The organism is Serratia sp. TSA_105.2, assembly GCF_052692115.1.
The window spans coordinates 57,672-113,867 of the sequence record NZ_JBQZFT010000007.1 but is presented as its reverse complement, the minus strand read 5'-3'; the positions used below and the strand labels follow the sequence as shown (position 1 = coordinate 113,867).

Sequence of the window (56,196 nt, the reverse complement as noted above, 5' to 3'; positions counted from 1 at the left end):
GGCGATGCCCTCAGCAGCACGCTCGGCTACGTGCTTACGGTATTCTTCTAGCACGACGTTCTCCTCGCTCTCATTGTCATTTATTGTGCCTGGCGTATATGCAAACCGGGTTTATACCCTTGGGGTTTCACTCTGTGGCTAGGCGATCGGCCCGTAAAGGCCCCGAAACGGTGATTGGGGCAAACAAGCACGGTCAAACAGCGTTACAGCATGAAAGACTGATGGGTAGAGCGCACGGCGATATAGATGCCATCTATCCTGACGGGGCACTGCTGTCGATGTCCTGGACTGTAAGGTACAGTGCCCGGTTCCGCTCAGCCAGCATATCAGGATTTGAAACGGTTGTTAATTCGTTCACATAAAAGCAACATTAAATCTTTGCTGAATCGTTGAGCGCAGCGTAATCGGCTGCCGGACTAGCAGGGCATTATATCCATATAATTAGAGTGGATATAAGCAGGGGGATCGGAATTTGGCGCTGCGGCCACAAAAATACCGCTTTCTGAATTTGAGCAAAAAAAAACGGCCCCTTGTCAGGAGCCGCTTGTTAACCGGTCAAACCAGCAGAATTACTTCTTCTTGGCTTTCGGGTTAGGCAGGTCGGTGATGCTGCCTTCGTAGATTTCCGCCGCCAGGCCCACGGATTCGTGCAGGGTCGGGTGAGCGTGGATGGTCAGCGCGATGTCTTCCGCGTCGCAGCCCATCTCGATAGCCAGACCGATTTCACCCAGCAGTTCGCCGCCGTTGGTGCCGACAATCGCGCCACCGATGATGCGGTGAGTTTCTTTGTCGAAGATCAGTTTGGTCATGCCGTCTGCACAGTCGGAAGCGATCGCACGGCCGGAAGCCGCCCACGGGAAGGTGGAGGTTTCGTAGCTGATGCCTTTCTCTTTCGCTTCTTTCTCGGTCAGACCCACCCAAGCCACTTCCGGCTCGGTGTAAGCGATGGATGGGATCACTTTCGGATCGAAGTAGTGCTTCATGCCGGCGATAACTTCTGCGGCAACGTGGCCTTCGTGCACGCCTTTGTGCGCCAGCATCGGCTGACCGACGATGTCGCCGATAGCGAAGATGTGCGGCACGTTGGTGCGCAGCTGTTTGTCGACGTTGATGAAGCCACGCTCGTCAACTTCAACACCGGCTTTGCCGGCATCCAGCAGTTTGCCGTTCGGCACGCGGCCGATCGCCACCAGCACCGCGTCGTAACGCTGTGGTTCTGCCGGCGCTTTTTTACCTTCCATCGTGACGTAGATGCCGTCTTCTTTGGCTTCTACCGCGGTCACTTTGGTTTCCAGCATCAGGTTGAACTGCTTGCTGATACGTTTGGTGAAGACTTTCACCACGTCTTTATCTGCCGCCGGGATAACCTGATCGAACATCTCAACGACGTCGATCTGTGAACCCAGCGCATGGTATACGGTGCCCATTTCCAGGCCGATGATGCCGCCGCCCATAACCAGCAGACGCTCTGGGACGGTTTTCAGTTCCAGCGCATCGGTGGAATCCCACACGCGTGGATCTTCATGAGGAATGAATGGCAGTTGGATCGGGCGAGAACCTGCAGCGATGATGGCGTTGTCGAAGTTGATGGTGGTTGGGCCGTTTTCGCCTTCCACAACCAGGGTGTTAGCGCCGGTGAACTTGCCCAGGCCGTTGACCACTTTCACTTTACGGCCTTTCGCCATGCCAGCCAGACCGCCGGTCAGCTGAGTGATGACTTTTTCTTTCCAGACGCGCACTTTGTCGATGTCGGTTTTCGGCTCGCCGAAAACGATGCCGTGTTCGGCCAGCGCTTTGGCTTCTTCGATCACTTTGGCAACGTGCAGCAGTGCTTTGGAAGGGATACATCCCACGTTCAGGCAAACCCCGCCCAGAGTGGAATAACGTTCAACCAGAACGGTTTCAAGACCTAAGTCAGCGCAACGAAAGGCTGCAGAGTAACCTGCCGGGCCCGCCCCAAGTACCACGACCTGAGTTTTAATTTCAGTACTCATCATGACCTCTTAATTGATTGTCCGGCGGGTCAGACGTCATTTTTATTGCTAATCGATCTCATAACGCCCTTCATCCACCGGGACGCTTACACCGCGAGCAGTTTACAGAATTGTTAATAATCTGCAAAGCGTGTTCGAGTGACCCGTGTCTCAACAATTTTGTCGAGTTGTGCAAAATCCGACAAAACTGCTACAGAATCGTCAGGGGCGCAGCATGCTGCGCCCCTTTTGCATTACATCACCAGACGGCGAATGTCGGACAACATGTTGTTGATGATGGTGATGAAGCGCGCACCATCGGCACCGTCGATAACGCGGTGGTCGAAGGACAGCGACATCGGCATCATCAGGCGCGGCATGAACTCTTTACCGTTCCAGACCGGCTCCATCGCAGACTTGGAGACGCCCAGGATAGCCACTTCCGGCGCGTTGACGATCGGCGCGAAGTGAGTCGTCCCGATGCCACCCAGGCTGGAGATGGTGAAGCAGCCGCCCTGCATCTCGCCCGCGGTCAGCTTGCCGTCGCGCGCTTTCTTGGAGATGGCCATCAGTTCGCGAGACAGCTCGGTGATGCTCTTCTTGTTCACGTCCTTGAACACCGGAACCACCAGGCCGTTCGGGGTATCTACCGCCACGCCGATGTTGATGTATTTCTTCAGCGTCAGCTTCTGACCGTCTTCGGACAGCGAGCTGTTGAAGCGCGGCATCTGCTCCAGAGCGGCAGCAACGGCTTTCATGATGAACACGACAGGCGTGAACTTCACGTCCAGCTTGCGCTTGGCCGCTTCTTCGTTCTGCTGTTTGCGGAACGCTTCCAGATCGGTGATGTCGGTTTTGTCGAAGTGAGTCACATGCGGGATCATCACCCAGTTGCGGCTCAGGTTCGCGCCAGAGATCTTCTGGATGCGGCCCATTTCGACTTCTTCGATCTCGCCGAACTTGCTGAAGTCCACTTTCGGCCATGGCAGCATGCCTGGCAGACCGCCGCCGGCAGCCGCCGGAGCCGCTTCAGCGCGTTTCACCGCGTCTTTCACGTAAGCCTGAACGTCTTCGCGCAGGATGCGGCCTTTACGACCGGTGCCTTTCACTTTCGCCAGGTTAACGCCGAATTCACGCGCCAGACGACGAATGACCGGGGTCGCGTGCACGTATGCCGCGTTCTCGGCGAACTCGCCTTTGTCGTCAGCTTTCGCAGCCGGTGCGGCGGCTTTAGCGGCGGCCGGCGCCGGCGCAGCTTCCGCTTTAGCGGCTGGAGCGGCGGCAGCGGCAGGCGCAGCGCCTTCCACTTCGAACACCATGATCAGGGAGCCGGTTTTCACTTTGTCGCCGGTCGCGATCTTGATCTCTTTAACGGTACCCGCGAACGGTGCCGGCACTTCCATGGAGGCCTTGTCGCCTTCCACGGTGATCAGAGACTGCTCGGCGGCAACCTTGTCGCCCACCTTAACCATCACTTCGGTCACTTCGACTTCGTCGCCGCCGATATCCGGCACAGCGACGTCTTTGGCCGCAGAGGCCGCTGGTGCTGCAGCGGCGGCAGGGGCTTGCGCCGCAGCCGGGGCCGCAGCGGAAGCGGCGCCGGCCACTTCGAACACCATGATCAGGGAACCGGTTTTCACTTTGTCGCCGGTCGCGATCTTGATCTCTTTCACGGTGCCCGCGAACGGCGCAGGGACTTCCATGGAAGCCTTGTCGCCTTCCACGGTGATCAGGGACTGCTCGGCTTCCACCTTGTCGCCCACCTTCACCAGGATCTCGGTCACTTCGACTTCGTCAGCGCCGATGTCCGGCACGGCAACGTCTTTGGCCGCAGCGGCGGCCGGGGCAGTTGCTGCCGCCGCCGGTTTTTCTTCCGCTTTCGCCGCCGGTGCAGCTTCCGCTGCGCCTGCCGCTTCGAAGATCATGATCAGTTTGCCGGTTTCGGTTTTATCGCCGACCGCCACTTTGATCTCTTTCACCACGCCCGCCTGCGGGGAGGGCACTTCCATGGAGGCCTTGTCGCCTTCCACGGTGATCAGCGATTGTTCCGCTTCAACTTTATCGCCGACCTTCACCAGAATCTCGGTGATTTCGACTTCATCTGCACCGATATCCGGTACGTTGATTTCGATAGACATTATTCAGTACCTCTTAGGCCAGACGCGGGTTAACTTTTTCCGGGTTGATGTCGAATTTCTTGATTGCGTCGGCAACCACAGAAGCTTCGATCTCACCGCGTTTAGCCAGTTCACCCAGAGCAGCAACCACCACGTAGGATGCATCGACTTCGAAGTGGTGACGCAGGTTTTCGCGGCTGTCCGAACGACCGAAGCCGTCGGTGCCCAGTACGCGATAATCGCTGGCCGGCACATAAGTACGAACCTGTTCGGCGAACAGTTTCATGTAGTCGGTAGACGCTACCGCCGGCGCGTCGCTCATCACCTGAGCGATGTAAGGCACGCGCGGCGTTTCGGTTGGGTGCAGCATGTTCCAGCGCTCGCAGTCCTGGCCGTCGCGCGCCAGTTCGGTGAACGAGGTCACGCTGTAGGTGTCGGAACCCACGCCGTAGTCCTTCGCCAGGATCTGCGCAGCTTCGCGCACGTGGCGCAGGATGGCGCCGGAGCCCAGCAGCTGTACCTTGCCTTTGCTGCCTTCCAGCGTTTCCAGCTTGTAGATACCCTTGCGGATACCTTCTTCCGCACCCTGCGGCATCGCAGGCATGTGGTAGTTTTCGTTCAGCGTGGTCAGGTAGTAGTACACGTTTTCCGGGTTGTCGCCATACATGCGCACCAGACCGTCGTGCATGATGACCGCCACTTCGTACGCGTAAGCCGGATCGTAAGAGATACAGTTAGGGATGGTCAGAGACTGAATGTGGCTGTGGCCATCTTCGTGCTGCAGACCTTCGCCGTTCAGGGTAGTACGGCCCGAGGTCCCGCCGATCAGGAAGCCGCGCGCCTGCTGGTCGCCCGCTGCCCAGCACAGGTCGCCGATACGTTGGAAACCGAACATCGAGTAGTAGATGTAGAACGGAATCATCGGCAGATCGTTGGTGCTGTAGGAAGTCGCTGCTGCCAGCCAGGAAGAGGCTGCGCCCAGTTCGTTGATGCCTTCCTGCAGGATTTGGCCTTTCTCGTCTTCTTTGTAGTAAGCCACCTGCTCACGGTCCTGCGGAGTGTACTGCTGGCCGTTCGGGCTGTAGATACCGATCTGACGGAACAGACCTTCCATACCGAAGGTACGCGCTTCGTCGGCGATGATTGGCACCAGGCGATCTTTGATCGACTTGTTCTTCAGCATCACGTTCAGGGCACGCACGAAGGCGATAGTGGTGGAGATCTCTTTGTTCTGCTCTTCCAGCAGCGAGCTGAAATCTTCCAGCGCCGGCATTTCCAGCTTCTGGGTGAACTCCGGCAGACGCGTCGGCACGTAGCCTTTCAGCGCCTGGCGACGTTCGTGCAGGTATTTGTACTCTTCGGACTCTTTGTCGAAGGTGATGTACGGCAGTTTTTCGATGTCAGCATCGGCAACCGGCACGTTGAAACGATCGCGGAAGTGGTGAACCCCTTCCATGTTCATTTTCTTCACCTGGTGAGCGATGTTTTTACCTTCCGCGGTTTCACCCATGCCGTAACCTTTGATGGTGTGGGCCAGGATAACGGTCGGTTTGCCTTTGGTGTCCTGCGCTTTTTTCAGTGCAGCGAAGATTTTCTTCGGATCGTGACCACCACGGTTCAGCGCCCAGATTTCGTCGTCGGTCATGTCTTTGACCAGCGCCGCGGTTTCCGGGTAACGGCCGAAGAAGTGCTCGCGCACGTAAGCGCCGTCTTTGGATTTGAAGGTCTGGTAGTCGCCGTCCAGGGTCTCGTTCATCAGTTGAACCAGTTTACCGCTGGTGTCTTTACGCAGCAGTTCGTCCCAACGGCCGCCCCAGATCACTTTCAGCACCTGCCAGCCTGCGCCGGAGAAGATGCCTTCCAGTTCGTTGATGATCTTGCCGTTGCCGGTAACCGGGCCGTCCAGGCGCTGCAGGTTGCAGTTGATGACGAACACCAGGTTGTCCAGCTTCTCGCGGGTCGCGATGGTGATGGCGCCTTTGGATTCCGGCTCATCCATCTCGCCGTCGCCCAGGAAGGCGTAAACGGTCTGCTCAGAGGTGTCTTTCAGGCCGCGGTGTTCCAGGTATTTCAGGAACTTCGCCTGATAGATGGCGCTGATTGGGCCCAGGCCCATGGATACGGTCGGGAACTGCCAGAATTCCGGCATCAGCTTAGGATGCGGGTAAGAGGACAGGCCATTGCCGTGCACTTCCTGACGGAAGTTGTTCATTTGTTCTTCGGTCAGGCGGCCTTCAAGGAAGGCACGCGCGTAAACGCCCGGAGAGATGTGGCCCTGGAAGTACACCAGGTCGCCGCCGTCTTTCTCGTTGCGTGCGCGGAAGAAGTGGTTAAAGCAGACTTCATAGAAGGTCGCGGAAGACTGGAAGGAAGCCATGTGGCCGCCCAGCTCCAGGTCTTTTTTGGATGCGCGCAGAACGGTCATGACCGCGTTCCAACGGATCGCAGAGCGAATGCGGCGTTCCAGATCCAGGTTGCCTGGGTAGGCCGGTTCGTCTTCTACCGCGATGGTGTTGACGTAGTTGTGCGCTGCAGCACCGGCCGCAACGTTAACGCCGCCTTTGCGGGCTTCTCCCAATACCTGATCAATCAGAAACTGAGCTCGCTCAACACCCTCTTCACGGATGACCGATTCGATCGCCTGCAGCCAGTCGCGGGTTTCGATCGGATCCACGTCATTGTTTAAACGTTCTGACATGGTGGTATTCCTTATCTGTCTAATGGTTTGTTTGGAGCCTGTCTTCCTGTGTTCTGTGCAAAAACACACGAAGACAGGCCCATCAGTTTAGTTGCCGCTTAAGTACTTAACTAAGTACCTCGAACTTAACCCCCGCAGGCTGGTGTACCCTGAAGAGGACAGCTCTTAATCCTTGCGTTGCTGGAGACGCCGTAGCGATCTCTCGCGCCGAGTATGCTCCCGGCTGAGATCCAGCAAGATTTCCTCGATAAACGCCAAGTGGCGATGCGAGGCTTCACGGGCCTTTTCCGGCTCGCGTGCCACAATCGCCTCAAAAATCCCGGCGCGGTGGCTGCTCACTTTTGCCAACATCTCACGGCGCGAGTAGAGCAATTCAAAGTTCTGACGCACGTTCTGTTCCAGCATCGGCCCCATGCAGCGTAGCAGGTGAAGTAACACAACGTTGTGGGCAGCTTCGGTCACGGCGATTTGATACTGCATGACCGCATCGGCTTCGGCGTCGAGATCGCCGCTGTCTTGAGCCTGTTGAATCACGATATGGCAGTCGCGGATGCGCGCCAGATCTTCATCGGTGCCGCGCAGCGCCGCGTAATAGGCGGCAATGCCTTCCAGCGCGTGACGGGTTTCCAACAGATCGAACTGTGATTCGGGATGGTCGGCCAGCAGCTCGGCCAGCGGATCGCTGAAGCTCTGCCACAGATTAGTTTGCACGAAGGTGCCGCCGCCCTGACGGCGCAGGAGCAGCCCTTTCGCTTCCAGGCGCTGAATGGCCTCTCTCAGAGAAGGACGGGAGACATCAAATTGTTTCGCCAGCTCGCGCTCCGGAGGCAGTTTTTCGCCTGGGCGCAGTGTCCCCTCGAGGATCAGGTATTCGAGCTGTTGCTCGATAACATCTGACAACTTGGGTTGGCGGATTTTGCTGTAGGCCATGAGTGAATTCTTCTCTGCGAATGGCGCGGAGTCAATTGGTAATACCAATTTCAAAAACGTGACGGTAAAGTAACAAAGTATTCACCTCCTGTCCATACGGGCCTTGATCGAAATCAGGTTACCCGCACATTTTAACACCCCGCTGAAAACCCCGCTGCAAACCGGTAACGCCGTGATGGTATTACCATTTACGCGCCGGGTTTGGGATTTAACTTTTACCAAACCTTACGCAAGGCAGAGTGCAAACTTTTTGCCCGAGTTTTATTGCATGGTTATGACGCTTTGATGAATGACTATTTGGCGAGCAGTGCAACGGGAGTTCGTTCATTATTTGAACGCACGCCGCCGTTCAGATCTACGTTATTTTTGCGCATTATGTGATTTGTTGCTTATTTCATGCACTGAATCCCCCCTGCCGTCACACAACCCGCATTTTGTTTCCTAAACTGCTGCAATCTTAATCACTCACACGACAAAGCAGGTGCAAACCGACGCGCATAACATTATTCTCTGCCAAACGGTAGCGGCGCCGTTGAATTAATAGCTATAACGCCGTAAATAAAAAAACACACATCGTAACCACTGCTTTACAGGCATGTGGGCATTCACAACGACAGAGGGTTAGATTGATGGATGGTCAACAGCATGGTGACCAGCTGAAACGCGGCCTGAAAAACCGCCATATTCAGCTCATCGCCTTAGGTGGCGCAATCGGCACCGGGTTATTTCTCGGTATCGCTCAAACAATAAAAATGGCCGGCCCGTCGGTTATTCTCGGCTACGCCATCGGTGGCTTCATCGCGTTTCTGATCATGCGCCAGCTGGGTGAAATGGTGGTGGAAGAGCCGGTCGCCGGTTCCTTCAGCCACTTTGCCTACAAATACTGGGGCAATTTTGCCGGCTTCGCTTCCGGCTGGAACTACTGGGTGCTGTATGTCCTGGTGGCGATGGCGGAGCTGACCGCGGTCGGCATCTATGTGCAGTATTGGTGGCCGGAGATCCCCACCTGGGTCTCCGCCGCGGTGTTCTTCCTGGCGATCAACGCCATCAACCTGGCCAACGTTAAAGTTTACGGCGAGATGGAGTTCTGGTTCGCCATCATCAAAGTGGTGGCGATTATCGGCATGATCGTGTTCGGCGCCTACCTGCTGTTCAGCGGCATGGGCGGCCCGGAGGCCACCGTCACCAACCTGTGGGCGCAGGGCGGGTTCTTCCCCAACGGCGTCATGGGGCTGGTAATGGCGATGGCGGTGATCATGTTCTCCTTCGGCGGCCTCGAGCTGGTCGGCATCACCGCCGCCGAAGCCGACAACCCGCAAAAAAGCATTCCGAAAGCCACCAATCAGGTAATCTACCGCATCCTGATCTTCTATATCGGTTCACTGGCCATTCTGTTGTCGCTGTACCCGTGGGGCAAAGTGGTCGAAGGCGGCAGCCCGTTCGTGCTGATCTTCCACGCGCTGAACAGCAACCTGGTGGCGACCGTGCTGAACATCGTGGTGCTCACCGCCGCGCTGTCGGTGTACAACAGCTGCGTCTACTGCAACAGCCGCATGCTGTACGGCCTGGCGCAGCAGGGCAACGGCCCGAAAAGCCTGCTGAAGGTCGACGGCCGCGGCGTGCCGGTAGTGGCCATCGGTATCTCCGCCCTCGCCACCGCGCTGTGCGTGCTGATTAACTACCTGATCCCAGGCCGTGCCTTCGAACTGCTGATGGCGTTGGTGGTGTCGGCGCTGGTGATCAACTGGGCGATGATCAGCCTGGCGCACCTGAAGTTCCGCGCCGCCAAAAATCGCGAAGGCGTGGTGCCGAAGTTCAAAGCGTTCTGGTATCCGTTCAGCAACTACCTGTGCCTGCTGTTCATGGCCGGCATCCTGGTGATCATGTACCTGACGCCGGGCATTCAAATCTCGGTGCTGCTGATCCCGGTGTGGGTGGCGATCCTGGCCGTCGGTTACGCCATCAAACAGCGCAGCCAACGCGTAGACGGCGTCACCAGCCGTTGAACCCAGTGACCGCGCAATAAAATGGCCCGCAGATGCGGGCCATTTTTTTCGCCTGAACGCCGCTTACTTGCGCAGCGCTTTCACCTGCTCGGCGGTGATGTCCGCCGGCAAGCCGCCCCAGGTCACGCGCAGGTAATTCACCAGCTCCGCCACTTCGGCATCGCTCAGCCGCTCACCGAAGCCCGGCATGCTCTGCATGCTTTCATCGTTCGGGAACTGCTGAGCCGGCAGGCCGTCCAGCACCGACACGATCAGGTTCTTGCCGTCCGCCTGGCGCAGCGTGGCGTTATCGCGCATCGCCGGTGCCACGTGCGGTTTGCCCTCGCCTTCACGCGCGTGACAGCCGGCGCACTGATCCAGATAGGCCATACGCCCGGCATCGCTGCCCTGGCCCATTTTCACCGGCACCGCCGCCGGCGGCTGCTCGCCCATCAGATACAGCGCCAGCGCCTGATGGTCTTCCGGCGTCAAATGACGGGTGCTGAGATCCACCACCATGTGCATCTCGCTGAAGGCGGAACCCTGCGGCGCGAGGCCGGTGCTGAGGAAGCGGCTGACGTCCTGCGGCGTCCAGCCGCGCTGCGCCAGACCGTGCGGCGTAATGTCCGGCGCCATGAAGCGGCCGAGATCGCCGCCCTGCATCGGCTTGGCGAGATCCATCTGCCCCAGCGCGCCGCGCGGCGTGTGGCATTCGCCACAGTGCCCCAGCACGTCGGCCAGATAGCGGCCGCGCTGCCATTGCGGCGAACTGCCCTGCGAACTGGCCGGCAGCGGATCCTGGCTGCGGAACAGCAGGTTCCAGCCGATCAGCGCCATGCGCTGGTTGAACGGGAACGGCATCTCGTTGGCCGGAATGGCCACGTCCACCGCCGGGCGCGTCATCAGGTAAACGTAGATGTCGTCGGCATCCTGACGCGACATGCCCTTGTACGAGGTGTAAGGCATCGCCGGGTACAGGTGTCGCCCGCCCGGCGCCACGCCCTGCGTCAGCGCCAGGAAGAAGTCGTCCTTGGTCCAGCGCCCGATGCCGTGGTCGGCCGACGGCGTCAGATTGCTGCCGTAAATCGTGCCGAACGGCGTTTCCAGCGGATAGCCGCCGGCCAACGGCGCCCCGCCGCTGGCGGTATGACAGGCGGCGCAGTCGGCGGCCTGCGCCAGATAGCGGCCGCGGGCGATCTGTTCGGCGCCGGCGGTCACCTGCTGCACCGGGCCGTCGTAACGGCGGTTTTCCCGCCACCACAGCAGCGCAATCACCACGATCGCCACCAGCAAAATCAATACTGCGAGACGTTTTTTCATTGCGCCGTCTCCTTCAGCAGGCCCGGCGTTTTCAGCACCACGTCGCGCACCGCTTCGTAGTAGCGCACATAGCCGGTACAGCGGCAGATGTGGCTGTCCAGCGCCTGCTCGATGGCGCTTTCCAGCTGCTCGCGAGCGATAGGCTCACGCTTGAGCTTTTCCACGAAAATGGTGGCGGCGTTGACGAAGCCCGGCGTGCAGTAGCCGCACTGGAAGCTGTAGTGCTCCAGAAACGCCTGCTGGATCGGCGACAGTTCAACCACCTCGCCCTGCTCGTCCACCTTGGCGTGGCCTTCGACGGTACGCACTTTCTTGCCGTTGAAGAAATGTGCACCGGTGATGCAGGTGCGCACCTCTTCGCTGGTGCCGCTCGGGTGATCGACGATCGCCACGCAGGCGTGGCAAATGCCCTGCCCGCAGCCGAGGCGCGAACCGGTCAGGTCAAGGTACTCGTGCAGGAAATCGATCATCATCAAGCCTTCCGGCACCTCGATCGGGCCGTACGGTTTCTCGTTGATGGTCAGGGAGATCGGCTGGGTTTTAATGCTCATTGTAATACCTCACGAATATTTTCTGCACGAACGGGCAAATCACGGAAACGGTGGCCGGTGGCGTCGGCGATGGCGTTGACCAGCGCGGCCACGATCGGGATCATCACCACCTCCGCCATGCCTTTCGGCGGATCGGTTTCCGACAGCGCCGGCAGGATGTCGCCGCTCTGTTTCCACACCGCCACGTCGCTGGCGCGCGGCAGGTGGTAACGGTTGAAGTTCCAGGTACCGTTGCCCGGGCCGTCTTCGTACAGCGGTAAATATTCGTGCAGCGCATGGCCGATACCCATCGCCAGCCCGCCCTGCAGCTGGCCGGAAACCAGTTCCGGCACGATCAGGTTGCCGCACTCCATGATCGAATGGTGATTCAGTAATTCCACCTGGCCGGTGGCGATATCCACCGCCACTTCCGCCAGCGTGCCGACGGCGCTGTAGTAGGTCACCGCCGCATTGTTGCGCTGGGTTGGCGGGTAGTAGACCTGCCCACGCGCCAGCGGTGTGAATTCGCCGCCGGCATTGCGCAGCGCCATGCCGTCGATCGGCAGGCGTTCGCTTTTGCCGTTCATCGTGAAATCGGCCTCCGCCCACTGCCAGCGGTTGAAGACGTGTACCGCCGCGCCGGTGACGCCGCCCATCTGATAAGCCGTCTTGGCCAGCAGCTCAAGGCTCAGCACCGACATGCCCGCCGCCGTCAGGCCGCCTTCGACCCAACGCGCATCTTCACGCCGCACCACCAGCGGCGCCGCCTGGCCGCCGCCGATACCGGCCTGCCACAGCGCCATCGCCGCCGGCCACAGGCCGTGATCGAAGATCAGGCGCGCCGCTTCGCGGGTGCTGTGCGAGAAATAATAGGCCGAGTTGCTGGCGCTGGATGGCGAACAGTAGCTCGGCGTCCAGTTAGGGTTGGTTTGCAGCTTGTCCTGCTCCTCTTGCGACATCAGGTAAGGATCGCCGCTGGTGACCATCGGCAGCACCGACCAGTCGGTGACCGAGAAATGCGCTTCGTCGGCCGGTTTGCCCAGCCACTGCGCGCACAGCACCGACTGCGAGGTCGACATGCCAGTGCCCATCTCCGCGCCGCTGTGATGCAGCGTGATGCGGCCGTCTTCGCTCAGCGCCACCCGGGCGAACGAGGTTTCCGCCCCGGTGCCGAAGTCTTTTTGCACGCAGCCGAAGCCAACGCCATAGCGCTTGCCGGGATGGCGGCCCTCAAACTCGGCCTTGCGTTCGGCGCGCTTGAGCCACATCTCATGCTTCGCCGCCTTCTCCAGCACCTCATCGGCGCGGATCGCACCGGCAGGGATCGCCCCCTGGGTATTTTTCATGCCGGATTTCAACACGTTGCGCAGGCGGAATTCGATCGGGTCGATCTTCAGTTCGGCGGCCAGCTCGTCCACCATCATCTCGGTGGCGGCCATGCTCTGCAGCGTGCCGTAACCGCGCGCCGAGCCGGCATCGATGGCGCGCGAGGCCAGCCCGACCGACGACAGATCGCTTTTCGGGAAGTAGTAAATCGACTGGGCGGCGGTCGCGCCGACCATCACTACCGAAGGGGTAAAGTTGCTGCGGCCGCCGCCGTCCGCGGTCATGTCGCCGAGGAACGACTGCATAACGCCGGTCTGGCGATTCACCGCGATGCGGTAATTCATATCGAACGCGTGGCGCTTCAGCGCCGTCTGGAACTGCTCGAAGCGGTCATTGGCCAGGCGCACCGGGTGGCCATCGCCGTACATCGCCGCCACCGCGCCGTAATACGGGAAGTTGTAGTGATCTTTCGAACCGTAGCCCACGGTGTAACACGGGTGCAGGATCAGCTGTTTCACCGGCGGGTTGCGCTTGGCCAGCATGCGCGGCATCTCGTCGGCCACTTCCTGCGGCGACTGGGTCGGCACCACCAGATGCAGCGTTTGTGTCTCGGCGTCGAACCAGCCGTTGGCGTTGTCCGGCTCCAGCGCCGAGGTGTCGATCGACTGCGTGGTGTAGCGGCGCGACATCACCAGCCAATCGGCCGGCGGATTGGCCATCTCGTCGGCGATCAGGCCCGCATAGCGCATGCCTTCCTGATCCAGCTTGCCGCCCTCGCGTCCTTCCGGCCACACCGGCAGGTGTTTTTTCATCGATACCGGGAAGATTGGCGTGTCCTTCAGGCTGGAGAAGCGATCGTCGTCGAACGGCTGATCGCCCCCCACCCGCACATAGCGGAAGCTGCCCCAGGGATCGCGCTCCAGCGGGCCGGTGACCGCGCCGTATTTGATGGTTTCTTCGCGGAATTTCAGCTTGTCCTTGGCGAAGCGGAACCGCGCGAAGTCGTGATAGATCAGGATCGCCACCGCCTGGCCGAGGTAGGCCGGGGTTTTGCCGCTCGGCAGCAGCATGTCGTCACCGTAGAACGCCGGGAAGGCCAGGCCGTCGCGCGCCAGATCTTCCGCCGTCACCAGGCGATCCGGCTGCAGGTCATCCCCCAACAGCGACAGATCGACCCCCTCGAACAGCCGGTCGGCTTTGGTGACGCGCAGAATGAAGGCGTGCGCCTGTTTCTGCGGCCAGTGCGGCATGTCCACCGCGCGAATATCGCGCGCGAACACTTTCTGCCCCATGACCTTGGCGCGGCCGTCGATGCGGAAACGGACGCGTTTGGTCTGCGGATCCCAGTTGGGTGACTGGAGGATTTTTTGCTCGAACAGCGCGGCGTAGGCGCGGCTGTACAGGGGCGCGAGATACACAGACACCCCCGCAATCACGGCGCTTTTGATAAAGCGGCGCCGCGACGGGTTGAAATTGCTCATAAATAAGTCCTTCACGTCTTTCTTGTAATTGGTTTTTGTTCGCGGTGTTGTTGCGCAAACGCTGACGACCTTGCCGTAGACGTCATAAGCATATGCTTATAACTAAAATTATGTGATGATTAACAGACTGTTTTCAACAAAAAAACATTTGCAAAACACAGGTAGTTTGTAGGCTAATAAATAATTTGCGCAAACGCGGACTTCAACCATGACCACAGGCATTGTCATTACCGCCGCCGGACGCGGGGAGCGCTTTATTCAGGCCGGCGGCCAGGGCAATAAATTGAACGCCGGATTTGCCGATGCGGCGGGCGAGCGGCGATCGCTGTTCGAACACACCCTGCGCCAGGCATTGGCCTCCGGCCTGCCGGTACAGGTGGTGACCCGGCCGGATAATCTGCCGGTGCTGGCAGCCTGCGCCGCCAATCAGGTGCCGGTCACCCTACTCGCCAGTTCGGGCCTCGGCGACTCGATCGCCGCGGGCGTTGCGGCCACGCCGCACTGGCAGGGTTGGCTGATCCACCTGGCCGATATGCCGTTCGTCGGCGCCGAGGTTTTCCGGCAGGTGGCGGATGCCTTACGGCAGCACGCGATCGTGCGCCCCTGCTATGCGCAACAGCCCGGCCATCCGGTCGGCTTTTCCGCCCTATTGCGCAAACCACTTTGCCAACTGCGCGGCGATAATGGCGCGCGTGAACTGCTGCAAGGCGCGGCAGTGCACCTGCTGCCGCTTGAGCACCCCGGTGTCGTGCAGGATATTGATCTTCCATCGCAACTCCCGGCCAGCGAGTAAATTCACCTATGCAACATCTTGATGTCACCGTGGTCAGCCAGGCGATAAGCTGGCTGCAGCAACAGCCGGTCTGGTTATGCACCGTGCTCAGTACCTACGGCTCTTCGCCGCGGTCGCCGGGCGCGCTGATGGCGGCGACCCGCGACGGCCGCTACAGCGGTTCGCTGTCGGGCGGCTGCGTGGAGGAGGATTTTTTGCGCCGCGTGGCCGCCGGGGAGTACCAGGCGGCCAGCCAGGTGATCCGTTACGGCGAAGGCGGCATGACGCCCAACGTGGCGCTGCCCTGCGGCGGCGTGCTGGACGTGCTGATCGAATACCTGCCGGCGGGTGAAGACAGCATCGCTTACCTGCAACGCATCGCCGGCGCGCTGGAAGGGCATCACGCGTTGATCAAACGCCTGACGCTACCCCACGCCTGCCACAGCCTCGAGCAGAGCCACTTCACCAGCGCCACGCAGGTCGAACGCCGGCTCGAGCAGATCACCCTGCACATCGCGGCCGCGCCGCGCCTGCTGATCGCCGGGCTGTCCAGCGTGGCGCTGTACTGCGCCGATTTCGCCGTGGCGCTGGGGTTTGAGGTGCTGGTGTGCGAGAACCGCCCGGAGGTGCTGGATAACTTTGCCGCCGAGCTGAAACCGGGCGTGACGTTGCTGCGCCAGTTTCCGGCCAAATTCATCGAAGAGGGGGGGTGCCACGCCAATACCGCCGTCGTGGCGCTGACCCACGATCCGCGCATGGACGACCTGACGCTGATGGAAGCGATCCACACACCGGCGTTTTACATCGGGGCCATGGGATCGCTCAGAAACAGCGCGCGGCGGCGCCAGCGTTTGCAGCTGATTGCCGAATTCACCCCGCAGGAGCTGGAACGCATCCATGCGCCGATCGGCCTACCGCTGGGCAGCAAAACCCCGGCGGAGATCGCCCTGGCGGTGATGGCGGCGATCGTGCAGCAAAAAAACCGGCTGCCGGCCGCCGACGGGATCAATGCAGCGGCACCACCGGCACCAGATGCTGCAGCTCCAGATGCAGCTCCTCTTTCCCGCTCAGCGAATAGCTGAACACCGTAATGTCCGGCCCGTCACCGCGGGCCAGCCCCATTTCGGGCAACACCTGCGTATAGATCTGAATGATGTGGTCGTTGAGCGCCACCGGCTTGCCGGAATAGCGAAAACGGCAAAACTCGCCGTGGATCTCCGGCAGTGGCTCCAGCACCACGCCTTCGCGCAGCGGGTATTCCGTCGTCACGCCCAGGGTATAATCGACCCTGACCCGTTCGCCGTCCGGCACCAGCTGGGTAAACGAATAGGTTTGCGTCGGGCGCTCGCCCAACAAGGTGTAGAACTGCCCCCGCAGCGCGCTGCGCTGTGGCAGGTGCGACTTGTCCAGCTTCTCGATATCCAGGTGATAAGCGTACTGTTTGCCGTGAAAGGCATATTGCCCGCGGGCGATGCTGACGCGTTCAACCTGAATATCGCCGGGCTGACTGGCCGCCAGCGAACGCACCAGATTGCTGAAGTCCTGCTTGCGGGCATGGCGATACACGCTGGGCGATTCGGCGAAGTGTTTCTTGAAACAGCGCGAGAACGTCTGCTGGTTATCGAATTGGTATTCGACCGAGATATCGAGAATGCTCTTCTGCGTGAAACGCAAGGCGAAGGCGGCGAGGTAGAGGCGGCGAGCGCGGATGTACGAGGCTAACGACAACCCGGTCTGCTTCTTGAACATGCGCTGCAGGTACCATTTCGTATAGCCTGACTTGGCGGAAACGATATCCAACGACAGCGGATTGGTCAGGTTATCTTCAATCCAGACCAGCAATTCCTTGATATGACTTTCCTGCGTACCCATGTGCTTGCCGAACCTTCTGTTGCCGATATTCCATTAGTCGAATTTTAGTGCTATCCGCGTAGGGTATACAGGTTAAAACTCGACGTCCAGCAAGCTACAGGACTTTACACACTCCCCTTCACCGCCCGCAGGCGGCGAAGGGGGCCGCGCTTATTTCAGGCAGCTGGAGCACTGGCCGGCCTGGATCTTCTGGAAGAAGTCATTGCCTTTGTCATCCACCAGGATAAACGCCGGGAAATCTTCCACTTCGATTTTCCAGATCGCTTCCATGCCCAGCTCAGGGTACTCCACGCACTCCAGGCTCTTGATGCTCTGCTGCGCCAGCACCGCCGCCGGGCCGCCGATGCTGCCGAGATAGAAGCCGCCGTGCTTGTGGCAGGCATCCGTCACCTGCTGGCTGCGGTTGCCTTTCGCCAGCATGATCATGCTGCCGCCGTGGGATTGCAGCAGATCGACGTAAGAGTCCATACGCCCGGCGGTGGTTGGCCCCAACGAACCGGACGCGTAGCCCTCCGGCGTTTTGGCCGGGCCGGCGTAGTAGATCGGGTGATCCTTGACGTACTGCGGCAGGCCTTCACCGCGATCCAGACGCTCTTTCAGCTTGGCGTGCGCGATATCGCGGCCGACGATGATGGTGCCGCTCAGCGACAGGCGGGTGGAAACCGGGTACTGCGACAGCTGTTTAAGGATCTCGGCCATCGGGCGATTGAGATCGACTTTGATCGCCTCGCCTTCCCCGGCCTGACGCAGTTCCTGAGGAATGAATTTACCCGGATTGTGCTCCAGTTTTTCCAGCCAGATGCCGTCGCGGTTGATCTTGCCTTTGATGTTGCGGTCCGCCGAGCAGGAGACGCCCATGCCGACCGGGCAGGACGCGCCGTGGCGCGGCAGGCGCACCACGCGGATATCGTGCGCGAAGTATTTGCCGCCGAACTGCGCGCCCAGACCCAGGTTCTGCGCTTCTTGCAGCAGTTCCGCTTCGAGTTCCAGATCGCGGAACGCCTGGCCATGCTCGTTGCCTTCGGTCGGCAGGCCATCGTAATACTTGGTCGAGGCCAGCTTGACGGTTTTCAGCGTCGCTTCCGCCGAGGTGCCGCCGATGACGAACGCCACGTGGTACGGCGGGCAAGCCGCGGTGCCCAACGTGCGCATCTTGTCGACCAGGTAGTTTTTCAGTTTGCCCGGCGACAGCAGCGCCTTGGTTTCCTGATACAGATAGGTTTTGTTGGCGGAACCGCCGCCCTTGGCGATGCACAGGAACTTGTACTCTTCGCCGTCCACGCTGTAGAGATCGATCTGCGCCGGCAGGTTGCTGCCGGTATTGACCTCTTTATACATATCCAGTGCGGCGTTCTGCGAATAGCGCAGGTTCTCTTCGATGTAGGTGTTGTACACCCCGCGCGACAACGCCGCTTCATCGCCGCCGCCGGTCCAGACGCGCTGGCCCTTTTTGCCGACGATGATCGCCGTGCCGGTGTCCTGGCAGGTCGGTAAAATACCCTTGGCGGCGATTTCTGAGTTACGCAGAAATTGCAGCGCAACGTACTTGTCGTTTTCGCTGGCGTCCGGATCGTCGAGGATATCGGCCACCTGCTGCTGGTGCGCCGGGCGCAGCATGAACGAGGCGTCGTGGAACGCATGCTGGGCAAGCAGGGTTAACGCTTCAGGGGCAACTTTCAGAATTTCCTGGCCTTCAAATTCGCTCACGGAAACGTGGTCGCGGCTCAGCAGGTAGTATTCGGTATCGTCTTTCTTCAGCGGGAACGGATCTTGATAGTGGAACGGTTTATTCGACATTGATCTCTCACTTGCAACATCAGCTGCGTTAAATTCACACTTGCGGCGCACGGCTCGGCGCCTTGTCAAAAAACTGCCTCCACCTTACGTATTTTTAATCAGTCAGTTATTGCGCCAAATCGCAAAATAACCGCTCTTTGCGTAAGGGATTACCACAGGCGGCGTTTCAACCTTGCTCGGTGAGAACTGCGGGTACAGGCTCATCATGCACGCTTTATTATCCCGCAGTTAACACATTGATTACAATCCATCGGCGGCGATCGTCTTATCAATGTGGCGAAAAACCGGCGCGCAGCGCCAAGAAAGCGTCGGATGCGGATTTAGGCCGGGGCATATTGTCAGCCGCCGCGCCATTGCTTAAGCTAGGCCGCAATGAACAAACCAAGAATCCCCATCGCGCTGCAACAAGCGGTGATGCGCTGCCTGCGAGAAAAGCTGCAGTTGGCACGCCGGCATTTTGCCGTCGAGTTCCCCGAACCCAGCATCGTCTATCAGCAACGCGGCACCAGCGCGGGCACCGCCTGGCTGCAAAGCTGGGAAATCCGTCTGAACCCGGTGCTGCTGCTGGAAAACCAACAGCCGTTTATCGATGAAGTGGTGCCGCACGAGCTGGCGCACCTGCTGGTGTTTCGCCAATTCGGCCGGGTGGCGCCGCACGGCCGCGAATGGCGCTGGATGATGGAAAGCGTACTGCTGACCCCCGCCAGCCGCACTCACCGTTTCGAAACCGCCTCGGTGCAAAGCAAAACCTTCACCTACCGCTGCGGCTGCGGACAGCACCAGCTCACCATTCGCCGCCATAACCGCGTGCTGCGCGGCGAAAGCGAATACCGCTGCCGCCGGTGCGGCGAAAAACTGAAATTTCTTGCTAGCGAGAACCTTTAGTTAAACGATTTATACGTTAAAACAAGCAAATATCGCCATTTGCCACTGCCGGCAAGTTCCGTTACCCTGCCTGCTTTTCCAATTTTGAGCTGTTTTGGAATATGCTTCGCAGAATTTTGTTTATGGCGGTTTTCGCCGCAGGCGCCGTACAGGCGCACGGCATCAATAATTTTTCTCAGGCCAAGGCGGCGGCGGCCAAGATTAACCAGGATGCGCCGGGCAGTTTTTACTGCGGCTGCCGCATCGATTGGCAAGGCAAGAAGGGCATCCCGGATCTCGCCGGCTGCGGCTATCAGGTGCGTAAAAACGCCCAACGCGCGCAGCGCATCGAGTGGGAACACGTGGTGCCGGCCTGGCAGTTCGGCCACCAGCTGCAGTGCTGGCAGGACGGCGGGCGCAAGAACTGCAACAAAGACGCCACCTATCGCCAGATAGAAACCGATCTGCACAACCTGCAGCCGGCGATCGGCGAAGTGAACGGCGACCGCAATAACTTCATGTACAGCCAATGGAACGGCGGTGAAGGCCAATACGGGCAATGCCCGATGAAGGTGGACTTCAAGAATAAACAGGCGGAGCCGCCCGCCCGCGCCCGCGGCGCCATTGCCCGCACCTACTTCTACATGCGCGATCGCTACCAGCTGCGGCTGTCACGCCAGCAAACCCAGCTGTTCGAGGTGTGGAACCGGCAATATCCGGTGAGCCAATGGGAATGTCAGCGTGAAGCACGTATCGCCAAGGTGCAGGGCAACCACAACCCCTATATTCAACAGGCTTGTCAGCAGCGGAAAAGCTAACCTACTATAGCCTTTATCTTTCATGGCGCCGCCAACCCGCGGCGCCGTTTCGTCAGGATCAGACTACCCATGCGCATACCCCGCATTTACCATCCGCAGCCGTTGACCGATCGGGCGGAGATCGCCCTGAGCGAGGACGCCGCCAACCACGTCGGCCGCGTGCTGCGCATGAGCGCCGGCCAGGCGCTGCAGTTGTTCGACGGCAGCAACCAGGTGTTCGACGCCGAGATAGTTCGGGTGGACAAAAAGAGCGTGCTGGTGCGCCTCGGCGACGGCCGCGTGGATGACATCGAATCGCCGCTCAACCTGCATCTGGGCCAGGTGATCTCGCGCGGCGAGAAGATGGAGTTCACCATTCAGAAGTCCATCGAGCTGGGCGTCAACGTCATTACCCCGCTGTTTTCCGAGCGCTGCGGCGTCAAACTGGACGGCGAGCGTCTGGCGAAGAAAATCCAGCAATGGCAAAAGATCGCCATCGCCGCCTGCGAACAGTGCGGCCGTAACCGCATTCCCGAAATCCGCGAGGCGATGTCGCTGGAAGCCTGGTGCGCCGAGCAGGACGGCAGCCTGAAGCTCAACCTGCATCCGCGCGCCAGCCACAGCATCAACACGCTGCCGCAGCCGGTAGACCGCGTCCGCCTGCTGATCGGCCCGGAAGGCGGTTTGTCCGCCGACGAAATCGCCATGACCACCAACCACGGATTTACTGATATTCTGCTGGGGCCACGCGTGCTGCGTACCGAAACCACAGCGCTCACCGCCATTACCGCTCTGCAGGTCCGCTTCGGCGACCTGGGTTAAAGGAGAAAAGATGATTAAGCTCGGCATCGTGATGGACCCTATCGATTCCATCAACATCAAGAAAGACACCAGCTTCGCCATGCTGCTCGAAGCGCAGCGCCGCGGTTACGAATTGCACTACATGGAGATGAACGATCTCTATCTGCACGCCGGTGACGGGCGCGCCCGCACCCGCCTGCTGAGCGTGAAGGAAGACAAGGAGAACTGGTTCAGCTTCGGCAGCGAGCAGGATCTGGCGCTGCACGATCTGGACGTGATCCTGATGCGCAAGGATCCGCCGTTCGATACCGAATACATCTACGCGACCTACATTCTGGAGCGCGCCGAAGTCAAAGGCACGCTGGTGGTCAACAAGCCGCAAAGCCTGCGCGACTGCAACGAGAAGCTGTTCACCGCCTGGTTCCCGGAACTGACGCCGGACACGCTGGTCAGCCGCAGCGCCGCGCACATCCGCAAATTCCACCAGCAGCACGGCGACGTCATCCTGAAGCCGCTGGACGGCATGGGCGGCGCGTCTATCTTCCGCGTGAAGCAGGACGATCCTAACCTGTCGGTGATCATCGAAACCCTGACCGAACACGGCAGCCGTTTCTGCATGGCGCAGAACTTCCTGCCGGCGATCAAGGACGGCGACAAACGCATTCTGGTCGTCGACGGCGAGCCGGTGCCTTACTGCCTGGCGCGCATTCCGGCGCAGGGCGAAACCCGTGGCAACCTGGCGGCCGGCGGCCGCGGCGAAGCGCGTCCGCTGAGCGAGAGCGACTGGAAAATCGCCCGCGCTGTCGCGCCGACGCTGAAAGAGAAAGGGCTGATCTTCGTCGGCCTGGACGTGATCGGCGATCGCCTGACCGAAATCAACGTGACCAGCCCAACCTGCGCGCGCGAAATTGAGGCGGCATTCCCGATCTCGATTACCGGCATGCTGATGGACGCGATTGAAAAGCGCCTGGCGGCGAAGTAATGCGCCATGCGGGCGGCCTGCCGCCCGCTATCCTGCATCGCGCCCGCCAAAGCACGCCTTTGCACGCGGCTTGAAAGGCGGCGGGTATAGCCGCATACTGGCGGCTGTTTATTTTCTCACCCATTGATTACCTTATACTAACGCCATGAATTTACAGCACCATTTTCTGATCGCCATGCCCACCCTGCAGGATCCTCGCTTCAAGCGCTCGGTGATTTACGTCTGCGAGCACAACGAAGAAGGCGCCATGGGTTTGGTGATCAATAAACCGGTGGAGCAGTTCACGGTAGCCACGGTACTGAGCAAGCTGAAGATCATGCCGCCTGCGCGCGATCCGGCCATCAGCCTGGACAAGCCGGTGTTCGCCGGCGGCCCGCTGGCGGACGATCGCGGATTTATCCTGCATACGCCGCGCCACGGCTTCGGTGCCAGCATTCAAATTTCCCCCAACACCATGATCACCACCTCGAAAGACGTGCTGGAAACGCTCGGCACCCCGGAACAACCGGACGACGTGCTGGTGGCGCTGGGTTATGCAGGTTGGGAAAAGGGCCAGCTGGAGCAGGAGGTGTTGGAGAACGCCTGGCTGACCATCGAGGCCAACACCGACATTCTGTTCCGCACGCCGATCGCCAGCCGTTGGCGCGAGGCGGGGAACCTTCTGGGTATCGACATTCGCAGCATCGCCAACCACGCAGGACACGCCTGATGAGCAACCGCACCATTATCGCCTTCGACTTCGGCACCAAAAGCATCGGCGCGGCCGTCGGCCAGGAGTTGACCGGCAGCGCCCGCGCCCTGCCGGCCTTCAAAGCGCAGGACGGCTCGCCGGACTGGCTGAAAATCGAAAAGCTGCTGAAGGAGTGGCAGCCGGATCTGGTGGTGGTCGGCCTGCCGCTGAACATGGATGGCACCGAACAACCGGTGACCGCCCAGGCGCGCAAGTTCGCCAACCGCCTGCACGGCCGCTTCGGCATCCAGATCGATCTGCATGACGAGCGCCTGAGCACCGTGGAAGCGCGCGCCAACCTGTTCGATCGCGGCGGCTTCCGCGCGCTCGACAAAGGCAGCGTGGATTCCGCCTCTGCGGTGGTGATCCTCGAAAGCTGGTTCGAACGGCAGCTGGGTTAACTCCCCGCCCCTTCGCCAACACAATCCCCCAACACGCCGGCGTCGATCCGCTGCTGCAAACCTTGCTCAAAGGTTTGCATGCCGGACTGCGCGCCGGTTTGCAACACGCTCGCCAACTGATGGGTTTTCCCTTCGCGGATCAGGTTGCTGACCGCCGCCGTCGCCGTCAGCACCTCAAAGATCGCCACTCGCCCGCCGCCGGGCCGCCGCATCAGCTTTTGCGCGATCACCGCCTGCAGGCTGCCGGCCAGCTGGGCGCGCACATAGGGTTTCTCTTCCGCCGGAAACACGTCCACCAGCCGTTCCACCGCCTGCGGCGCGCTGCGGGTGTGCAGCGTCGCCAGCACCAGATGGCCGGTCTCCGCCGCGGTGAGCGCCAGCCGAATGGTGGCGACATCGCGCAGCTCGCCCAGCAGGATCACATCCGGATCTTCGCGCAACGCAGCGCGCAACGCCGTATCGAAGCTGTGACTGTCGCGGCCGATCTCCCGCTGCTGAATCAGCGATCGCCGGCTGCGGTGCAAGAATTCGATCGGATCCTCCAGCGTTAAAATGTGCCGCGGCTGGTGCCGGTTGATCTCGTCAATCATCGCCGCCAGCGTGGTGGACTTGCCGCTGCCGGTGGCGCCGGTGACCAGGAGAAGCCCGTCGTCGCGCCGCAGCAGTGCCGGGACGATGGCCGGGGCCGCCAGCTCGGCAAGCGAAGGTGCCTGCCCGGCGATGCGCCGCAATGCGAGAGACATCCCCGCGCGTTGCTGAAAAACGTTGGCTCGCAGCCGCTCCCCGCCCGGCCTGTGCAGCGCCAGATCGACCTGCCCCAGCCGCCGCAGGCTCTCGCGCTGCTGCGCATTCAGCAATCCGTCGCAGAGGGCCTGCACGCCTTGCGCCGTCAGCGTTGGCGCCGCCGCCAGCGTTTGCAGTTCGCCGTCGATGCGCAACATCGGCGGATGGCCGGCACAAAGGTGCAGATCGGAAGCATTATGCTTTACACTAAGGGCCACGAATTCATCGATATCCATATCACTCTCCCGGGTCAATAATGAGCACTATCCAACAGAACCTGCAGGATGTCAGAAACCGCATCGCGGCCGCCGCGCAAAACTGCGCGCGGGCGCCAGAAGAAGTTGCCCTGCTTGCAGTCAGCAAAACCAAACCTGTGGCGGCGATCGAAGAAGCCATCGCCGCCGGCCAACGCGCCTTCGGCGAGAACTACGTGCAGGAAGGGGTAGACAAGATCCGGCATTTCGCCGAGTCTTCGCAGGGCGGCGAGTTGGTGTGGCACTTTATCGGCCCGCTGCAATCCAATAAGAGTCGGCTGGTGGCGGAACACTTCGCCTGGTGCCATACCGTAGATCGGCTGCGCATCGCCCAGCGCCTGAGCGATCAGCGCCCGGTCAACATGCCGCCGCTCAACGTGCTGATTCAAATCAACATCAGCGACGAGCAAAGCAAATCCGGCATCGCGCTGGCCGAGCTGCCGGCGCTGGCGGAAGCGATTGCCGCACTGCCGAACCTGGCGCTGCGCGGGCTGATGGCGATCCCGGCGCCGGAAGCGGATTACCAGCGGCAGCTGGCGGTATTCAGCCGGATGAACGACGCCTTTCTCGCCCTGCGTCAGCGTTATCCGCAGGCCGATACGCTATCGATGGGCATGACGGACGACATGGCGGCGGCGATCGCCGCAGGCAGCACCCTGGTGCGCATCGGCACCGCAATTTTTGGCGCCCGCGACTACTCGCAGGCCTGACAAACAGACGAGGGATTTGATGCAACATCGCAAGATTACCTTTATCGGCGCCGGCAATATGGCGCGTGCAATCATCGCCGGCCTGGTGGCGGGCGGCTATCCGGCCAAATCCATCAGCGTCTGCGCCCCTTCGCCGAAAAACCGCGATGCGCTGGCGGCGGACTACGGCATCGTCAGCAGCGGCGACAACGTCGCCTGCGCGCGCGAGGCCGAAGTAGTGGTGCTGGCGGTCAAACCGCAGCTGATGGCCGACGTTTGCCAACCGCTGCGCGAGCAGGTCGATTTCGGTGGCAAACTGGTGCTGTCGATCGCCGCCGGCATTCAGGTCAGCCGTTTCTATCAGCTGCTCGGCGACAAGCTGAACATCGTGCGCATCATGCCCAACACTCCGTCACTGGTCGGCAAGGGCATGAGCGGATTGTACGCGCCGGCGCAGGTCAGCCAGCAGGATCGTGATTACACCGGCGATTTAATGGCATCGGTTGGTACAGTTTGCTGGGTCGATGACGAAAATGGCATCAACGGCGTGATCGCCGCCGCGGGTAGCGCCCCGGCCTATTTCTTCCTGTTTATGGAAGCGATGCAAAAAGAGGCCGAACGCATGGGCTTCGACAGCCAGACCGCGCGCGATCTGGTGCAGCAGGCTGCTTCCGGCGCCGCCGCCTTGGTAGAAGCCAACCCGGATACGCCGTTGGGCACGCTGCGCGAGCAGGTCACCTCCAAAGGCGGCACCACCGCCGAAGCGCTGCGGGTGTTCAACGAACGCCAGCTGCCGGAAACCGTGGCGCAAGCGATGCAGGCCGCCGTTGCCCGCGCCCAAGAGATGGAAAAATTATTTTAAATAACCATGAGTTAAGGAGAAGGACCACTTCATGCTAACGCTGACTTTCCTGGTCAAGACCGTTATTGATCTGTACGTGATGGTGCTGTTGCTGCGCATTTGGATGCAATGGACGCGCACCGATTTTTACAACCCGTTCTCGCAGTTTGTGGTGAAGATCACTCAGCCGGTCGTCAGCCCGCTGCGCCGCATCATCCCATCGCTGGGGCCTATCGACAGCGCTTCGCTGTTGCTGGCGTTCCTGCTGATGACCATCAAGTACCCGCTGCTGCTGCTGATCCAGGGCGGCGCGATGTCGCTCAGCCCCTATAACCTGCTGTTCGGCCTGATCTCGCTGGTGAAGTCTGCCGGCTACCTGATCTTCTGGGTGATGATCATTCGTGCGCTGATGAGCTGGATCAGTCAGGGCCGCAGCCCGATCGACTACGTGATGTACCAGCTGACCGAACCCTTGATGGCGCCGATCCGTCGCATCATCCCGGCGATGGGTGGCATCGACTTTTCCGCCATGGTGGTAATCCTGATCCTCTATCTGATCAACTACCTGGGCATGGATCTGTTCGGCGAGATCTGGTTCCTGCTGTGAGTGCAGTCACTCCGGTGCTGGACGGGCTGGCGATCAGGCTATATATTCAGCCGAAAGCCAGCCGCGACCAAATTATCGGCTTGCATGGCGACGAACTGAAAGTCGCCATTACCGCCCCGCCGGTCGACGGCCAAGCCAACGCCCATTTGATCAAGTTTATCGCCAAGCAGTTCAAAGTGGCGAAAAGCAGCGTCACCATCGAGAAAGGCGAACTGGGGCGGCATAAACAGTTACGCATCGTGAATCCGCAACAGATCCCCGCCGTGGTCGCGGCGCTCATCAAATAATTTTCAAGGTAGTCATTATGCAAAAAGTCGTTCTTGCCACCGGTAACCCGGGCAAAGTGCGCGAACTTGCCGACCTGTTGGCCGATTTCGGCCTGGACGTGGTCGCGCAAACCGATCTGGGCGTGGAATCCGCTGAAGAGACCGGGCTGACGTTTATCGAAAACGCCATTCTGAAAGCGCGCCATGCGGCACAGGTCACCGGCCTGCCGGCGATCGCCGACGACTCCGGCCTGGCGGTAGACGCGCTGGGCGGCGCGCCGGGCATCTACTCCGCACGCTATGCCGGTGAAGACGCCGACGATCGGCAAAACCTCGATAAGCTGCTGGCGGCGCTGAAAGACGTGGCGCCGGGCCGGCGCGGCGCGCAATTCCACTGCGTGCTGGTCTATCTGCGCCATGCAGAAGATCCGACGCCGCTGGTGTTCCACGGCAGCTGGGCCGGCGAAATCACCGAGCAGGCCGCCGGCGAAGGCGGCTTCGGTTACGATCCTGTCTTCTACGTGCCGGAGCTGGGCCGCACCGCCGCTGAGCTGAGCCGCGACGAGAAGCGGGCGATTTCGCACCGCGGCAAGGCGCTGAAGCTGATGTTGGAAGCCATGCGCAATGCTTAAGCTGCCCCCGCTGAGTCTCTACATCCACATCCCGTGGTGCGTGCAGAAATGCCCGTACTGCGACTTCAACTCCCATGCGCTGAAGGGTGACGTGCCGCATCAGGAGTACGTCGATCATCTGTTGGCGGATCTGGATGCCGACCTGCCGCTGGCCGGCGGCCGGGAGATAAGCACCATCTTCATCGGCGGCGGCACCCCCAGCCTGCTGAGCGCCGAAGCGATGCAAGCCTTGCTGGACGGCGTGCGGGCGCGCATACGCGTCGCCGACGACGCCGAAATCACCATGGAGGCCAACCCCGGCACCGTGGAGGCCGATCGCTTCAGCGGCTACCAGCGCGCCGGCGTCAACCGCATCTCCATCGGGGTGCAAAGCTTCAGCGCCGAGAAGCTGACCCGCCTGGGGCGCATCCACGGCCCGGAAGAGGCCAAGCGCGCGGCGACGTTGGCGACCGGCCTTGGCCTGCGCAGCTTCAACCTCGATCTGATGCATGGCCTGCCGGATCAGTCACTGGAAGAGGCGCTGGACGATCTGCGCCAGGCTATTGCCCTCAATCCGCCGCACCTGTCGTGGTATCAGTTAACCATCGAGCCGAACACCCTGTTCAGCTCGCGCCCGCCGGTTTTGCCGGACGACGACGCGCTGTGGGATATCTTCGAACGCGGCCACCAGCTGCTGAGCGCCGCCGGCTATCAGCAGTATGAAACTTCGGCCTATGCCAAACCGGGCTACCAATGCCAGCACAACCTCAACTACTGGCGCTTCGGCGACTATCTGGGGATCGGCTGCGGCGCGCACGGCAAGGTAACCTTCAGCGACGGGCGCATCCTGCGCACCGCCAAGACCAAGCACCCGCGCGGCTTTATGCGCGGCGATTACATGGACAAGCAGCATGAGGTGGCGGCGGCGGATCGGCCGTTCGAATTCTTCATGAACCGTTTCCGCCTGCTGGAAGCTGCGCCGCGCGCCGACTTCGTCAACTACACCGGGCTGGCGGAAAACGTCATTCGCCCGCAGCTGGACGAAGCGCTGGCCAAAGGCTATCTGGAAGAAACCGCAGAGCACTGGCAAATCACCGAGAAGGGCAAACTGTTCCTCAACTCGCTGCTGGAACTGTTCCTGGCAGACGACGAGTAAAAAAAAGCGCTGAATAATCAGCGCTTTTTTATTGGTGTTAATCCGGGTAAAACGTCTGAGACAGAATCTGCTGAGTTTCCCAGATGCCGTTTTCCGGATATACATCCAGCCCAGTTTCGGCCGTAGCGAGCGCAACGGCCTTCGACCAGACGACATCCAGCCAATCAGCATCGCTCAGTTTACCTTTTAGGCTGGGCGATTCTTTCAAGCTGTAAAGCACCTCTTTGCGCTGCGCTTTAATCGTTCTCTCCCAGCTGGTTCCGCGCCTGGCCGGCTGATATTTCCATTTAAGCAAATGTGCAATCAGCACCGTCATCCGGCTAGCAAGTTCCCTTTGCTCGCTCTTCCCCACGTCCTCAATCTCCTCGGCGATCTTTTCAATATCGATCTCAGACAATTTTCCGGAGCGCAAAAGAGCGGCCTGTTCATTTGCCCAGGCAACAACATCGGTTTCGTAACGTGTATGGCTCATAGCGTCCTCCGTAAACATCCATAAATCTGTACGTAGTTTGACCAGTCTGTCAGACAAGCTTCAGAAGGTCAAAAAACATACTACCGAGAAGGTTCTTAAATCACTTCAACGCCTTCAGCAGATCCTTGCGCTGGGTTTCCAGTGCGGTGACGCGGTTGCAAACGTCGCGGCCGAAGTTCTGGAAGTCCTGCTCCTGGTTGTTCCATTCGTTCTGGATCGCCTTCTGCAAGCCGCCCAGGTTGCCCATGATCGCCTGCAGCGGGTTGCCGCCGCTGTTGGCGGCCTGTTTGACGCCCATCTCGTTCAGGCTGTCCTGCAGCACCCCGCCCATGCTCTGCTGCACGATGTTGCGGCCGTCCTGTTCCACCTGGTCGATCGCCTTGTGGTGGAAGGTCAGGCCGTCGCTGCGGTGTTCGATGATGCGGTTCATCTGCTGTTTCAACTGGCCGTTCAGGGTGGTCAGCCGGTTGCGCACGTTGCTGTTGCTGCCCAGCTCCTTGACGATCACTTTATCCAGCGATGAACGGGCTTTCTCCAGGTGCTGCTGCGCGCCGTCGTCGATCCACGGCAGTTGCTTGCGCAGCGCGCTCTGGTAGCTGAAGGCTTTCTGCCGCTGGCTGTCGCTCAGGCTCAGCGCCTGACCGTTGCGGATCACGTCGCCATCCGGCGAAATTTGCAGGTCGCCGCTGGCGCCTTTCACCTGCACGCTCTGCGGGCTGATGATCACATCGTCCTGGGGTTTAACGCTGCATTGGTACTCGGCGTGGGCCTGCGCGGCAGTCGCCGCCAGCAGCAGTAAGGCTAACCCGGTTTTCTTCAACATAGCTTCTCCTGACTCCCATCCAGATTGGGATTAAAAAATCGAACGACCGATACGTTGAGACAACAGTTCCAGCGCCGCAGTTCCCGCCAGCGAGTTGCCGGAAGCATCCAGCTCCGGCGACCAGACGACGATCGACAACTCGCCCGGCACGATGGCCACGATGCCGCCGCCCACGCCGGACTTGCCCGGCATCCCCACCCGATAGGCGAATTCGCCGGCGCCGTCGTACATCCCGCTGGTCATCATCAGAGCATTGATCTGCCGGGCCTGCAGCGGGCTGATCACCGTCTCGCCGTTGAGATCGCGGCCGTGATTGGCCAGATAGACGAAGCTGCGCGCCAGCTCCACGCAGCTCATGCGCAGCGCACAGTAGTGGAAATAGGTTTGCAGCACGGTGATCACGTCGTTCTCGAAGTTGCCGAACGACTTCATCAGATAGGCGATGGCCGCATTGCGATCGGAGTGTTCGAACTCGGAGCGCGCCACCCGCAGGTCATAGGCCAGGTCGTCTTCGCCGGCCAGCTGGCGCACCACCTCCAGCATGCGCTGTTTGGGGGCGCTGAGCCGAGTTTGCAGCATGTCGCACACCACCAGCGCGCCAGGGTTGATAAACGGATTGCGCGGTTTGCCCTGCTCCATCTCCAGCTGCAGCAGCGAGTTGAACGGCAGGCCGGAAGGCTCTTTGCCGACGCGCCGCCAGATCTCAGGCTCCTGATAGCGCGTCAGCGCCAGCGTCAGGCTCAGCACTTTGGAGATCGACTGAATGGAGAAGCGCTCCGCGGCGTCGCCGGCCTGGAACAGTTCGCCGTCCACCGTGCAGACGGCGATCGCCAGCCGATCGGCGGGCACTTCCGCCAACGCCGGGATGTAGTCGGCCACTTTCCCCTGGCCAATCAGCGGGCGCACCTGTTGCAGGATCTCCTCCAGCAACGCGTTATCCAATGTTGTTACCACCTCGGTCACACTCCGGGCAAAACAAAGGCGCCGTTAAGGCACCTGAGATCAATAAAACGGCGCGGCGCGAAGCCGCGCTCATCGGGCAAGCGCGATCAATCCCACCAGATATCGAACAGATCGCTGACCTTAACGTCGGTCAGTTTGCGCGCTTCCAGCCAGTTTTTCACCAGCTCGCGCTGCTCGTCGGTGCAGTGGCCGATCTTCTGCAGGCAGATTAGACCTTCCCACTGCAGGTAGCCGCTGCCGTCAAACGCCAGGCCGTTCGGCTCGATCACTTCATCGATGAAGGTATCCAGCGTGCTGTCGATGTCTTCCACCGACGTGCCTTCGGCGAAGCGCCAGGCTACGGAGAAACCCAGCTCCTGAAATTCTTCAATGTGCAACTTTTTACGTAAACGACGACTGCGGTTCTTAGCCATTATTCTTTCCTCTCAAACATCAAGTCCCAAACGCCATGTCCCAGGCGCTGGCCGCGTAATTCAAATTTCGTCAGTGGGCGCGAATCCGGACGCGGCACGTAATCATTATCGCTGGAAAGATTACGGTAGCCTGCGACCCCGTTCATAACCTCTAACATATGTTCCGCATAAGGTTGCCAATCGGTGGCCATGTGGAAGACGCCGCCGGTCTTCAGCTTGCGCAGCACCAGTTCGACAAACGACGTTTGCACGATGCGGCGCTTGTTGTGGCGCGCCTTGTGCCACGGATCGGGGAAGAACAGCTGCACCATGTCCAGCGAGCCGTCCGGGATCATGTTTTCCAGCACCTCAACCGCGTCGTGGCACATCACGCGCAGGTTGCTCAGCTTCGCCTCGTGGGCGTCGGCCAGGCAGGCGCCCACGCCCGGCGAGTGCACTTCGATCCCTAAAAAGTTCTGCTGCGGGTTGTTGCCCGCCATGGTCACCAGCGAGGCACCCATGCCAAAACCGATCTCCAGCACCGTCGGCGCTTCGCGGCCGAACAGCGCGGCGAGATCGACAGCGTCAGCCTGATACTCCACGCCCATCACCGGCCAATAGTTCTCCAGCGCGTGCTGCTGGCCTTTGGTCAGCCGCCCCTGGCGGCGGACAAAACTGCGGATACGGCGCATCGCGCGGCCGTTCTCATCAAATTCCGGGGAGATGACGTCATTAATCATAGTGCTTTCTGTCTGTTTGGCTGCCAATTAGGGAAACGCGCATTATGCAAAGATACATTGGTTTAGCAAGTGTTCATCTTCTGTACCCGCCGTGCGGCGTCGGAAAGTTCCGGTTTACAGCACCATAACTCTATGCTGCAATCTCGCTTCATTTTCTGCCGGATAACGACGCTGCTCATGATGCAAGCACAACAATTCGCACAGGTGGTGCTTGACTGGTATCAGCGCTACGGCCGCAAGACCCTGCCGTGGCAGCTGGAAAAAACCGCCTATCAAGTATGGCTCTCCGAGGTGATGTTGCAACAGACCCAGGTTGCCACCGTCATTCCTTATTTTCAGCGCTTTATGGCCCGTTTTCCCAACGTGCGCGCGCTGGCGGAGGCCCCGCTCGACGAAGTGCTGCATCTGTGGACCGGCCTCGGCTATTACGCCCGCGCCCGCAACCTGCACAAGGCGGCGCAGACCATTGTCGCACAGCACGGCGGCGAGTTCCCGACAACCTTCGCAGAAATCGCCGATTTACCGGGCGTCGGCCGCTCTACCGCCGGCGCGGTGCTGTCGTTGGCGCTGGGCCAACACTATCCGATCCTCGACGGTAACGTGAAGCGCGTGCTGGCGCGCTGCTACGCGGTGGAAGGCTGGCCGGGCAAGAAAGAAGTTGAAAACCGGCTGTGGAAAATCAGCGAAGAGGTCACCCCGGCGCAGGGCGTCGGCCAGTTCAACCAGGCGATGATGGATCTGGGCGCCATGGTCTGCACCCGCTCCAAACCCAAGTGCGAACTCTGCCCGCTCAACGTCGGCTGCCTATCTTACGCCAACCACAGCTGGGCCAACTACCCCGGCAAGAAACCCAAGCAGACCCTGCCGGAAAAAACCGCCTACTTCTTATTGCTGCAGCACGGCGACCGCGTGTGGCTGGAGCAGCGCCCGGCGGTGGGCCTGTGGGGCGGCCTGTTCTGCTTCCCGCAGTTCAGCGCTCGCGTGGATTTGGAACTCTGGCTGCAGCAGCGCGGTCTGAAAGGCAAGCGCCTGGAGCAGCTGACCGCGTTTCGCCACACGTTCAGCCATTTCCATCTCGATATCGTGCCGATGTGGCTGTCGCTCGACGCGGCGGGCAGCGGCATGGATGAGGGCGCAGGTCTCTGGTATAACTTAGCGCAGCCGCCGTCGGTCGGGCTGGCAGCGCCGGTGGATCGCCTGTTGCAACAGCTGGCGAAGCAGCCCCCGATCCAACAAAACTTATATGGCGATAGCGCCATCGATGAGGAATTAGCATGAGCCGCACCATTTTTTGTACTTTCCTGCAGCGTGACGCCGAAGGCCAGGACTTCCAGCTTTATCCCGGCGACGTCGGCAAGCGCATCTACAACGAGATCTCCAAGGAAGCCTGGGGCGAGTGGATGAAGAAGCAGACCATGCTGATCAACGAGAAGAAGCTGAACATGATGAACGTGGACGACCGCAAGCTGCTGGAAGAGGAAATGATCAAGTTCCTGTTCGAAGGGCACGACGTGCACATCGAAGGCTATACGCCACCGAGCGAATAACGCTGTTGGGGCCAGGCGCTGGCCCGCTTCAATCCTCTTATACTTCTTCCAAACGGCTTTAAGATGAAGAAAATTTTAGCTTTGCTCGTAATAGCGCCTTTGCTGATCTCCTGTTCCGGCAAAAAAAGTGAAGAAATCAACGAAGCCTGGATTAAAGATACCAACGGCTTCGACATTCTGATGGGCCAATTCGCCCACAATATCGAGAACATCTGGGGTCTGAACGAAGTTCTGATCGCCGGGCCGAAAGACTACGTCAAATATACCGACCAATACCAAACCCGCAGCCATATCAACTTCGACACCGGCGCCATTACCATCGAGACCATCGCCACCACCGATCCGGCCGCGCACCTGCGCCAGGCGATCATCAGCACGCTGCTGATGGGTGACGATCCGGGGTCCATCGACCTCTATTCCGACGCCAACGATATCCAGATCAGCAAAGAGCCGTTCCTGTACGGCCAGGTGCTGGATAACAAGGGCGCGCCGATCCGCTGGGAATGGCGCGCGGCGCACTTCGCCGATTACCTGCTGCAGACCAAGCTGCAAAAGCGCACCTCCGGCCTGCACGTGATCTACTCGGTCACCATCCAGCTGGTGCCGAACCACCTGGACAAACGTGCGCACAAATACCTGCCGATGGTGCGCAAGGCGTCGGAAAAATACGGCGTGGACGAGTCGCTGATCCTGGCTATCATGCAGACCGAATCGAGCTTCAACCCGTATGCGGTGAGCGGTTCGGACGCGCTGGGCCTGATGCAGGTGGTGCAGCATACCGCCGGTAAGGATGTGTTCCAGATGCGCGGCAAATGGGGCACTCCGAGCCGCAGCTACCTGTTCGATCCGGAAAACAACATCGATACCGGCACCGCCTACCTGGCTATCCTGCAGAACAACTACCTGGGCGGCATTCAGAACCCGACCTCGCGCCGCTATGCGGTGATCACCGCCTACAACGGCGGCGCAGGCAGCGTGCTGCGCGTGTTCTCCAGCGACAGAACGCGCGCCGTGGGCATCATCAACGGCATGCAGCCGGGCGACGTGTACCAGACGCTGACCACCAAGCATCCGGCCGCCGAGTCGCGCCGCTATCTGGTGAAAGTGAATACCGCGCAGAAGAGCTACCGCAGAAAGTAACGCTTCCCGCGTGGATATGAGAAGGGCCGGTGCGAACCGGCCCTTTTTCTATGGCTTGATCATATAGCCGAAGATGCGCTTCCAGCCGTGATCTTTTTTCTCGATGTAGACTCCCTGCAGCTCCGGCGAGAAGCCCGGCAGGCGGTTGATGCCCTCTTCCAGCGCCAGGAAGTAGCGCTGCACCGCGCCGCCCCACACTTCGCCCGGCACCACGCACAGCACGCCCGGCGGGTACGGCAAGGCCCCTTCCGCCGCGATGCGCCCTTCCGCCTGGCCGATCGGCACCAGCTCGACGTTATCGCGGATAAATTCCACGTTGGCGTCCTGCGGGTTCATCACCACCGGCGGGAAATGATCCTGGCGGAACATCTCCTTTTGCAGCTGTTTGACGTCGAAGCTGACGTACAGATCGTGCATCTCCTGGCACAGCCGGCGAATGCTGTAACCGCGGTAGCGCTGCTCGTTCTTGCGGTACACCGTCGGCAGCACCACGCTCAGCGGCGCGTCCTCTGCAACATAGCGCTCGAACTGCGCCAGCATCTCCACCAGGTGCTCCATCTTGGCCGGGTTTTCCGCCGGGGTCAGCAGGAACAGGATCGAGTTGAGATCGCACTTCTCCGGCACGATGCCGTTCTCGCGCAGGAAGTTGGCCAGAATGGTGGCCGGCACGCCGAACTCGGTGTATTGGCCGGTCGCGGCGTCGATGCCCGGCGTGGTCAGCAGCAGCTTGCACGGATCCACCAAATACTGATCCTGGGCATAGCCTTCGAAGCCGTGCCACGTTTCCCCCGGCACGAAGGTGAAGAAGCGCGCGTCGTTGGCGATAAGGTCAGTATCGTGATCCTGCCAGTCTTTGCCCGCCACCTGCAGCGGAATAAACGGCTTCAGCTGCGAGCAGCGCGTGAGCAGCTGTTTGCGGGTCTCGATGCCCAGCTTGACGCAGTCCATCCACATGCGGCGCCCGGCGGGGCCGGCGTGCATCTTGGCGTTGACGTCCAGCGCGGCGAACAGCGGATAGAACGGGCTGGTCGACGCATGCAGCATGAACGCGTTGTTCAGGTGCTTGTGGTTGCAGTGGCGCTTTTGCCCTTTGATATGGTCGTCTTTCTTGTGGATCTGCGAGGTCTGCGAGAACCCCGCCTGCTGTTTATGCACCGACTGGGTGACGAAAATGCCCGGATCGTGTTCGTCCAGCTCCAGCAGCAGCGGCGAGCACTCTTTCAGCATCGGGATAAAGCCTTCGTAGCCCACCCAGGCGGAGTCGAACAGGATGTAGTCGCACAGGTGACCGATGGTGTCGATCACCTGACGCGCGTTGTAAATCGTGCCGTCGTAGGTGCCGAGCTGAATAATCGCCAGCCGGAACGGCCGCGCCGCCGCAGCCTTCTCCGGCGCCACTTCGCGGATCTGCTCACGCAGGTAGCGTTCGTCGAAGCAGTGCGCATCGATGCCGCCGATAAAGCCGAACGGGTTACGGGCGGTTTCCAGATAGATCGGCGTGGCGCCGGCCTGGATCAGCGCCCCGTGGTGGTTGGATTTATGGTTGTTGCGATCGAACAGCACCAGATCGCCACGGGTCAGCAGCGCGTTGGTCACCACCTTGTTGGCCGCCGAGGTGCCGTTGAGCACGAAGTAGGTTTTATCGGCGTTGAACACCCGCGCCGCGTGCTTTTGCGCATCCTTGGCCGATCCTTCGTGGATCAGCAGATCGCCCAGCTTGACGTCGGCGTTGCACATATCGGAACGGAACAGGGTCTCACCGTAGAAATCGAAGAACTGCCGGCCGGCCGGGTGTTTGCGGAAGAACTCGCCGCCCTGATGCCCCGGGCAGGCGAAGGTCGAATTTTCCATCTCGACGTAGGTCTTCAGCGTTTTGAAGAACGGCGGCAGCAGCGCCTGCTCGTAGGCGTCGGCGGCGGCCTCCAGTTGCGCCATATAGAACGGCTTGCTGGCGCCGGCCAGCAGCGCGAAAACCCCACTGACGAACGGCAGATAGTCCGGCGAGAGATGCTCATCCCCTTCCACCGCCACGAAGGTTGGAATGTCGAAACCCGTCGCCTGCAAGCGCGCCAGAATGCCGGCGTTCACGTCGGCGACCGACACCACTGCCGCCGCCACGTCGGTGTAGTCCGTCTGCTCTACGCGCACGATTTGGCGCAGCGTCTCAATGGTGGCGACCAGGCTGGCGCTGGTCGCGATTTTCAATTCTTTCATCATGCTGACTCTCAAACGGTGAAGGATGAGGGTGTGCCACCGGCACGGTAATGAGATAACGCGGTTATCCCGGTAAAGCGATACCCGGGCACGGCAGCATAAGCGGCGTGCGTGACCGGCTCATGATCGGGGATCATCAGGCGGCTATCGGGGGAACTGGTCTTGGCAGCGTCCGACAGGCATCAGTAAAATCAGGGCCGCAGCGCTGGCTTTACGCATGCCTAACAGCGAGCATCAGGCGGCTTTACCGCATGGCCGGCAGGCGTATTCGGGCGGATGACGTGCAAAGGAGACAACGGCGGAACGGTGGCGGCGTCAGATGTCTGGTGCGCAGCAGCGCTTGAGCAACAAAACCAGTCATGCCAATAACCCTCTGGCTTATAAGAAGCGGGAACACCGTCAGGGAACGGAGAGTGCTAAAATTTGCGCAATGATTGCATGATTCGTTGCGGGGTTCAAGCAAGAATCGCCTTGGTTTAATGCGCGTCAATTGAAATATAATATATTGTTTTTTAAATAAAAAACCATAAAACCCCACCTGAATACCGGTATAAATACACGTTTTATATGCATATTTATTGAGTGACGATACCCTCCCACTCCCCACTCCGCCGGGTTCACTGCCTGAAAATAGAGCAACCGATCGGCTTTGTGACAGAAAGCGATTGACGCCATCCAGCCAATACGGTTTAATGCGCCCCGTTGCCCGGATAGCTCAGTCGGTAGAGCAGGGGATTGAAAATCCCCGTGTCCTTGGTTCGATTCCGAGTCCGGGCACCATTAATTCTGCATGAAAGCGAGCTGGTTAGAGGCAATCCCTTTAACGGGCAAAACAATGGAACTAACAGATTGATATCGCAATGTTTTTTCGAATTTGCACACTCGATGTTAATAACTAGGTTCCTCTTAAAATGGATGCCTGTGTTCCTGCACAGGCGTCCTTTTCTCGATCACTGGTGATTTTTACAGCTTGTTAAAATTATGTCAAGGCGTGTCTGCGCCCTTTTTCACCGTTGGTGGCGACATCCATATACAGTGATAATTCATTCTCAAGTGCTTGCCCTGTCATCTTCAAATCCAGCTCAACATACTCCATCGTTGTACTGACACTTCGATGTCCCAGCAGACCTTTAACCATTGCCAAATTACGATCTGGTGACTTCATCATCTCAGTCGCCAGTGTATGCCTGAACCGATGTGGACTTACCTTAAAACCACACTCTTTTGTTAGTCTGGTGAAAAACGAGCGAACAGGTTGTATTGCTGGCTCTGAGTCAACCTCACCCAATGGCGCCAAGAATCGCGCCACATCGAACAGATAATCTGCCGGTTCGGTCCCCTGTTCAATTGCCCGACTAACAAGTATTCGCATACGTTCGCGGACAAAACTGACGATAGGAACCAACCACTCACGATGAGTTTTACTCCCCTCTTTACACAGCAACATCGAGTTTGCCTCAAGATCAACATCCATAAGACGTATATGTAACAACTGGTTTTGTCTCATCCCCGTCGAACGCAAAACGTCGATAACCGTCCGCCAATACCAAACAGGAAAAAGAGCACAGGAACGGCTTTTGCCCACGTGGCTTTTTTCGCGTTCTTCAAACTGCTCTAACACCAGATTAATCCTGACCAACTGGTCACGGTTCAGTATTTTTTTACGCTTACTACCTGGTGGTACTTGCGTTTCGTTTAAAGGATTTTCCTCTATGTTTAACCATTTTTTCTTTATCCCCTGATTGTAGATCGCACGCAAATGGCGAGCTTTATTATTCCAGGTACTTGTTGTAATCCCCCTTCCAAGCATGTCTCTACGCCACAAAATCAGCTCTCGATTTGTAACGTCATCAGGTAACTTGTCATACCCAATAAACTTCCTGAAAACGGCAACGACACGGAAATAACTCTTTTCAGTTTCTGGACGTAGCGCTTTTGAGAAAAAATATTCCTCAAGCAGAGTTTCCCAATCCATAGCACGCAATTTATGCATGATATCTCCCTAGCTTAAACAAAAATCATGCGAGCATGATATGTTCGCATGACACGATTAATCCCTGTTAAGGGATCACTAATACCGGACTGTCGTCAGGTAGTTTTTCGCCCCGATAGAGCAAACTTGCTTTAACGAGATAACCTTTGGTTCGTTTAAACGCACCTGTGCACTCTGATGTTTTATACAGGTACGCAAAATAAAATCGCTTACCCTTCCCCCTGCGGTGTTTTTCCAGGCGTTCAAAGTCTTCCTGAAGGACTTCTCGCTGAGAGCCATCCAGACCCGTCTGTTTCAAATACAAATAAAAAACTCCAGGCACGGTTATAAAGACAAAACCAGAAACAAGATGAACCCTAGCCTCTCCAGTGTTAATGAGGATTTGATTAGAATTGAGTCCATCAGCTAACCAACGCCAAAATGCGTCTCCGGGCGCTACCCCTTCATTAGCTTCAATAGCCGGTGTTGGTATTTGAGGAGCGCCAAGTTCGGGGGTTGAAAACGCCGCTTCGGAAGCGATATCATCGCCTCCGTCTGACTCCTGGTTTACTTCGGCTGCGTCAACCTCCTGAGCCACTTCAGCAGTAAGCACAGGATTATCAGCAGGCATAGGGCCTTCATCTTCGTGAGGGGCGTCTCCTAATGCCTGTTTTGCCTGGTTCACCGGAGCAGACACCGATACATCCATCAACGACAGCAACGCCTGGAGATCTTCCCCCGTGCCGACAACCGGCTCCGATTCTATCGTCATCCCGGCCAACGGCTTGTCGTTCACCGGTGTATCCAGTGCCGAGCTGAGTAATGCATCCGTTGCTGACGGTGCATTCCCGTTAGACGGGCCTGCTATCTCTGCCAGCAGTTGTTCCTCGATAAGAGGTGAGTGGGTGCTGCTGACTGTGCTTTGCAAATCAATCGACGACACCGGCGGAGTGAAAGTTTCTTTTTCAACTGCCGGCACCATCGGCGTTAATGGCACTGCCGGTGTTACAAGCGCAGCCCCACCTTCCTGCAGGGCAGCCAATAAATCCTCGCCACGGGCCAGCCTGACCGCCTCCTGGACAATGTCGTCTATCACCGGTAATGCACTCGGTTGACGTAACGCAATCAGCATCAACGACTGAATGGACACCGGCAGTGCTGACAGCCAGTCGGTGACCGCTGCCGGCAGCAAACGTGCCGCAATCATCGTGCTCTGACTTGTCACCAATACCGGATCTGACGAGGTAGCAGTGAACCGAAAGCGGTAAGGTTCTATGGGGATGACCACACCAACTAACCAGGGCTGACCGCTCCGGAGCTCACCCTCCAGTTGGCTAAACAGCGGCAGGTAGTGCCACAGTGCCGCATAGAACACCACCATGTTCCACTGCACATTTTGGGCTGCCTGTTCTTCCGGCGCCGCTCCCGGGGGCAGCATATGTCCCTTGGCAAGGCGCACCGCATAGGCCACCGTCTGGAGGGTTACCTCAGCCAACCCGCCCTCCCGGGCATACTCCCCCTGCTGCGCAGCCGGCAGTACCTGCATCAGCGTCATTAGCTGATTCAGCGGCTGCAGATAGAAATCCGTATAGAGGTCTTTGGGCAGTACGCTGTTCTCCCACAGCTGCTGCAGACACTGCTTGCGAGATGCCGTGTCTAGCAACTGCTCGGCGGTCGCCGGCATAAAATAGCCTGCTGGGCTCTGCGGGGTTGAAACGCGTGCTGTTGACCTCACCAGCATTTCCCTGGTCCCAACCAGCATCTCTTTGATGGCTTTCAGCATACAGGGTCTCCCGTGTCGGCAACATCCTCGCCCTCGTCGCCCTTCTCCATCAGCATCTGCAGCAATCCGTTCAGCACCAACGTTTCCTTGGCCCGGGTCACTGCGACATACAGCAGGTTGGTTTCATCGGTACGCTCACACTCGGTCATCAAAGGGTCCGTGATATCCGCAAAATCTTCGTCCAGCACCACCACCGGCCACTCCAGTCCCTTGCTGCGGTGCGCCGTCGACACGGTCACCTGCGCCTGACTTTCGTCAGTAACCGCATGCTCACGCATCACCTGTAGCTTTTGCGGCAGCGGGAAGTACAGGTCAAGCAACCGGAGCCCCTGGTTCATTTCCGCATCTTTGGTCGCCCTGGCCACCGCCTCAAACTCCTCAAAGTTACGGTAATCCCGGGAAAGCTGCGGGGAGTGCATTCGTTCGGGCATGTCCGCCGAGAACCAGTACAGGTCTTCCAGTTCCTCGGTCTTGTAGCCGACGATACCGCCGACCCAATACACCTTCTTGCCGGCCAGACTGGCATCCAGTGCCGCGCCGATGACACCGGCCACCGTGCGGTTCAATACGGCAACAGATTGCGCCTTTACGTCATCGGGTAAACACGTCACAACCCTGTCGTTTCCCCACTCCCCGACCACGGGCACCGTTTCGCCTTGTCGGGCCAGCAGCCTGTTGGCCACCCGGGCCACGGCGGGGCCAAAACGGAAACTGTGAGTCAGGTAAAGCTGGTCCGCATAAGCCAGCGCTGAGGCGTCAAGAGCATTCTCCGCGCCCCGGAACCGATAGATTTGTTGATGCCGATCGCCAACCAGCACCACATCACAGCACTGCGCCAGTACCAGCGACTGCGTCACCGGATTTGCATCCTGCCCCTCGTCAAACAAGAGCGTCTGCCAGCGTCTGGAGAGGTCAGGCTGCGAGAGCTGATAAAGCTTGAGGTAAATGTCATGGGTGACAGGGAAGGTGCCGTCCTGGCACGCAGACTCACGCCACAGCAGATGCGCGGCCGCTAGAATTTTATCGGGAGACAGGCCGCTACGCGCCTCTTCATTAGGCAGGTGTTGCGGGCCTAATTCAGCATCTCCGCTGCAGAGGAAGGCGTTAAACGTCGTGATAGATGTGCGGGCCAGTGGCCAATGGCGGGTATTGAGCTGACGGGCCACGTCGGTGATACGCAGATTAGCCGTCAGCCGCTGCCGGTAATGGCGCCCAAAGTTGGGCCAGGCCAGCTGGTGTGACGTCTTGCATTCGACGTTGAACGGGAATTTTTGCTCGGCCTCATCCCTGACTGCACGGTTATAGGCGAGATAAAGCATTTTGTGGTCCGGGTTTGCCTGGGCAAACCGAACCAGCGTGGACGTTTTGCCGGTGCCGGCAAAGGGCCTGACCACCAGGCGATGGCCAGACCAACCGATGATGGCAGCCTGTTCGGGCGTATCAGAATAAGACATCAGCAGCACTCCGTAATCACATGACCGGCGCTTATCCTGCGCAGTTCAGCACGACAAGCGCCACCAAAAAACCTTTTTCCGAAAGAAAAGATTTCCAGGGTAAATTGCCTTACGTTGTATTGCTGTTGCAGTAGTCTTAAAAAAAACGCCAAATACTATGGTCACACACCATTAATATTTAGCGCCCAATATTGTTGCAGATTAAAAATTAATACACTTGACCGGCACACGGTCTTTTTATCTTCTTATACTCCCCTGGTATTGCAATCGCTTCGATGCAGGAAAATTAACACTCCACCTATTCAGTGATTACAGGATAAAGTTAACAGACCAGAGAATCAAATACCAAAAAATGAAAACCTATGAGTTTTCATAGGTCATGAAAGTTAACATATTACACAACCATCTGAAAAGGAAAGTTTTCATGATACCCACGCTCAATGCAAATCTCTATTAGATTCACTATTGAACCAGCATGAAATTTAAACTTAATGTTTCTCAAATAATAATCATAGTTCGCCGGTGTAATATTCATCACATCTGAAACCTGTTTCCTTTTCACTCCCTTAAGAACAAAAAACAGGATCTTAGCCTCATTAGCAGTAAGGTTCACCCCTTGGTAGGGGGATACTCTCATAAGTTTTGATGTTCCAGCTATGTTAGAAAAATCAAAGACACCATTCATGATAATAGCAGTTGCAAGCGTTCCTGCAGGATACCCGTTTGCATCATAAATAATTTCTTTGGATGTGTGCAAAAAGGCCTTAATCACTCCAGGCAAAGGTTCAAGAACATTATAACGCTCGCCAGATAGAATCGCATTCTCATGATTGGTATAAATATCCCTTCTATCAGCCCAGGGCATGTCAAAGTCATTAAGCCCCTGTAGCTTATGTGGATGTACGCCTGAGAAACGACTAAATACCGCGTTAGATGCCACAAAGCGGTGGTTCAGGTCCTTCACAAGGATAATACCACCGCCAGCATGAATTAATGGTTTGTCCATATAGGATTCAATTGTTGGCTCAAGGGCTTGCTCTGCTCCTGTGAAAATCCGTTTTCCCTTTTTCATAGAATGCCTCAGATATCTGGAAACAAGCTGTAAGTGAGGTGTTGACAATAGGTGGATATGGATTCAAACCCATTTGATACTGTAAAGCCCACTCAATATGGTGGGCTTTACAGCATCAGGCTTTGTTCTAACCAACCGAATACCCACCATCAACCGTAATGATTTGTCCTATGATGGACCGAGCAGCATCGGAGGAGAGAAATAAAGCCGTAGCAGCAATCTCCCCAGTAGTTGCTGTACGCCCGGTAGGCATTCGACTAAGAAATTCGGCTTTCGCTTCTTCATTCCGGCCAACAAAGCGATCAAACATATCAGTATCAACGGGGCCTGGCGCAATCGCATTAACCCTAATACCTTTAGCTGCGACCTCAAGTGCTACGGAGCGCGTAAGCCCATTGACTGCATGTTTACTGGCAGCGTACACGCTTCCTCTAGGGATACCAACCAATCCAGCTTGCGAAGATATATTAATTAAACTGCCAGTCCCCCGCTTGCACATAACAGGCAAAGCATGCTTCATCACAAGCAGTGTGCCCAGGACATTAGTATCAAATACCCGATGAAAGTCTTCGACGGTAGTTTGAGCATAGGGTGCGGGTAGCCCCTCTGTTCCTGCACTGTGAATTACCGTGTCAATTTTACCGTACATTTGACAGGCCATTTCCATCAAGGAGGCCACTTGTTCTTCAAAAGCAACATCAGCAAGCACAAAGTGACTTTGAGAATTAATGTCCCTCAGCTCCTCTTGTAGCTCTTCACCACGCTTGGTTTTTCGGCCGGAAAATATTACGTTATAACCGTTTTTTGCAAACTGACGGCAACACTCTTCGCCAATCCCAGAAAGCGCACCTGTTATTACAACTACTTTTGCTGACATTAAAAAATCCTCAAGATTGGTTGTAAATATCTGACGGTAGAGAATCATTACTCATACCATGGGTAACGAAATGCTATTGAAAAGACTACACCCTTTTAATTATAAAAGGCAACCAGAGGAAATCCGTATGTACTTTCATAACGACTCCTTGCTGGGGCGCTACACTCACTAGCCACACTTCAGAGTGAAAGCTGTATGACTCTCTACGGCTCATAATGATTTATTTTACTTTAAATGCGATCCTATTGCCTGTTCGATGACTTACCTGGACAACTTCAGGTGTGGTTCATACAATCAATCCATACTTCAATCAACAATTAACTCATAATCAACAGATAGTTACGCTATTGGATGCCCGTACTCGACTGAAATTATTATTTCTATCGAATAATGAGTTTCATCAGGATTCGATTTTCTTCATATCGCGAAATAGAGGAATAAGCTCGCCATGCGCTCGTGTCGAGGTCGGCACCAATTTTAGCGTCAACGTGAATGGCGAGACCATCCAGAGAAGAAGGTAATGTTTATGTCAAAAGTATCAGAAAAAATCCAATGGCTGGTTACTTATCGTAAGAATACAGATGAGGATGCCGCGTTAGAAATGCCATCATTTGAACACTACAACGCAACATCCAAAGAGTTAATTATCCCGTTAAATTATATTATCCGCATTGAAAAAATGGGGAAATAGTGAAGCGTTGGGACAGATAGATATTAGCCGGCTCAGACAAATGGAAAAGCTGCAACCCAGATGATTTCGAGATCTTGGGGGGCGCTGATAACAATCAATAAAGTTATTGAAAAGTAAAAACTACTGAAATAACGATAAAACCCATTTATTGCCGTAAAAAACCACCTGCATAGCAGGTGGCATTGATTTCGCCCCATAGGGGCGCACTAAGTCCAGACTCAGAGAGCCTTCCCTTCACACTTCTTTAAGTGGAAGCTGGCTCGCGGCTACGTTGTGCTGACCCGTAACCAGCAACACCGTCATACCGAGCTCAAAGCTCTGCTGAACAATGGCGATTTTTTCCTGAACACTACGTCGTCTGCACATCTTTGGACCTAAAACGTCAATTCCTGACACCAACGACTATCTAAAAACTAGTATTATGACTATCACTAACTTAAGTGATACTGACCTGCCCCCAGTATTAGATACAACCATCAGTTAGTAATGTCGGTTTGTTTACCTTCATATTTTCCATTTCGCCACCGAGCTGCAAACTCTGATGGCGTCTGATAATTCAGTGCTGAATGGGGACGACACTCGTTATAATTCTGCCGCCAGTCATTAATAACTTTCCTGACGTGAACGATATCGCTGAACCAGTGCTCATTCAGGCATTCATCGCGAAATCGTCCGTTAAAGCTCTCTATGAATCTGTTCTGCGTTGGCTTGCCCGGCTGGGTTAAGCGTAACTCAACACCATGCTCAAAAGCCCATTGATCCAGTGCGCGGCAGGTGAACTCCGGCCCCTGGTCAGTTCTTATCGTCGCCGGATAACCTCGAAACAGTGCAATGCTGTCCAAGATACGCGTGACCTGAACGCCTGAAATCCCGAATGCGATGGTAATTGTCAGGCACTCCTTCGTGAAGTCGTCCACAAAGGTCAGGCACTTGATCCTGCGGCCAGTGGCGAGCGCGTCCATGACAAAATCCATCGACCAGGTCAGGTTGGGCGCCGCCGGGCGGAGCAGCGGCAGGCGTTCTGTTGCCAGCCCTTTACGACGCCGCCTGCGTTTTACGCCCAGCCCTCTCAGATGATAAAGGCGGTACACGTGCTTGTGATTAACATGAAGGCATTCACGGCGTAGTAATTGCCAGATGCAGCGGTAACAAAAACGCCTGCGCACCAGTGCCAGCTCAGTGATACGCCCTGATAAATGCGCATCGGCCGCCGGACGCTGAGCCTCATAGCGGCAGGTCGACAGGGACAAACCTGTAAGCCTGCAGGCACGACGTTGAGACAGACCAGTCGCATCACTCATAAACTCAACAGCTTCCCGATTCTGGTCTGTCGTCAGTACTTTCGCCCCAGAGTCACTTGAAGTGCCTCCTTATCCAGCATGGCTTCGGCAAGTAGCTTCTTGAGTCTGGCGTTCTCTTCCTCAAGCGACTTCAGGCGCTTAACCTCGGGCTCCTCCATACCGCCATACTTCTTACGCCAGGTATAAAAGGTGGCATCGGAAATGGCGTGCTTGCGGCAGAGCTCACGGGCAGAAATCCCGGCTTCAGCTTCGCGGAGGATACTGATGATCTGTTCATCGGAAAAACGCTTCTTCATGGGGATGTCCTCATGTGGCTTATGAAGACATTACTAACATCGCGGTGTATTAATCAACGGGAGCAAGTCAGTTATGATAGGTCAGCCAATACCAATCATCAAAGAGAGTCGCTTTCTTATTGATGCTATATCGAGTAAAAGAAATAAAATTGATATATTGAATGTCTCGTCTCAGCTTCATGCGCAAGGGATCCCCTCATTCCAGGAAGTCACTTATGCGCAGATAGAGTCAAATGGTCAAATAACGGTTGTATGCGATGGCGCCAAGATGCCTTCAGTTATCGTAATGAAAGATGGTAAGGCCAGGATTGCTGAACTCAGTTCGATAGAGAAAGATGAAGCATGGCTTGCCTGTAAATTAAAGGACGCTGTTATAGATCCTCACGCGGTTTTCCTTGCGGAATTTTGGAATGGAAAATTAAGTTTTATATTAAATAACGGCGAGGTTAAACTCTCTCTTTAAGCACTATTCATTGTTATAGCATTTAAAGTAACGATTTTTCTCCGTAGATTTGGCATAACTGATTATTATTGCTATGTTTGTTATGGCTCGATTGAGACTGTGGCATCTCTTTCAGCAAACATTAACACAATGTTAACAACATGAAAAGGATCGTAAATGAAAATGGAAAATGGGATGGTTGTTGAAAAAAAAATATCATGGGGTAGCGTAATAGGCGGTGTGATCACTGTATTGGCCGTGTCATTACTGTTGTCAACGCTGGGTACAAGTCTTGGGCTTTCCATTGTTGACCCGGCTTCGGACGATCCGGTAAATGGAGCGGGAACCACCGTTGCCGTCTGGTCTGCAATCTCGATTATTGTCAGTCTTGCCATCGGCGCTTTCGTCGCCGGTCGTCTGGCAGCAAATGATGGTCTCATTCATGGCTTCCTGGTGTGGGCTACAGCGCTCATTGTTGCTGCAGTTCTGGGAACCTTGTTGGTTGGCTCAGCCGTTAAGATGACTGGTAATGCGCTCGGCGCCATAGCTTCTACCTCAGGTAGCCTGCTTTCAGGTGCAGGCTCTGCGCTTGGAAACGGTGCTTCCGGAGTGACAAATGTGGGAAAAAATCTCTTTGACCAGCTGGACATCGACACAAAACTTGAGCCGGAAAACCTAAAATCGGATGTGGTAGCTGCATTGAAAAAGAGCGATATACCTTCGTTGCAGCCAGAATTTATGCAGCAGCAGCTTGATGGTGCTAAAGCGGATTTGAGTGATGCGATTAAGGCTTTCTTCAACCAGCCTGATAGCAATGACGCTATCATACAGAAACTTATTAGTAAGCTGAAAAAGCGCGCGGATGCAATTACTCAGGATGTCAACCAGGACTCATTGAAAAAAGCGCTGAGTGAAAACACCGACATGTCTCCTGCAGAGGTTGATAAAACAGTCACTAACTTGATCGATACAAAAGAAAAAACAGCTCAAATCGTTAAGCAACGTCTCGATGAAGCAGAAGCGAAAATTAATGAGGCGAAGCAAAAGTATGCCGAGCTTAAACAGAAAGCACGTGAGCAGGCTGCCGCAGCTGCAGATGCATTGGCGCGTGCGGCTCTGTGGTCATTCTTTGCCTTGCTTCTTGGAGCAATCATCAGTGCGTTGGCCGGGTTATGGGGCGTAAAGACGAATGCCCGTCATATTCGAAGCTGATAGGCTGGTTTAGCGTTATCAAGAGATCTAATCAGATTGAGTGCAATTTTAGCTATGTTCATGCTGTTAAGGAGAGACTTATGAGAAAATCGCTAATGTACGCTGCGACCGTCATTTTTTCCATCATGGCCCTATCGGGATGCACACGTTCAAGTTATGCCATCTATACACATGACGGCCGTACTATAGTCAGTAAAGTTAAACCGGCCCAGACCAGCGCAGGCTTGGTAGGCTACACCGATGCTAATGGCGTCAAACAGCAAATTAACCAGTCTGAAGTGAAAGAAATTTCAGAGATCCCATAATGAAGTTAAGAGGATAGAAGTAAAATAAATTAGTTAAGTAACAGTGTTATTTTTTAATGAAGACCCTTGTTACAAGGGTCTTCATTAATCAACAGAACTGATTGGTATCTATAGTTATTAAAATGTTACACCCATCATCCAACCATTAAGATGCCGTCTAAGAAACCACTTTTTTATAGAGGGATTCTCATTTAAAAAGATGTAACTAACTTTAATGGAATAGGTTTGGATCGTGCTTTATTCTTTTAATCAATTAAGGAAAGCCTGGTGAATAAATACAGCCTGGCAATTTTACGATTTACACTGATGTTTATTTTTACGTTAATTCTTGTAGGTTGTCCTGAAACCCCTAATAAATCTTTGCGGGAGCAGGTAAGGGATGCTGAAAAGGCTTCTGGATATAGCTCAGATCCTGCTGTAATTGAAAAATGATGAGGTTAATATGGTTCGTGCAAACTCTGGAAAGTCGATCTCATCCTAAACGTCAATACGCCCCGGATGAGACGACTACTCCCAATATCAAATTGGCACGACCCATCCATCCCCAATAAGGAAATCATGCCATGGATAAACAGGAATACCGGCTGTACCTGGCCATGTTGAAGGCGCGCGGCGAACTGGCGCGCAAGGCAATGGTCGACAACGCCCGGCGGCGCAACATGCTCAAAGCGCATCGTCAACGACGCTCTGACGACATCAGGTCATTGTTGGCCTGGAAAGATAGGGATGTCTCAGTTGACGGGTTACTGGCCAGCGATGAGGAGTTGGAAACTCGTGAACGGGCGTTTGGCAAATAATGCGAAAGCGTAGGCAGCTGGCTGAAGGCGATAATAAGGGGGTTCTACATGGGAACCCCAGATTTTTCGAAGGCTGAAACAGACTAGGGGCGGTGATTCAATCATGGAGCGCGAGAACCTAAACCAGCCTCTTGTCTTGTTATCTGAACAGGCGGATCCGTTGACGAATAAATTTCATTGCCCCCCATGCGGCCACAGCTCTGCGTGGCCATATGAACAGACGACGTGGTTTAGATTTGAGCGCATACAGGGCGGCTATCCCGATACCGGGAACGATAAAAGCCCGGCAACGGTATAATGCCTGCCAGCCGCGATCAACGGGTTCCGACAGTCTTAGCCAATCACTTTTTAACAGGCTCAATATCTGTCGCTGTTGTGCTATTTGTTGCAACAGTTGTTGTTTACGGTTTTCCCTGAGTTCCCTGACATTCATGCTTCATCCCCCTTAAGAATGCTCAAATCCTTACTGAGTTGTCTGCGGGTCTCTGGCAATATTCTGCTACGGGAAATTATTTGTCTGATGAAAATGCTCGAAGCTAATGCGAGAACAATAAACACAGCGGAAGCCCCCCCCAGTACCATGAGGCGATGTTCCGGTGAGGCTAACAACAGAATAAACACCAGAAGGGATATAATACCAAACGCAGTGAAAAGAAGGGTCAGCCCCACCATTATCAGGAGATGGGTAATGCGGCTTTTCTCTTCTTCCAGCTCAACGGCTACAAGCTCCAGGCGGGTATGCAGCGTTCCGGTAAGGGCGGTAAATACGCGGCGAATAGTGTCTATCAGGCCACGGGAGGGGCCCCGCTGCGGATCATTCATTTTTCTCATAACGGCGTCCTTCTGTTTTGTACGACAGGGCTTCTTTGCCACTGTGCTTCATCACTGACCGGCGAGCAATAGCTCTGCCGTGTTTTTTAAATCGCAGCCCAGAGAGGTCAACGCGAAGTTTAATCCGGTATCCCCGGACAGGCCGGGGAATCGAGTTAATGGCCTACTTTTTCGCTTACCGCGTCACCCGACTGTTGAGCGGCTTCTTTTGTTTTATTCCAGCCTTTTTCTGTGGTTTCCTTGGTCCGGTTCCAGGCTTTCTGTGAGTTTTCCTTTACCTTATCTGTCGCGGTTGCTTCTCCGCCGTTTTTGAGCCGGTTTTCAGCCTGAAGTTGTTTCTCCTCCAGCCGGTTTTTTGCCTTGTGAGCCGTTTCTTCAGCACGATTGGTGGCCTGCTCAGCCTTCTGCCCTGCTTTGTTTTTTAAATGTTCAGCATTGATAGATTCGGCCAGAGCGCCTGTTGATACCAATGTTGCAGAAAGGATAACCATATTTAATATATTCATTTTTAACTCCTTTAAATTATAGCAAAGCGCCCGCTATCAGAAAAAGCGGGCTTTGCGCCCGCGGTTATCTTATTTACGGCCAATGAGCAGACCAATCAGTAAGCCAATGCCCGCAGCGATGGAGATCGCCGCAAATGGATTGTTTTCCACATTATCACGTACGACTTCAGCAGCCTCCTGAGCTGCCTGACTCCCCTGTGCCGCGACTTTACGGGCCGCTCCTTTTACCTGGTGCCCGTAATCGTCGGTCAGTTCACCGTATTTTTCCTGCGCTTCGCCAGCAACTTCTTTTACTTTGTCTTCAGCTTTCCCAAACATGATGTTCTCCATAACGGTTATGACTCAGAATATTTAACCAGCTTTATTTCGCCAGCATAAACGTTATACAAAAACTGTGCCAAATACTCAAACACACGCTATAGCAGCTTTTTTGATAGCTAAGCATGAACTGCTTGGTGCTTTTGACCATAATATAATCAAATTGACCACAGTATTCTTAGTGTAAAACCTCTAGCCGAAAATGTTGGCGGTTTTGGCGTAACCCTCGATAAGGAGAGATTGTATGGGTGCACAGTATTATTGTCGTGGTAACACTTCGCCTTATGTTGCTTTGCCTGCTGATAAAACAGCTCTTCGCCTGGAGTCGCAGGGGCTGTGGCGGCGTGCCGCCACGCGCTGGCAGCAGGTACTGCTTCGTGAGGCAGACGACCACGTGATAGAAGCGGTGCTGCAGCGCCTGCGCTATTGCCTGGCACGGGCGCCAGCACAGGTCCGCCGTGTCAGTGACGGCACCGCGCCGGCGGGCGCGACGCTCGTGGCGAGAAACGGCATGCCGAACGACCCGGATCTGTGGCGAATGGAATAATCAAACAGGAAGGGGTTCTACGCCGGAACCCAATTTGGGTGATGCGGCGACCGGAAGATCCCTACCGATCACAATGTCGAGGCCGAGCGGACCGGTCGGGATTGTTGCCCTTGTGCATTAGCACCTTTGCTGAACGCCTTCTCGGTGGCGGTAATGGCGCTTACAGTGCTTTAGCGCGACTTGGCCACGTCCTGTGTTAGCGGGGTCGTGATACATTGCTCATTGGGCGTTCTCCTCTGGTCGGAAACGAAACGTGTTATTATAACCACACTGTATGTATAACCAGTTCAATATAAAACCGACGAGGAATGGTAAGGGACTATAGTGAGGTCAACCGCGAGGTGGGCACTAGCCCCACATTTTGAGGTGAATATTTTTACCGGCGATGCGCACAGGTTATCCCCCAAATTTGTGGATATCGTCTTGGCAGCAGGGGACGGCGCCGTTGGCGGAATATGTGAACCGTGACGGTAGCGGTATTATGCTGGTTCGAGCGCTATGGTGTGGTAGGCTGACGTGCTGCCCTGCCGGCGCGTACACAGTCCGTACTCGGCCATCACATGCATAAACCGGTCGGCGTCACCGATCACCCGAAATGTGACAGAGTGCAGATGGCGACCGTCCAGGGCAAAAGCGGCGTTCAGCGCCGTTTTTTCGACATAGAACCCGTTATGCTGTGACGGTGTCGGCACGACGCCGGACTTCCACTCTTTCGCGTCCAGCAGATAATTGTCCCAGCCCTGGTCTTTCAGGGTTTCAGAGGCGTAGGTGAGCCGGAACATGTCGGACTGAGCGGCCAGGTTGCCGCTGCAGAAACGCCACAGGTATTCCAGATGCTGGCGCAGGTGACCAGCCGGGCCGTGCTTACGGCCGCGGTCGAGTAACCACTAGATATCAATCGCCACGCTCCTTGGGAAGCGTTTTTGCTTTTGGGCGATGGCCAGCCAACGGATCAGGAACAGGTTTTCGGCATAGGGCGTGCCAGCCCCAGTGCCGCCAGGGCGCAGAACGCCAGATGGCTGAGCGCTGAGGTGGTGTTTTCCGGGGAAACGGATGCGGTTTTATCTGTCAATGGCTGTCCTGCCCGTCGACGCAAAGGATTAGTGGCGAATTTGGGCCAGGTCGTCAGCTGTCAGCCCGGTCATTTGCATCACCGAATCGCGATCGAGGCCATTGGCCAGCATGGCACGGGCAATTTTCAGTGAGGCTTCACGCTCACCTTTTTCAATGCCGCGCTGTTCACCCAACTGGATACCCTGCTCGATACCATTCTCGATACCTTTTTGTTTAAGCTGTTGTGCGATAGTCATCAGTTCCTCCTCATGTTGCGGAACCCGCAGGGCCAGTTCGCGGACAAATGCCTGCGCATCCTCGGATTCACCGGCCTGGATAATATAGTGTATCAGCGAAATCACCTGGGGCGAAGAGATAGCCGGCCAGCAGAATGGCGGACAGTCTGTCGGTCAGTTCGGTCAGGTCGCGCTGACGGATATGTTTCTGCAGCAGAGTCAGGGCGGCCATGCTGCGGTGGCCCATGATCTCTTCGTCGGGGATGACGGTCACATCAACCAGCGGAGAATGCCGGTGTACAGTTTCCCGGCCAGCGTCGGATCATCAAACTCCTGCAGCCAGTTAGTCGAGTAAGGGTATGGGCTGCGTTTGCCGGTATAGAAAAGTATCGGGATGATCAGCGGCAGCGATTTATGGCCGGCGTCGAGGTGACGCTGCATGGCGGCAACGGCATATCGAATGAGGCGAAACGCCATGTGCTTATCCGGGCTGGACTGGTGCTCGATAAGGACCATCATGTAACCGTCAGCGCCGGCGGTGGTTTTCAGGCTGTAGAGCACGTCGCTGAAATACTGGCGCAGGTCATCTTCGACAAAGGAGCCGGACTCCAGCTTCAGCGTGCTGAGGTTACAGATGGCCCGCAGGTCGGCCGGCAGGTGTATGTCCATGAAGTCACGGGAAATTTCAGGTTGCGTCAGAAATTGTCGGAAAGTGGCATCGCCCCATTCCCACTCGAAACGCAACAAAACTGTAGTGGCACAGTAAATTTGGCCACCTGATTAAAGGTGATATTCTCACCTCAACATGAAACAGGTGACTTAATGAACAAGAGAACTAAGCGTACTTTCACCCCTGAGTCCAGGCTGGAATGTGCACAGCTGATTGTTGATAAGGGATACTCGTATCGGCAAGCCAGTGAGGCGATGAATGTCGGCTCTACCACGCTTGAGAGCTGGGTACGCCAGCTCAGGCGAGAGCGTCAAGGGATCACGCACTCTGCTACCCCCATTACTGCAGAGCAGCAACGTATCCGCGAGCTGGAAAAGCAGGTTCGCCGCCTGGAGGAACAGAATACGATATTAAAAAAGGCTACTGCGCTCTTGATGTCCGACTCACTGAACGGTTCACGATAGTTGCCAGACTGAGTGACAGCCACACGGTTGTTACCCTTTGCTCCGCTCTGGGAATACATCGTAGCAGTTGCCGATATTGGCGAAAACGACGCGATACTGTCAATCCAGCGCGAGTCAGGTTGTGCAGCGAAATACGCCAAGCATGGAACCAGAGTCGGGGCTCTGCTGGCGCACGCACTCTGGCTGAAATGCTGACTCAGAACGGCGTCCCGATGAGTCGTTACCGTGCCGGGCGTCTCATGAAATACCTGAATCTGAGTAGTTGTCAGCCCGGAAAACATCAGTATAAAAATGCCCGTCAGGAACATACATGCTTGCCGAACTTACTCGAGCGTCAGTTCGCTGTGCCGGAGCCAGACCGTGTATGGTGCGGAGATATTACGTACATCTGGGCAGGAAATCGCTGGTGCTATCTGGCAGTTGTCATGGATCTTTTTGCCCGCAGAATTATCGGCTGGAGTCTGTCAGCGAATGCCGATACAGCGTTGGTAAGTAGTGCCCTACGGATGGCCTATGAGATGCGTGGCCAACCCCGGGAGGTCATGTTCCATAGCGATCAGGGAAGCCAATATACCGGCCTTAAATATCAACAAGTTCTCTGGCGTTACAGGATAAAGCAAAGCGTCAGTCGGCGAGGGAACTGCTGGGATAACAGCCCAATGGAACGCTTCTTCCGTAGTCTGAAAACAGAATGGGTTCCGACAAATGGTTACGCAGGGAGTGATGAGGCCCGGCGTCAAATCGGCGGTTATATCCTGAATTACTACAATAGCGTCAGACCTCATCATTACAACGGGGGGCTAACGCCGGAAGAATCAGAGAACAGATACCGTTCTTACTATAAAACCGTGGCCAGTATTACTTGACCACTACACTGGTGAGAAATGCCCGCTCCGGCACGTATTTTATGGGGACGCTGTACGGTATTGCCACGATCAAGATGCATGGCATGGCGGAACGCCGCATCGCTCACTGGCTCAACCTTGAAATCGACACCATCAACACCGATATCCAGGTAGCCAAAATAGACATGCTGTTTGGAGGGATCAACACCTTCGTGGAGGCCTGCGACCTGGTCGTCATACTGTGGCTGAGCACCAGCCAGGTGATCGACAATCTGATGAACATCGGCATGTTCGTCGCCTTCGGTGCCTTGCAGGGGCAGTTTTCTGTCCGTATAGAGTCGCTGATAGAATTTTAACTGCAGCTGCGCATGATGAGCCTGCATAACAAACGCATTGCCGATATTGCTCTACCTCCACGAGAAAACCGTAAACCAGACCTTCCCTAAAGGAATTATCAAGAAAGGTATCCCGCACTCAATTCTTAACCTCCGTAATATAATAAGAGACGGAAGTCGATGCGATCCCTTCTACAACTCCCTGAGACAGTTTTATCTTCTCCGCGTCTTTTGGACGTAAGTATCTGGCATAATCATTACTAAAAAGAATTTTTTCAACGTCCTGACGTGCCAATGTTGTACAACTACCATAGATGCTTTTAAAATATTTGTTTCCGTCCTCGACGTCCTTTCTTATAAACTCGACGTCATTCGGCCTGATCCACTCAGCTTTGAGGTTTGGCGATGCGGACGGATGTAACATGAAGGATGCATCAGGAAAAGTATATCTCTTCGGCGCACCGCAATAGACTAATGTCGCTGAAGATGCCGTCATACCGGCATTAATAGTCTCAACCGGAATCTTAGATCCTTTAACGGCTTGATATGCCAAATATCCGCTTTCCATACTACCGCCAAAACTGCTGATGAATAATTTAATAGATTTTGCGGCAGGGTAATTCACGTTGATCTCATCGAGGGCTGAAATCAACTCAGCCACCAGTGTCGGAGTTACATCACCGTTATAGACAATTTTAACCGTATCTACGTTATCCGGTTTTATTTTATCATTTTTTACCCAGTGCATCTCCGCATGTGTAATAGCAGGAATAACCAACGCAAGTACAACAATTGACGTTCTCAACATAGCTTAATCCTTTAGGATTATAAACAATAATGACCCACTAGGATAATCATCTTATTTCTCGAAGATAAATAAAGTTTTTTTCATACACATTCAAGCCAAACTAACTCCTGGCAGCGGGACACGCAAATAACTTATTGGATATTCTCGCAACGTGTCAATACGTCTAGAACCCGATATGTGGAGCGATACCTCATCGATATTACGCCGCGTATGCTGAGACGCCGAAGTATACGGAATTTTTAGAGCATGCTCATTAAAATATAGGTTAAATTGTAACAAGAGAATCCTGTCCCTTATCTTTATGTACAACACCATCATAAAAAAATACTCAATCCAAATACCTTGATTTAACAAAAAGCCAGCAACGAAAGGCTGGTTCTGAACAACCACCAATACCTTATTCGAAAATGCACCAGGCATAACTGGTTATAGCTTACATACTGGGTAACGTTCTGAACAACACTTTAAATAAAAAAGAAATCAATTGAACCACCAAGCCACTGCAAT

Annotated in this window: 54 protein-coding genes, 1 tRNA gene and 4 pseudogenes (1 of these 59 cut by a window edge); 28 read left to right on the top strand and 31 right to left on the bottom strand. The window is 56.4% G+C overall.

Annotated elements, in window-relative coordinates:
- The 5 genes from acnB to pdhR form a co-directional block, all read right to left on the bottom strand.
- Positions 1-54 carry the 5' portion of a bifunctional aconitate hydratase 2/2-methylisocitrate dehydratase gene (acnB, locus tag ACUTSC_RS19310; protein WP_033635927.1) on the bottom strand. Its footprint begins 2,544 nt before the window's first position, so only the first 54 of its 2,598 coding nucleotides appear in the window; its start codon is at positions 52-54; its stop codon lies beyond the left edge, outside the window.
- A gap of 515 nt (positions 55-569) precedes the next feature.
- Positions 570-1,994, bottom strand: coding sequence for a dihydrolipoyl dehydrogenase (gene lpdA / locus ACUTSC_RS19305; protein WP_004937500.1), 1,425 nt, complete (start codon positions 1,992-1,994; stop codon positions 570-572).
- Between the two features lie 233 nt (positions 1,995-2,227).
- Positions 2,228-4,111: a pyruvate dehydrogenase complex dihydrolipoyllysine-residue acetyltransferase gene (aceF, locus tag ACUTSC_RS19300; protein WP_197767451.1), complete on the bottom strand. Its 1,884-nt coding sequence runs from the start codon at positions 4,109-4,111 to the stop codon at positions 2,228-2,230.
- 13 nt (positions 4,112-4,124) lie between these two features.
- Positions 4,125-6,788: a pyruvate dehydrogenase (acetyl-transferring), homodimeric type gene (gene aceE, locus ACUTSC_RS19295; RefSeq protein WP_197767452.1), complete on the bottom strand. Its 2,664-nt coding sequence runs from the start codon at positions 6,786-6,788 to the stop codon at positions 4,125-4,127.
- Between the two features lie 165 nt (positions 6,789-6,953).
- On the bottom strand, positions 6,954-7,718 hold the full coding sequence (gene pdhR, locus ACUTSC_RS19290) for a pyruvate dehydrogenase complex transcriptional repressor PdhR (RefSeq protein ID WP_004937490.1): 765 nt from the start codon (positions 7,716-7,718) through the stop codon (positions 6,954-6,956).
- Between the two features lie 629 nt (positions 7,719-8,347).
- Between pdhR and ACUTSC_RS19285 the strand changes: the two genes are divergently transcribed.
- Positions 8,348-9,724, top strand: coding sequence for an amino acid permease (locus tag ACUTSC_RS19285; protein WP_048234660.1), 1,377 nt, complete (start codon positions 8,348-8,350; stop codon positions 9,722-9,724).
- A 63-nt stretch (positions 9,725-9,787) separates the two neighbouring features.
- On the opposite strand, the gene ACUTSC_RS19280 is transcribed toward ACUTSC_RS19285, so the two are convergent.
- Genes ACUTSC_RS19280 through ACUTSC_RS19270 form a run of 3 tightly spaced genes read right to left on the bottom strand, consistent with a single transcriptional unit; the run spans position 9,788 to position 14,360 of the window.
- On the bottom strand, positions 9,788-11,023 hold the full coding sequence (locus ACUTSC_RS19280; RefSeq protein WP_162419986.1) for a cytochrome c: 1,236 nt from the start codon (positions 11,021-11,023) through the stop codon (positions 9,788-9,790).
- On the bottom strand, positions 11,020-11,574 hold the full coding sequence (locus ACUTSC_RS19275) for a (2Fe-2S)-binding protein (RefSeq protein WP_130017607.1): 555 nt from the start codon (positions 11,572-11,574) through the stop codon (positions 11,020-11,022). The genes ACUTSC_RS19280 and ACUTSC_RS19275 overlap by 4 nt, the downstream gene beginning before the upstream one ends.
- Entirely contained in the window at positions 11,571-14,360 is a 2,790-nt protein-coding gene (locus ACUTSC_RS19270) for a xanthine dehydrogenase family protein molybdopterin-binding subunit (protein ID WP_445653501.1), read from the bottom strand. The genes ACUTSC_RS19275 and ACUTSC_RS19270 overlap by 4 nt, the downstream gene beginning before the upstream one ends.
- 208 nt (positions 14,361-14,568) lie before the next feature.
- On the opposite strand from ACUTSC_RS19270, the gene ACUTSC_RS19265 reads away from it, so the two are divergent.
- A complete protein-coding gene (locus ACUTSC_RS19265; protein ID WP_197767454.1) occupies positions 14,569-15,153 on the top strand; it encodes a nucleotidyltransferase family protein in 585 nt (194 codons plus the stop codon).
- Between the two features lie 8 nt (positions 15,154-15,161).
- Positions 15,162-16,214 carry an XdhC family protein gene (locus ACUTSC_RS19260; protein WP_445653500.1) on the top strand — a complete coding sequence of 351 codons (1,053 nt, stop codon included), beginning with the start codon at positions 15,162-15,164 and terminating at the stop codon, positions 16,212-16,214.
- Here the strand turns inward: ACUTSC_RS19260 and ACUTSC_RS19255 are convergent.
- The gene (locus tag ACUTSC_RS19255) at positions 16,138-17,004 is read right to left on the bottom strand and encodes a helix-turn-helix domain-containing protein (RefSeq protein ID WP_084827149.1); all 867 of its coding nucleotides are present in this window, start codon (positions 17,002-17,004) and stop codon (positions 16,138-16,140) included. The genes ACUTSC_RS19260 and ACUTSC_RS19255 overlap by 77 nt on opposite strands.
- Before the next feature lie 150 nt (positions 17,005-17,154).
- Positions 17,155-18,801: a class I fumarate hydratase FumA gene (fumA, locus tag ACUTSC_RS19250; RefSeq protein WP_033635936.1), complete on the bottom strand. Its 1,647-nt coding sequence runs from the start codon at positions 18,799-18,801 to the stop codon at positions 17,155-17,157.
- 372 nt (positions 18,802-19,173) lie between these two features.
- On the opposite strand from fumA, the gene ACUTSC_RS19245 reads away from it, so the two are divergent.
- From ACUTSC_RS19245 to ruvX, 6 genes are all read left to right on the top strand, one after another.
- The gene (locus tag ACUTSC_RS19245) at positions 19,174-19,686 is read left to right on the top strand and encodes a SprT family zinc-dependent metalloprotease (protein ID WP_445653499.1); all 513 of its coding nucleotides are present in this window, start codon (positions 19,174-19,176) and stop codon (positions 19,684-19,686) included.
- A gap of 101 nt (positions 19,687-19,787) precedes the next feature.
- Entirely contained in the window at positions 19,788-20,483 is a 696-nt protein-coding gene (endA, locus tag ACUTSC_RS19240) for a deoxyribonuclease I (RefSeq protein WP_038879275.1), read from the top strand.
- Between the two features lie 69 nt (positions 20,484-20,552).
- The gene (gene rsmE, locus ACUTSC_RS19235; RefSeq protein WP_033635938.1) at positions 20,553-21,284 is read left to right on the top strand and encodes a 16S rRNA (uracil(1498)-N(3))-methyltransferase; all 732 of its coding nucleotides are present in this window, start codon (positions 20,553-20,555) and stop codon (positions 21,282-21,284) included.
- Positions 21,285-21,294: 10 nt separating this feature from the next.
- Positions 21,295-22,245: a glutathione synthase gene (gshB, locus tag ACUTSC_RS19230; protein WP_047729854.1), complete on the top strand. Its 951-nt coding sequence runs from the start codon at positions 21,295-21,297 to the stop codon at positions 22,243-22,245.
- A gap of 145 nt (positions 22,246-22,390) precedes the next feature.
- Positions 22,391-22,954 carry a YqgE/AlgH family protein gene (locus tag ACUTSC_RS19225; RefSeq protein WP_033635940.1) on the top strand — a complete coding sequence of 188 codons (564 nt, stop codon included), beginning with the start codon at positions 22,391-22,393 and terminating at the stop codon, positions 22,952-22,954.
- On the top strand, positions 22,954-23,376 hold the full coding sequence (ruvX, locus tag ACUTSC_RS19220) for a Holliday junction resolvase RuvX (RefSeq protein ID WP_015379046.1): 423 nt from the start codon (positions 22,954-22,956) through the stop codon (positions 23,374-23,376). Before ACUTSC_RS19225 ends, ruvX begins: the two co-directional genes overlap by 1 nt.
- Here ruvX and ACUTSC_RS19215 read toward each other — a convergent pair.
- Positions 23,373-24,395, bottom strand: a complete 1,023-nt coding sequence (locus tag ACUTSC_RS19215) for a PilT/PilU family type 4a pilus ATPase (RefSeq protein WP_197767457.1) — start codon at positions 24,393-24,395, stop codon at positions 23,373-23,375. The two genes, ruvX and ACUTSC_RS19215, sit on opposite strands and share 4 nt — an antisense overlap.
- Positions 24,396-24,415: 20 nt before the next feature.
- On the opposite strand from ACUTSC_RS19215, the gene ACUTSC_RS19210 reads away from it, so the two are divergent.
- From ACUTSC_RS19210 to hemW, 6 genes are read left to right on the top strand one after another with little or no spacing between them, the layout of a single operon-like run.
- Positions 24,416-25,123: a YggS family pyridoxal phosphate-dependent enzyme gene (locus tag ACUTSC_RS19210; protein ID WP_197767458.1), complete on the top strand. Its 708-nt coding sequence runs from the start codon at positions 24,416-24,418 to the stop codon at positions 25,121-25,123.
- Positions 25,124-25,142: 19 nt separating this feature from the next.
- Positions 25,143-25,964, top strand: a complete 822-nt coding sequence (proC, locus tag ACUTSC_RS19205) for a pyrroline-5-carboxylate reductase (RefSeq protein WP_197767459.1) — start codon at positions 25,143-25,145, stop codon at positions 25,962-25,964.
- 31 nt (positions 25,965-25,995) lie between these two features.
- On the top strand, positions 25,996-26,550 hold the full coding sequence (locus ACUTSC_RS19200; RefSeq protein WP_445653498.1) for a YggT family protein: 555 nt from the start codon (positions 25,996-25,998) through the stop codon (positions 26,548-26,550).
- A complete protein-coding gene (gene yggU / locus ACUTSC_RS19195; protein WP_445653497.1) occupies positions 26,547-26,837 on the top strand; it encodes a DUF167 family protein YggU in 291 nt (96 codons plus the stop codon). Before ACUTSC_RS19200 ends, yggU begins: the two co-directional genes overlap by 4 nt.
- Before the next feature lie 17 nt (positions 26,838-26,854).
- Positions 26,855-27,448 (top strand): XTP/dITP diphosphatase, encoded by a 594-nt coding sequence (locus tag ACUTSC_RS19190; protein WP_197767460.1) that lies wholly within the window; start codon positions 26,855-26,857, stop codon positions 27,446-27,448.
- Positions 27,441-28,583, top strand: a complete 1,143-nt coding sequence (hemW, locus tag ACUTSC_RS19185) for a radical SAM family heme chaperone HemW (protein ID WP_197767461.1) — start codon at positions 27,441-27,443, stop codon at positions 28,581-28,583. The genes ACUTSC_RS19190 and hemW overlap by 8 nt, the downstream gene beginning before the upstream one ends.
- Positions 28,584-28,620: 37 nt before the next feature.
- Here the strand turns inward: hemW and ACUTSC_RS19180 are convergent, their stop codons facing one another.
- From ACUTSC_RS19180 to trmB, 5 genes are all read right to left on the bottom strand, one after another.
- A complete protein-coding gene (locus ACUTSC_RS19180) occupies positions 28,621-29,055 on the bottom strand; it encodes a DUF29 domain-containing protein (protein ID WP_016930094.1) in 435 nt (144 codons plus the stop codon).
- 100 nt (positions 29,056-29,155) lie between these two features.
- Positions 29,156-29,878: a YggN family protein gene (locus tag ACUTSC_RS19175; protein WP_445653496.1), complete on the bottom strand. Its 723-nt coding sequence runs from the start codon at positions 29,876-29,878 to the stop codon at positions 29,156-29,158.
- A 30-nt stretch (positions 29,879-29,908) separates the two neighbouring features.
- Positions 29,909-30,832: a glutaminase B gene (gene glsB / locus ACUTSC_RS19170; protein WP_033649631.1), complete on the bottom strand. Its 924-nt coding sequence runs from the start codon at positions 30,830-30,832 to the stop codon at positions 29,909-29,911.
- A gap of 95 nt (positions 30,833-30,927) precedes the next feature.
- Positions 30,928-31,254 (bottom strand): YggL family protein, encoded by a 327-nt coding sequence (locus ACUTSC_RS19165; protein WP_019456098.1) that lies wholly within the window; start codon positions 31,252-31,254, stop codon positions 30,928-30,930.
- On the bottom strand, positions 31,254-31,973 hold the full coding sequence (gene trmB / locus ACUTSC_RS19160) for a tRNA (guanosine(46)-N7)-methyltransferase TrmB (RefSeq protein WP_197767464.1): 720 nt from the start codon (positions 31,971-31,973) through the stop codon (positions 31,254-31,256). Before trmB ends, ACUTSC_RS19165 begins: the two co-directional genes overlap by 1 nt.
- A 177-nt stretch (positions 31,974-32,150) precedes the next feature.
- Here trmB and mutY point away from each other — a divergent pair, with 177 nt between their 5' ends.
- The 3 genes from mutY (at position 32,151) to mltC (ending at position 34,660) form a co-directional block, all read left to right on the top strand.
- Positions 32,151-33,251, top strand: coding sequence for an A/G-specific adenine glycosylase (mutY, locus tag ACUTSC_RS19155; protein ID WP_004937408.1), 1,101 nt, complete (start codon positions 32,151-32,153; stop codon positions 33,249-33,251).
- Positions 33,248-33,520, top strand: coding sequence for an oxidative damage protection protein (locus ACUTSC_RS19150; protein ID WP_004937404.1), 273 nt, complete (start codon positions 33,248-33,250; stop codon positions 33,518-33,520). Before mutY ends, ACUTSC_RS19150 begins: the two co-directional genes overlap by 4 nt.
- Before the next feature lie 63 nt (positions 33,521-33,583).
- On the top strand, positions 33,584-34,660 hold the full coding sequence (gene mltC / locus ACUTSC_RS19145; RefSeq protein WP_004937402.1) for a membrane-bound lytic murein transglycosylase MltC: 1,077 nt from the start codon (positions 33,584-33,586) through the stop codon (positions 34,658-34,660).
- Positions 34,661-34,708: 48 nt separating this feature from the next.
- Here the strand turns inward: mltC and speF are convergent, their stop codons facing one another.
- Complete coding sequence (gene speF / locus ACUTSC_RS19140; protein ID WP_197767605.1) at positions 34,709-36,874, bottom strand: ornithine decarboxylase SpeF; 2,166 nt, start codon at positions 36,872-36,874, stop codon at positions 34,709-34,711.
- A gap of 704 nt (positions 36,875-37,578) precedes the next feature.
- Between speF and ACUTSC_RS19135 the strand changes: the two genes are divergently transcribed.
- Positions 37,579-37,654: transfer RNA gene (locus ACUTSC_RS19135), tRNA-Phe, on the top strand.
- A gap of 199 nt (positions 37,655-37,853) precedes the next feature.
- Here ACUTSC_RS19135 and ACUTSC_RS19130 read toward each other — a convergent pair.
- From ACUTSC_RS19130 to ACUTSC_RS19110, 5 genes are all read right to left on the bottom strand, one after another.
- The gene (locus ACUTSC_RS19130; RefSeq protein WP_443003216.1) at positions 37,854-38,867 is read right to left on the bottom strand and encodes a tyrosine-type recombinase/integrase; all 1,014 of its coding nucleotides are present in this window, start codon (positions 38,865-38,867) and stop codon (positions 37,854-37,856) included.
- 67 nt (positions 38,868-38,934) lie between these two features.
- Positions 38,935-40,629, bottom strand: a complete 1,695-nt coding sequence (locus ACUTSC_RS19125) for a TraI domain-containing protein (protein WP_443003218.1) — start codon at positions 40,627-40,629, stop codon at positions 38,935-38,937.
- Positions 40,623-42,083 (bottom strand): ATP-binding domain-containing protein, encoded by a 1,461-nt coding sequence (locus tag ACUTSC_RS19120; protein WP_443003220.1) that lies wholly within the window; start codon positions 42,081-42,083, stop codon positions 40,623-40,625. The genes ACUTSC_RS19125 and ACUTSC_RS19120 overlap by 7 nt, the downstream gene beginning before the upstream one ends.
- A gap of 394 nt (positions 42,084-42,477) precedes the next feature.
- On the bottom strand, positions 42,478-43,155 hold the full coding sequence (locus ACUTSC_RS19115; RefSeq protein ID WP_141971372.1) for a helix-turn-helix transcriptional regulator: 678 nt from the start codon (positions 43,153-43,155) through the stop codon (positions 42,478-42,480).
- Positions 43,156-43,282: 127 nt separating this feature from the next.
- Positions 43,283-44,080, bottom strand: a complete 798-nt coding sequence (locus tag ACUTSC_RS19110) for an SDR family NAD(P)-dependent oxidoreductase (RefSeq protein WP_260440742.1) — start codon at positions 44,078-44,080, stop codon at positions 43,283-43,285.
- 478 nt (positions 44,081-44,558) lie between these two features.
- Here ACUTSC_RS19110 and ACUTSC_RS19105 point away from each other — a divergent pair, with 478 nt between their 5' ends.
- On the top strand, positions 44,559-44,723 hold the full coding sequence (locus ACUTSC_RS19105) for a hypothetical protein (protein WP_443003222.1): 165 nt from the start codon (positions 44,559-44,561) through the stop codon (positions 44,721-44,723).
- A 252-nt stretch (positions 44,724-44,975) separates the two neighbouring features.
- Here the strand turns inward: ACUTSC_RS19105 and ACUTSC_RS19100 are convergent.
- A pseudogene (locus tag ACUTSC_RS19100) lies at positions 44,976-45,155 on the bottom strand (IS3 family transposase); the annotation flags it as partial.
- Positions 45,156-45,199: 44 nt separating this feature from the next.
- Positions 45,200-46,320 (bottom strand): IS3 family transposase gene (locus ACUTSC_RS19095; protein WP_445653495.1). Its coding sequence is split into 2 segments (ribosomal slippage): positions 45,200-46,062 and positions 46,062-46,320, totalling 1,122 coding nucleotides; the frame shifts between segments, so codons are not numbered across the junction.
- A 64-nt stretch (positions 46,321-46,384) separates the two neighbouring features.
- Here ACUTSC_RS19095 and ACUTSC_RS19090 point away from each other — a divergent pair.
- From ACUTSC_RS19090 to ACUTSC_RS19070, 5 genes and pseudogenes are all read left to right on the top strand, one after another.
- Positions 46,385-46,783: pseudogene (locus ACUTSC_RS19090) on the top strand (YetF domain-containing protein); the annotation flags it as partial.
- A 156-nt stretch (positions 46,784-46,939) separates the two neighbouring features.
- The gene (locus ACUTSC_RS19085) at positions 46,940-47,974 is read left to right on the top strand and encodes a YrzE family protein (RefSeq protein WP_443003225.1); all 1,035 of its coding nucleotides are present in this window, start codon (positions 46,940-46,942) and stop codon (positions 47,972-47,974) included.
- An 80-nt stretch (positions 47,975-48,054) separates the two neighbouring features.
- The gene (locus tag ACUTSC_RS19080; protein WP_042785961.1) at positions 48,055-48,279 is read left to right on the top strand and encodes a YgdI/YgdR family lipoprotein; all 225 of its coding nucleotides are present in this window, start codon (positions 48,055-48,057) and stop codon (positions 48,277-48,279) included.
- 267 nt (positions 48,280-48,546) lie between these two features.
- A complete protein-coding gene (locus ACUTSC_RS19075) occupies positions 48,547-48,711 on the top strand; it encodes a hypothetical protein (RefSeq protein ID WP_185742330.1) in 165 nt (54 codons plus the stop codon).
- A 131-nt stretch (positions 48,712-48,842) separates the two neighbouring features.
- Positions 48,843-49,076 (top strand): hypothetical protein, encoded by a 234-nt coding sequence (locus ACUTSC_RS19070; RefSeq protein WP_443003227.1) that lies wholly within the window; start codon positions 48,843-48,845, stop codon positions 49,074-49,076.
- Between the two features lie 139 nt (positions 49,077-49,215).
- On the opposite strand, the gene ACUTSC_RS19065 is transcribed toward ACUTSC_RS19070, so the two are convergent.
- The 4 genes from ACUTSC_RS19065 to ACUTSC_RS19050 form a co-directional block, all read right to left on the bottom strand.
- Complete coding sequence (locus ACUTSC_RS19065) at positions 49,216-49,509, bottom strand: YqjK family protein (RefSeq protein ID WP_443003229.1); 294 nt, start codon at positions 49,507-49,509, stop codon at positions 49,216-49,218.
- Positions 49,506-49,907 (bottom strand): phage holin family protein, encoded by a 402-nt coding sequence (locus ACUTSC_RS19060; protein ID WP_443003231.1) that lies wholly within the window; start codon positions 49,905-49,907, stop codon positions 49,506-49,508. The genes ACUTSC_RS19065 and ACUTSC_RS19060 overlap by 4 nt, the downstream gene beginning before the upstream one ends.
- A gap of 155 nt (positions 49,908-50,062) precedes the next feature.
- Positions 50,063-50,413, bottom strand: a complete 351-nt coding sequence (locus tag ACUTSC_RS19055; RefSeq protein WP_443003232.1) for a hypothetical protein — start codon at positions 50,411-50,413, stop codon at positions 50,063-50,065.
- A gap of 69 nt (positions 50,414-50,482) precedes the next feature.
- Positions 50,483-50,731 carry a glycine zipper domain-containing protein gene (locus tag ACUTSC_RS19050; RefSeq protein ID WP_042785957.1) on the bottom strand — a complete coding sequence of 83 codons (249 nt, stop codon included), beginning with the start codon at positions 50,729-50,731 and terminating at the stop codon, positions 50,483-50,485.
- Positions 50,732-50,975: 244 nt separating this feature from the next.
- Between ACUTSC_RS19050 and ACUTSC_RS19045 the strand changes: the two genes are divergently transcribed.
- The gene (locus ACUTSC_RS19045; RefSeq protein WP_042785956.1) at positions 50,976-51,278 is read left to right on the top strand and encodes a PerC family transcriptional regulator; all 303 of its coding nucleotides are present in this window, start codon (positions 50,976-50,978) and stop codon (positions 51,276-51,278) included.
- Positions 51,279-51,757: 479 nt separating this feature from the next.
- Here the strand turns inward: ACUTSC_RS19045 and ACUTSC_RS19040 are convergent, their stop codons facing one another.
- Together ACUTSC_RS19040 and ACUTSC_RS19035 are read right to left on the bottom strand one after the other, a co-directional pair.
- A complete protein-coding gene (locus ACUTSC_RS19040; RefSeq protein WP_260440745.1) occupies positions 51,758-52,060 on the bottom strand; it encodes a hypothetical protein in 303 nt (100 codons plus the stop codon).
- Between the two features lie 318 nt (positions 52,061-52,378).
- Positions 52,379-53,314: pseudogene (locus ACUTSC_RS19035) on the bottom strand (Rpn family recombination-promoting nuclease/putative transposase).
- A gap of 39 nt (positions 53,315-53,353) precedes the next feature.
- Between ACUTSC_RS19035 and ACUTSC_RS19030 the strand changes: the two are divergent.
- Together ACUTSC_RS19030 and ACUTSC_RS19025 are read left to right on the top strand one after the other, a co-directional pair.
- A protein-coding gene (locus tag ACUTSC_RS19030) for an IS3 family transposase (protein WP_445653494.1) occupies positions 53,354-54,567 on the top strand; the annotation gives its coding sequence in 2 pieces (ribosomal slippage) (positions 53,354-53,648 and positions 53,648-54,567; 1,215 coding nt in all).
- 5 nt (positions 54,568-54,572) lie between these two features.
- Positions 54,573-54,989: pseudogene (locus ACUTSC_RS19025) on the top strand (ABC transporter transmembrane domain-containing protein); the annotation flags it as partial.
- A gap of 31 nt (positions 54,990-55,020) precedes the next feature.
- On the opposite strand, the gene ACUTSC_RS19020 reads toward ACUTSC_RS19025, so the two are convergent.
- Positions 55,021-55,689, bottom strand: coding sequence for an ATP-dependent Clp protease proteolytic subunit (locus ACUTSC_RS19020; RefSeq protein WP_141971384.1), 669 nt, complete (start codon positions 55,687-55,689; stop codon positions 55,021-55,023).
- Between the last annotated feature and the right edge of the window lie 507 nt (positions 55,690-56,196).

Excerpts from the sequence above, each read along its gene's own strand:
- ACUTSC_RS19150 (WP_004937404.1), top strand. The coding sequence starts at position 33,248 with ATGAGCCGCACCATTTTTTGTACTTTCCTGCAGCGTGACGCCGAAGGC.
- aceE (WP_197767452.1), bottom strand. The coding sequence starts at position 6,788 with ATGTCAGAACGTTTAAACAATGACGTGGATCCGATCGAAACCCGCGAC.
- hemW (WP_197767461.1), top strand. The coding sequence starts at position 27,441 with ATGCTTAAGCTGCCCCCGCTGAGTCTCTACATCCACATCCCGTGGTGC.
- ACUTSC_RS19020 (WP_141971384.1), bottom strand. The coding sequence starts at position 55,689 with ATGTTGAGAACGTCAATTGTTGTACTTGCGTTGGTTATTCCTGCTATT.
- speF (WP_197767605.1), bottom strand. The coding sequence starts at position 36,874 with ATGAAAGAATTGAAAATCGCGACCAGCGCCAGCCTGGTCGCCACCATT.
- ruvX (WP_015379046.1), top strand. The coding sequence starts at position 22,954 with ATGAGCAACCGCACCATTATCGCCTTCGACTTCGGCACCAAAAGCATC.
- ACUTSC_RS19130 (WP_443003216.1), bottom strand. The coding sequence starts at position 38,867 with ATGCATAAATTGCGTGCTATGGATTGGGAAACTCTGCTTGAGGAATAT.
- ACUTSC_RS19055 (WP_443003232.1), bottom strand. The coding sequence starts at position 50,413 with ATGAATATATTAAATATGGTTATCCTTTCTGCAACATTGGTATCAACA.
- lpdA (WP_004937500.1), bottom strand. The coding sequence starts at position 1,994 with ATGAGTACTGAAATTAAAACTCAGGTCGTGGTACTTGGGGCGGGCCCG.
- ACUTSC_RS19255 (WP_084827149.1), bottom strand. The coding sequence starts at position 17,004 with ATGGGTACGCAGGAAAGTCATATCAAGGAATTGCTGGTCTGGATTGAA.
- ACUTSC_RS19200 (WP_445653498.1), top strand. The coding sequence starts at position 25,996 with ATGCTAACGCTGACTTTCCTGGTCAAGACCGTTATTGATCTGTACGTG.
- proC (WP_197767459.1), top strand. The coding sequence starts at position 25,143 with ATGCAACATCGCAAGATTACCTTTATCGGCGCCGGCAATATGGCGCGT.
- ACUTSC_RS19265 (WP_197767454.1), top strand. The coding sequence starts at position 14,569 with ATGACCACAGGCATTGTCATTACCGCCGCCGGACGCGGGGAGCGCTTT.
- rsmE (WP_033635938.1), top strand. The coding sequence starts at position 20,553 with ATGCGCATACCCCGCATTTACCATCCGCAGCCGTTGACCGATCGGGCG.
- pdhR (WP_004937490.1), bottom strand. The coding sequence starts at position 7,718 with ATGGCCTACAGCAAAATCCGCCAACCCAAGTTGTCAGATGTTATCGAG.
- fumA (WP_033635936.1), bottom strand. The coding sequence starts at position 18,801 with ATGTCGAATAAACCGTTCCACTATCAAGATCCGTTCCCGCTGAAGAAA.
- ACUTSC_RS19245 (WP_445653499.1), top strand. The coding sequence starts at position 19,174 with ATGAACAAACCAAGAATCCCCATCGCGCTGCAACAAGCGGTGATGCGC.
- ACUTSC_RS19115 (WP_141971372.1), bottom strand. The coding sequence starts at position 43,155 with ATGAAAAAGGGAAAACGGATTTTCACAGGAGCAGAGCAAGCCCTTGAG.
- ACUTSC_RS19275 (WP_130017607.1), bottom strand. The coding sequence starts at position 11,574 with ATGAGCATTAAAACCCAGCCGATCTCCCTGACCATCAACGAGAAACCG.
- ACUTSC_RS19270 (WP_445653501.1), bottom strand. The coding sequence starts at position 14,360 with ATGAGCAATTTCAACCCGTCGCGGCGCCGCTTTATCAAAAGCGCCGTG.
- gshB (WP_047729854.1), top strand. The coding sequence starts at position 21,295 with ATGATTAAGCTCGGCATCGTGATGGACCCTATCGATTCCATCAACATC.
- aceF (WP_197767451.1), bottom strand. The coding sequence starts at position 4,111 with ATGTCTATCGAAATCAACGTACCGGATATCGGTGCAGATGAAGTCGAA.
- ACUTSC_RS19110 (WP_260440742.1), bottom strand. The coding sequence starts at position 44,080 with ATGATTCTCTACCGTCAGATATTTACAACCAATCTTGAGGATTTTTTA.
- ACUTSC_RS19190 (WP_197767460.1), top strand. The coding sequence starts at position 26,855 with ATGCAAAAAGTCGTTCTTGCCACCGGTAACCCGGGCAAAGTGCGCGAA.
- ACUTSC_RS19050 (WP_042785957.1), bottom strand. The coding sequence starts at position 50,731 with ATGTTTGGGAAAGCTGAAGACAAAGTAAAAGAAGTTGCTGGCGAAGCG.
- ACUTSC_RS19210 (WP_197767458.1), top strand. The coding sequence starts at position 24,416 with ATGAGCACTATCCAACAGAACCTGCAGGATGTCAGAAACCGCATCGCG.
- ACUTSC_RS19125 (WP_443003218.1), bottom strand. The coding sequence starts at position 40,629 with ATGCTGAAAGCCATCAAAGAGATGCTGGTTGGGACCAGGGAAATGCTG.
- ACUTSC_RS19175 (WP_445653496.1), bottom strand. The coding sequence starts at position 29,878 with ATGTTGAAGAAAACCGGGTTAGCCTTACTGCTGCTGGCGGCGACTGCC.
- ACUTSC_RS19225 (WP_033635940.1), top strand. The coding sequence starts at position 22,391 with ATGAATTTACAGCACCATTTTCTGATCGCCATGCCCACCCTGCAGGAT.
- ACUTSC_RS19040 (WP_260440745.1), bottom strand. The coding sequence starts at position 52,060 with ATGTTCCGGCTCACCTACGCCTCTGAAACCCTGAAAGACCAGGGCTGG.
- ACUTSC_RS19070 (WP_443003227.1), top strand. The coding sequence starts at position 48,843 with ATGGATAAACAGGAATACCGGCTGTACCTGGCCATGTTGAAGGCGCGC.
- mutY (WP_004937408.1), top strand. The coding sequence starts at position 32,151 with ATGATGCAAGCACAACAATTCGCACAGGTGGTGCTTGACTGGTATCAG.
- ACUTSC_RS19085 (WP_443003225.1), top strand. The coding sequence starts at position 46,940 with ATGAAAATGGAAAATGGGATGGTTGTTGAAAAAAAAATATCATGGGGT.
- ACUTSC_RS19180 (WP_016930094.1), bottom strand. The coding sequence starts at position 29,055 with ATGAGCCATACACGTTACGAAACCGATGTTGTTGCCTGGGCAAATGAA.
- endA (WP_038879275.1), top strand. The coding sequence starts at position 19,788 with ATGCTTCGCAGAATTTTGTTTATGGCGGTTTTCGCCGCAGGCGCCGTA.
- ACUTSC_RS19215 (WP_197767457.1), bottom strand. The coding sequence starts at position 24,395 with ATGGATATCGATGAATTCGTGGCCCTTAGTGTAAAGCATAATGCTTCC.
- ACUTSC_RS19260 (WP_445653500.1), top strand. The coding sequence starts at position 15,162 with ATGCAACATCTTGATGTCACCGTGGTCAGCCAGGCGATAAGCTGGCTG.
- ACUTSC_RS19120 (WP_443003220.1), bottom strand. The coding sequence starts at position 42,083 with ATGTCTTATTCTGATACGCCCGAACAGGCTGCCATCATCGGTTGGTCT.
- trmB (WP_197767464.1), bottom strand. The coding sequence starts at position 31,973 with ATGATTAATGACGTCATCTCCCCGGAATTTGATGAGAACGGCCGCGCG.
- ACUTSC_RS19285 (WP_048234660.1), top strand. The coding sequence starts at position 8,348 with ATGGATGGTCAACAGCATGGTGACCAGCTGAAACGCGGCCTGAAAAAC.
- ACUTSC_RS19060 (WP_443003231.1), bottom strand. The coding sequence starts at position 49,907 with ATGAGAAAAATGAATGATCCGCAGCGGGGCCCCTCCCGTGGCCTGATA.
- ACUTSC_RS19065 (WP_443003229.1), bottom strand. The coding sequence starts at position 49,509 with ATGAATGTCAGGGAACTCAGGGAAAACCGTAAACAACAACTGTTGCAA.
- ACUTSC_RS19280 (WP_162419986.1), bottom strand. The coding sequence starts at position 11,023 with ATGAAAAAACGTCTCGCAGTATTGATTTTGCTGGTGGCGATCGTGGTG.
- ACUTSC_RS19080 (WP_042785961.1), top strand. The coding sequence starts at position 48,055 with ATGAGAAAATCGCTAATGTACGCTGCGACCGTCATTTTTTCCATCATG.
- ACUTSC_RS19105 (WP_443003222.1), top strand. The coding sequence starts at position 44,559 with ATGTCAAAAGTATCAGAAAAAATCCAATGGCTGGTTACTTATCGTAAG.
- ACUTSC_RS19045 (WP_042785956.1), top strand. The coding sequence starts at position 50,976 with ATGGGTGCACAGTATTATTGTCGTGGTAACACTTCGCCTTATGTTGCT.
- ACUTSC_RS19165 (WP_019456098.1), bottom strand. The coding sequence starts at position 31,254 with ATGGCTAAGAACCGCAGTCGTCGTTTACGTAAAAAGTTGCACATTGAA.
- mltC (WP_004937402.1), top strand. The coding sequence starts at position 33,584 with ATGAAGAAAATTTTAGCTTTGCTCGTAATAGCGCCTTTGCTGATCTCC.